This window comes from Vibrio mediterranei, assembly GCF_900088415.1.
GTDB lineage: Bacteria > Pseudomonadota > Gammaproteobacteria > Enterobacterales > Vibrionaceae > Vibrio > Vibrio mediterranei.
In genome coordinates this window covers 113,079-170,749 of the sequence record NZ_FLLQ01000003.1, presented here as the reverse complement: position 1 = coordinate 170,749, position 57,671 = coordinate 113,079, and the positions used below count along the sequence as shown (strand labels likewise).

Sequence of the window (57,671 nt, the reverse complement as noted above, 5' to 3'; positions counted from 1 at the left end):
ACCACACTCTAGAAGAAGTGGGTAAACAGTTCGACGTAACGCGTGAGCGTATCCGTCAGATCGAAGCGAAAGCACTACGTAAACTGCGTCACCCAAGCCGCTCAGAGACCCTGCGCAGCTTCCTTGACGAGTAATTCGTAAGCAATTTAGCAAAAAGGTGAGCACTAGCTCACCTTTTTTGTTTTATGCGGTTTAAGTGATTAAAAAGCAAGCGCAATTACCCCTTATTGCGTCTAGACACCCAGCGTCCCTTCCCCTATAATCATCCACCTATCGGCCCCTTAGCTCAGTGGTTAGAGCAGTCGACTCATAATCGATTGGTCCGCAGTTCAAGTCTGCGAGGGGCCACCAAATTTAGAGAAGGCGCATGGAGAAATCCATGCGCCTTTTTCGTTTTTCCGTCGTACTAAACAATTACTACTAGCACTCAATACGCTAAGCGAGTAACGTTATCAAATGAGCATCGAAACCCTGCTAGTTAATATATCGTTACATAACTTCACCAGTTAACGCTTTACACTTGCTTCTTGGCGTTGAACACTGCCTTGCAACGTGTAGTTAGCAGTCAATAAAGTAGAGTCTGAAAGATATTATGAATAACACGACGGCTAAAAAGTCGAATCCCCTATTTGAAATCCTATTTAACGTTTTCATCCCGTCCTTCATTTTGATGAAATTCAGCGGTGATGAACACCTAGGGACGACCATGGCGTTGGTTGTCGCTTTACTCTTCCCTGTCGTGTACGGTGGCATGGACCTAATCCGCAATAATAAGTTTAACTTTATCGCTGCGCTAGGCTTCGTGAGCGTCCTATTGACTGGTGGTATAGGCCTATTGGAACTAGACACGCGCTGGTTGGCCTTTAAAGAAGCCCTGATTCCTGGCCTAATCGGTTTAGCGGTACTAGGCTCAACATTTACTCGTTACCCATTCATGCAAAAGATGATTTTGAATGACAGCGTGTTTAATCTGTCATTAATCAAACAGCGCTTGAATGAGAATGGTAATACCGAAGGCTTCGAACGTTGCTTAGTCTCCTCAAACTACTTATTTGCTAGTACTTTTGCTTTTTCCTCAGCGATGAACTATTTCTTAGCAACATGGATTGTTACCAGCCCAGCAGGAACACCAGCGTTTAACGAGGAGCTTGGTAAGCTCACACTATATAGCTACCCTATAATCGCAATTCCAAGTATGTTGATGATGGTTGGCATCTTCTACTACCTGTGGCGCCAAATCAGACAAATGACGTCATTAGAAACCGAGCAGATCTTCCATAGCGAATAATTCTCCAACGCCTGAGAGCAGTTTTTCTCTCAGGCACATTTACACAGACTTTCCCTCACATACAGAAGCAGTCCTCTGCTGTTCGAAAATTCTCTTTATTGATGTTACTTAAGTCTCCAGTGACCACGTAGATCTAAAACATCTGTTGAGCAGAACACTTAATTTTCTCGTCGTAAATTAAGTGTCACGAAACATATTAATCGAATCTATTTGAGTGGATTCGTCGTGATAAGGTCGGCCGAAATAATGGATTATTCATCAATTTGCGATAGTAATCACAACAAATAGCCCACTCAATTTTCCATTAAAAATTAACGTCTAAATTCACCTAGTGATCACAGTCACAGCCAATCTAAAACCAAACCCAAGGCCATGTAAATAAAGACATATCTAGTTTGTAACCACTAACAAACCATATTACTACCACTTAAAAACGTGATATTTACCCACCACTAAACCTGTTCAAAAAACACTCACAACTATCGGTTTTTGACGTTTTTGACGTGTCAAAATACTATTTTGACGTTTTTAACGGGAACAGTAATTGATAAATTATCTTTTAAGGTGTTTTCTTAATAACGCCTAAGGCCTACAGGCCACTCTTTAGGACACATATTAAGAGGTAGGCTTTAGCACAATGTGAGGAAGGTAGGCTTACCTTCCAGTGAAACAAAAGCAAATAGTAAGGAATAGCTATGCTTGCGCATATTAAAAAAACAGCACTAGCGACAGCAATTATCGCAACCTCAGTAACAGGTTTTAGCTCTGTTACCGTCGCAGCGGAACGCAGCGAACTGACCATCCACCCGAAAGAGTTCAACACTTTTGTACGCAACTTTAACCCTTATCTGGGTGCGACCAACCTACACACTACGACAGATTTCCTATTCGAACCTTTAGTTGTTTTCAACGAAATGCACGGCAACAAACCAGTATTCCGTTTGGCTGAAGGCTTCAAAATGTCTGATGACCTAAAAACAGTGACCTTTGATATCCGTAAAGGTGTGAAATGGTCTGACGGCGAAACATTCGACGCCGATGATGTTCTATTCTCATTCAATCTAGTGCAGAAAAATCCAGCACTAGACCAAAGCGGCATCAACTCTTGGGTAGAGAAAGTTGAAAAGCTGAATGACTACCAAGTGAAGTTCTATCTAACAGAAGCAAACTCTAACGTCCCATACGAGATTGTTAAAGTGCCAGTGGTTCCTGAGCACGTGTGGAAAGACGTTAAAGATCCAACGACCTTCACTAACGAAAATCCTGTAGGTTCTGGTCCATTTACTGAGATCGATACATTCACTCCACAGCTATACGTTCAATGTCGTAATCCTAACTACTGGGACAACGACAACCTAGAGGTTGATTGTCTGCGTGTTCCACAAATTGCTAACAACGACCAGTTCCTAGGCAAAGTTGTTAACTCAGAAATGGATTGGACATCATCGTTCATTCCTGACATCGACCGCACTTATGCTGCCGCTTCTCCAAACCATCAATACTGGTATCCACCAGCGGGTACACAAGCATTTGTTGTTAACTTCAAAAACCATGACGCTGCGAAAAAAGAGGCCCTTACTAACGTCGACTTCCGTCGTGCATTCTCAATGGCTCTTGACCGTCAAACTATCATCGACATCGCCTTCTATGGCGGCGGTACTGTGAATGACTTCGCTTCTGGCCTTGGCTACGCATTCGCCACTTGGTCTGACGAAGCGATTCACAATAAATACAAAGGCTACAACAGCTACGATGTTGACGGTGCAAAAGCATTGCTAGAAAAAGCAGGCTTTAAAGATGTGAATGGCGATGGCTTTGTAGACACTCCATCAGGTAAATCATTTGAGCTCTTTATCCAATCACCTAACGGCTGGACAGATTTTAACAACACGGTTCAACTTGCTGTAGAGCAACTAGCTGAAGCGGGCATCAAAGCCAAAGCTCGTACGCCTGATTTCTCTGTTTATAATCAAGCAATGTTAGAAGGTAACTACGACGTCGCTTATACCAACTACTTCCACGGTGCAGATCCATACACGTATTGGAACTCAGGTTATAACTCTACGCTTCAAGCTGGTGACGGTATGCCTCGCTTTGCAATGCACTTCTACAAGAATGCTGAGCTAGATAACTTGCTAAATAGCTTCTACAAGACGGCAGATAAAGATGAGCAGCTAGAAATTGCTCATGGCATCCAGAAGATCATTGCTCAAGACCAAGTCACTATTCCAGTGATGTCAGGTGCTTATATGTACCAATACAACACCACTCGTTTTGCGGGTTGGTGGAATGAGCAAAATCCTAAAGGTCGTCCAAATATCTGGGCAGGTATTCCAGAGCGTCTACTACACGTACTGGACCTAAAACCAGTTAAGTAAACACAAACTAAAAGCGGTACATCCGTGCCGCTTTCTTCCCCTTTCTATGTCTATTTGATGTTTGGCGCTCGTCGTCAGGGGATTGCTCGTCTCTAATTTGGAGGCGGCGTAGCCAGCAAAGGAAAAGCTGGGTAATTAAGGTGTGAGTTATGGGTTATTTTTTAAGACGTTTGTCATTATATGCAGTAGCACTATTAGTTGCGGCTACTATCAACTTTATTATTCCAAGGGCGATGCCGGGCGATCCGGTCACTATGATGTTCGCTCATACAACGGTGCAAATTACACCAGAGCGTATTGCAGCAATGAGAGAGCTGCTGGGCTTTGTTGACGGTAATTTATTCGTTCAATATCTAACGTACATGAAGAACATTTTAAGTTGGGAGCTTGGTGTTTCGGTTCAGTTCTTCCCATTAACCGTCAGTGAGCTGTTAGGCGGCGCATTCGGTTGGTCACTGTTTCTGGCGGGCACCGCTGTCGTGATGTCTTTCTCTATCGGCTCGGTTCTTGGTATTTTCGCAGCTTGGAAGCGCGGTTCTCGTTTCGACACATTCGTTACTCCTGGAATGCTCATTATTCAGGCGATTCCACCTGTGGTTATTGCCATGTTAGCTATGTTCATCTTTGCGATAGGCCTGAAATGGTTTCCTACGGGCTATGCGTATACCCCAGGCACCATTCCTGAATGGACAAGCTGGGCATTTATCAAAGATATGCTTTATCACGCAGCGCTTCCCCTTTTCTGCGCCACAATCATTCAAATCGGCGGCTTTCTAGTGAACATGCGTAACAACATGATCAACTTGTTGGGAGAAGACTACATCACCATGGCTCGCGGTAAGGGCTTAAGTGAAAACCGCGTGGTATTCAACTACGCAGCGCGTAATGCGCTCCTACCAAGTGTCACTGCGCTTTCTATGGCGTTGGGTATGGCGATAGGTGGTCAGTTAATCGTCGAAATCATCTTCAACTATCCGGGACTTGGCAGTGTCATGCTGAATGCAATTCATGCTCGTGACTATCAAGTACTGCAAGGACAACTTCTTATTATGACGCTCTTTATGCTGTTCTTTAACTTAGCTGCAGACATGTTGTATGTCGTGCTAGACCCACGTCTACGCAAAGGAGGAAAATAGTCATGAACGGTTTTCTCTCTTTAGTTTGGCGCAACACCACTGCGCGTATCGGACTTATCATCATCGGCTTATTTATGTTTGTGGCCATTGCCGCACCTCTAGTCACCAAACATGCACCAGACAAGCGTACGGGTAACCCTCACGAATACCCATCAGCGGTGGTTAAGTTAGCGCAAGCTAACCCAGACGGCTGGGTAGCGCAAAATCTAGCGGATGATCGTAGAACGTTACTCATGTCGAAAAAGGCAGATCATGTATTGGGAACCACGCGTATGGGGCGTGATGTATGGTCTCAAGTAGCTTACGGCGCTCGCGTATCACTGATGGTGGGTTTTAGTGCTGGCCTAATCGTATGCGTGTTAGCCACGGTAATCGGAATTTCCGCGGGTTACTTTGGCGGCCGTGTTGATAGTGTACTGACCTCGGCAATGAACATCATGCTGGTGATTCCGCCCTGGCCTCTTCTCTTTGTTGTTGCCGCTTTCGTTGGTGAGGCGGGGCCAATGACCATCGCGGTCGTTATTGCCTCCATCTCTTGGGCATGGGGAGCAAGGGTTATTCGTGCACAAACCTTATCACTTCGAGAAAAAGAGTTCGTAAAAGCGGCTGAAGTACTTGGTGAATCACGACTACGCATCATTTTTGTTGAGCTGCTACCAAACCTAATCTCAATTGTTGGTGCAAGTTTCATCGGCTCAGTGTCTTACGCCATCTTGATGGAAGCCATTATCTCTTTCTTGGGAATGGGCGATCCAAACACCATCAGCTGGGGCATCATGCTTTATAACGTTCAAACTTCCTCAGCCATGCTGATTGGCGCATGGTGGGAAATTCTAGCTCCATGTATCGCGTTGACTCTTCTTGTTACCGGCTTAGCACTGCTTAACTTTGCCGTTGATGAAATTGCCAACCCGCAACTTCGTTCTCACAAAGGCCTTAAACGCTGGAAGAAAATCGCAGAACAAGACAAACAGGAACGCGAAGTACAAGTCGCGCCACAAAATGCACTTTGGAGCGGAGATCGTTAATCATGTCAGAACCACTAATTTCAGTCCGCAATTTGTGCGTAGATTACATCACTGAGGCAGGCGATGTTCGAGCGTGCAACAATGTTAGTTTCGATATCGGTAAAGGCGAAGTGTTTGGTCTTGCAGGGGAATCTGGTTGTGGCAAATCAACCGTTGCCTTCTCACTAATGCGCTTGCACAAGCCACCCGCGTTTATTTCAGGTGGAGAAGTGATCTTCAATGGCGAAGATATCCTTCAATACAGTGATGATCGTATGCAAACCTTCCGCTGGAGCCAAATGTCTATGGTATTCCAAAGCGCCATGAATGCTTTGAACCCTGTACTTACCATGGAAGAGCAGTTCTGTGACGTTATTATGCGCCATACCAATATGACTCGTGAACAGGCCGTAAGACGTGCTCAAGGCTTATTGGAGATTGTTGATATTCATCCGAGCCGTCTAAACGACTACCCGCACCAGTTTTCTGGTGGTATGCGCCAGCGCTTAGTGATTGCGATTGCTCTCGCCCTCAACCCGAAAATGATCATCATGGATGAGCCAACCACTGCGCTTGATGTGGTTGTACAGCGTGAGATTCTGCAAAAGATCTATGCCCTCAAAGAGGAGTTTGGATTTTCGATCTTGTTCATCACCCACGACATTTCACTTATGGTGGAGTTCTCAGATCGCATTGGGATCATGTATTCCGGTGAGCTTATTGAAGTTGCCCCTTCACAACAGATTTTAGATTCACCCTACCACCCGTACACAAAAGGGCTGGGAAGTTCATTCCCTCCTTTAACAGGTCCTAAAACCAAGTTAACGGGCATTCCAGGTAATCCACTAAACCTATTGGAGATTCCACAAGGCTGCCGCTTCCAAGCACGGTGCGATCGCGTTCATGAAACATGTACTCGCGTACCAACGAAGTTACGCCAAATTGAGCCGAACCGTTTTTCTAACTGCCACTTATATGGCGACACCATCGCTGTATCGCAAGAGTTGTCATAAGCAACCAGCAACAAACTGAGCAAGTTATACAAGGAATTTCTGGAGAAACATTATGAGCAACTATGGTGAACTGCTGATTGAAGGCAAAAATGTTGTCAAAGATTTCGCAATAAACAGTAATACGCTAAAACAACCAATGATGCGTGCTATCAATGACGTCTCATTCAAAATGTACAAAAGTCGCGGTCTTGCGGTGGTTGGTGAGTCAGGCTCTGGCAAATCAACAACGGCAAAAATGATCGCCAAAATGTATGCCCCAAGTGGTGGTGAAATTAAATATCGCGGCCGTGATATTCAAGAGATCAAAGCGCGCAGCGAGTTGATGAAATACCGCGAAGGCGTGCAGATGGTATGGCAAGATCCGTTCGGTTCATTAAACCCAACACACACGATCTTTCATCATATTGCGCGTCCACTGCTGATCCATAACAAGGTGTCGAAAAGCAACAAAAAAGAGCTAGAAGAGCGAGTGTACGATCTGCTCGATCAAGTGGGCTTAATTCCACCTAAAGAAACCGCAGCCAAATACCCTCACCAGCTTTCAGGTGGCCAAAGGCAGCGTGTCAACTTGGCAAGGAATATTGCGGTTGGAGCAGAAGTTGTCCTGGCTGATGAGCCAACTTCTATGCTCGATGTCTCGATTCGCGCTGGCGTTCTCAACCTGATGGAAGAGATGAAGTTTGAGAAACAAATGTCATTGCTTTACATCACTCACGATATCGCAACCGCTCGCTATATCGCGGAAGATATCTCGGTGATGTACGTCGGCCATATGGTGGAATGGGGCGATACCGATGAGGTCATCGCCAACCCTCAACATCCCTACACCCAACTTCTTGTTTCTGCGGTACCGGATCCGAAAAAATCTATTCATGAGAAGTTGGAAGGTAATAAAGGCGAGATTCCACTCTGGACACCAGCCTCCGTTGGTTGCCCATTTGCGGGTCGATGCAAACATGCAACCAGTAAATGTACGGAAGCCTTGCCGCCAGTGACCAAACTCGCCGACAACCATTTTGTACGTTGTTATCTCTACGAAAACTAATTAAACGCTCCTGTAATGGGAGCGCTTCTTCTCGACAGGTGAATGAAAAAACGATGCAATTGCTCACTAATCATATTGGCTATCAGGTAAACAATGCGAAACGCGCAGTGTTGATGTGTACTGATCCACATCATCCAGTGACGACTGCATATTTAGTTGATGCGTATTCTGAAAACACCGTTCTAGAGCTCACACTCGAAGGCGGACAATCTGTCGACAACTGGCATTGTGGGGTGTTTTTTACTATCGACTTCAGTCAGTATCAGCAGGCGGGACGTTACTACCTTCGCTACCAGTCCATTCGCTCTCATGATTTTGTTATTGAAGAACATAATCTATTAACGCGCAGTTTTTCTGATGTCATTCATTATTTCAAATCTCAACGCTGCGGTGGACAATTCGATGAACACGATAGGCAAGCGCGTATTATCGGCAGCGATGAAACCGCCGATGTGCACGGTGGTTGGTATGATGCTTCTGGAGATGTCAGTAAATATCTAAGCCACCTTTCCTACGCCAATTACCTCAATCCACAGCAAACTCCAATGGTGGTTTGGAATATGCTGAAAGCGGACGATATCCTGTTCGCACAACAAGACACCCCAAATTTTGTGCGTGCACGTTTACAAGAGGAAGCGCTTTACGGCGCCGAGTTTCTTGCTCGCATGCAACATAGCGACGGTTACTTTTACATGACCGTATTTGATAAGTGGAGCAAAGATGTCGAACAGCGCGATATCTGTGCCTACGAGACTCAATTGGGTCACAAGAAACAAGACTATCAAGCGGGTTTTCGACAAGGTGCTGGCATCGCTATTGCCGCTCTTGCCAAAGCGAGCCAATCTGAGTCGGCCACCTGTTCCCAAGCAACGCATTTTATTGAGCTAGCCCGAAAAGGCTATTGGCACTTACAACAACATAATACGCAATATCTCAACGACGGCATTGCTAATATCATTGATGAGTACTGTGCACTGCTGGCGACGGTCGAGCTTTATAAAGCGAGCGGCGAAGACCTTTATTTAGATCAAGCGAGAATCTGGGTGGACTCATTAGCCTTGCGGGCCAAAGCCGACGACAACTACGATTTCTTCTGGTCTAGTGATTGTGACGGTTCTCGCCCGTTTTACCACGCTGCTGAAGCTGGATTACCTGTCATTGCATTAGCAGAATATCTCGCTATTGAAACTAACTTTGAACGTCAACAACGTTTCGCGCAATTAGTCACAAAAGCCTGTCAATTTGAACTAACAGTAACCGCTGAACTATTTAACCCCTTTAGTTACCCAAGACAGTATGTAAAAGGTGTTGATGAGCCAAAACGCTCTGCCTTTTTCATTCCACATAACAACGAATCTGGATATTGGTGGCAAGGTGAAAATGCCCGTATTGCTTCTCTCGCATCCATGGCTTTGGTTGCCAAGGACGTAGTCTCGGACAGTTCATTAAAGCAACAGCTAGAGAGCTATGCTACTCACTGCCTCGACTGGATATTAGGGTTGAACCCCTATGACATGTGTATGTTAGACGGTTACGGTTTTAATAACCCCGATTATCTACCGCAGCTAGGATTTTTCAATGCCCATGGCGGTATCTGTAACGGCATTACTGGCGGCTTTGACGATGAACGAGATATTGCATTTAACCCCAGAAATCAAAAAGACGACATGCTGCAAAACTGGCGTTGGGGTGAGCAGTGGATTCCTCATGCTGCATGGTATCTGTTGGCCGTGGCACTAAAGCATAGCGATAGCAAAGGTGAACATCATGGCTAGATTCATCGCGGGGATCGACGGGGGCGGCACTTCGTGTCGCGCCAGAGTTCTAGATAAAGATGGCACGATTATCGGTGAAGGCAAAAGTGGTAGCGCCAATATCATGTTGGGGGCTGAGGTTGCTTTAAGCTCAATCATCGAAGCGATCTCCATTGCGCTGACACAAGGTGGTTTGGATGACTCCTACTTAAACCAAGTCGACATGGGTCTAGCACTAGCAGGCGCAGAGCATAAAGCCAGTTACCTCGCTTTCCTATCAGCCCCGCATCCATTTGCCAGTATTACTCTAAATACCGACGGCTACGGCGCATGTTTGGGCGCTCATGAAGGCAAAGATGGCGCCATCATGATAGCGGGCACAGGCTCTGTTGGTCTGTTTATTTCAGGTACAACGCAGCACGTCGTTGGTGGGCGTGAGTTTCCGATTTCTGACCAAGGAGGCGGCGCTATCATGGGGCTAAGGTTGATTCAAGATGTGTTACTTATTCAAGACGGTATTTTGGATTCCTCTCCTTTGGCCGACATCGTAATGACGCATTTTAACAATGACATTGACAATATTGTTGAATGGTCAAAGACCGCCTTGCCTAGAGATTACGGTCAATTTTCACCGCAGATTTTTGAGTATGCCTATCTCAATGATCCTCTTGCAAAAAAATTACTGATGCAAACCGCCAGTGATATTGAGATGTTTCTTACCGCCTTGCATCAACGCGGGGCAGAAAACATCTGTTTAATGGGCAGTATTGCCGAACGTATTTTTGATTGGTTATCGCCAGCAGCGCAACGTTGGATAGTATCTCCAAAAGGAGATGCAATGGACGGTGCGTTGATGATGGCAGGACAGCCAAGTCACAATCTTTACGATTGAGGTATATCTATGGACTTTCGTATCGACTTAGCAGTGATTGAAATCTTACCCAAAGGAAGCCGTTTTGGGCTTACACTGCATAATCTCTCTGAAAAAAGCGTGGCTAATTGGCAACTCAATTTTGCTTTCGACAGGCATATTGAGAAAACCAGTTTATCTCATGGAACGCTGAAGCAAGTAGGCAGCCTATGCTCTTTATCGATAAACAACACGCCACTTTATGCCAACAACCACTGCTACGTAGAGTTTGCTATTTCTACATCACCATTCAAACTGCTCTCTGATGGTATAAAAGAAGCGTACCTAACCACAGATTCCGGAACGCAATGCACCGTATCTGTGTCACCTATTGTGTTGAAAGAAGCGATCGACCAACCAACTGAAGTACCTAGCGTCAAAGCAGCAAGACATAAGCTTATTCCAGAACCGATGTCAGCTAACTTTAATAATGGTGTCTATGAGCTAACTCGTTATAGTCAGATAACCGTCGACAATACAGAGTTTCAATCTGCTGCCAATTGGTTAGCCGAAGAAGTAACTCGCTTGTTCAGTATCGAATCCAAGTCTATTGGTCAGCAAGATATTCATTTTAGGCACTCACCAGTACTGGATTCTGAAGAATATAAGCTGATCGTCAATGATAACGGTGTGGTCATTGAGTCAACCAGTCAGTCTGGCTTTATCTATGGTGCAGCGACCTTAATTCAATTGATGGATTTTGATGCGGCGCGCCATACTCTCTACATTCCTTTCTGCCAAATTCATGATAAACCTCGTTTTGCTTATCGTGGAATGATGATAGACAGTGCGCGTAGCTTCCAATCAGTTGAAGACATCAAACGCCTTATCAACCTGTTTGCTCATTATAAATTGAATACCTTCCATTGGCATTTAACGGATGATGAAGGGTGGCGTGTTGAAATAAAAGCGCTACCTGAGCTTACTGAGATTGGCGCTTGGCGAGGCCCAAGTGAAACCCTTGAGGCTCAGTTCCATCATATCAATCAGCGTTATGGCGGATTTTATAGCCAAGAAGAGATTAAGGACGTCGTCGCATTTGCCGCACAACGCGGCATCCAAGTGATTCCAGAAATCGATATTCCAGGTCACTGCCGTGCCGCCATCAAGTCATTGCCAAATATGCTGGTTGATCCTGATGACCGCTCTATCTACCGCAGTGTCCAACATTACAACGACAATACGCTGTCGCCAGGTATCGATGGCACATATCGCTTCCTTGATATCGTCTTAGAAGAGATTAGCGAGCTATTCCCTGCTCCTTACATTCATATTGGTGCAGATGAAGTGCCTGTGGGTGTTTGGGAGAAAAGCCCAAGTTGCCAAGCTTTAATGGAGACTCACGGCTACAGCAGCTCTAAAGAGCTGCAAGGTCATTTACTCCGTTACGCTGAAGACAAACTGAAGTCTCTGGGTAAACGCATGCTGGGCTGGGAAGAAGCACACTTTGGACACAAAGTTAGCAAAGACACGGTCATATACTCATGGCTAAGCGAAGAAGCTGCTATTAACTGCGCCAAACTCGGCTATGACGTCGTACTGCAGCCGGGTCAAACCACCTATCTGGATATGGCACAAGATCACTGCCCAACAGAACCTGGTGTTGATTGGGCAAACGTCATCACGCTGGAGCAAGCTTACCTATATGAACCTCTCTCTGAGCTGAGCTCTGATGACCCAATCAAAAAACGGATACTAGGCATGCAAGCTGCGCTGTGGACTGAAATAGTCAGCCACCAGCAACGCCTAGATTACATGATATTCCCCCGACTACTCGCTCTAGCAGAGACTGCTTGGTGTCCAGAGAATCGAAAAAACTACAGCGCATTTTTAGCAAGACTGAAAGCTCACCTTAGCTTGTTGCAACGCCAAGGTGTTCAATATCGCGATCCTTGGACTCAGATCGAGGAAACTGAAAACGCGCATCTCCAGACGAACAACAATAACAACGATAGAATTTAATTTCCCCATAAGGATATAGACATGCAATACGGCTACTTTGACAACGAGAATCGTGAATACGTCATCACTCGTCCCGATGCTCCTGCGCCATGGACCAATTACCTTGGTACTGAAAAATTCTGTACTGTGATTTCTCATAATGCCGGTGGCTACTCGTTCTACAACTCACCGGAATACAATCGAGTCACCAAATTCAGACCAAATGCAAGCTTTGACCGCCCAGGGCACTATGTGTACCTACGCGATGATGAAACCGGAGACTACTGGTCTATCTCTTGGCAGCCTGTAGCCAAGAGTCTCGACGAGGCTCAATATGAGGTTCGTCACGGTCTTTCTTACTCGAAATTTAAATGTGACTATGCGGGAATAGAGGCAACCAAAACCTTGTTTGTTCCTAAGGGTGAAGATGCTGAGATTTGGGATGTTGTCATTCGTAATACCAGTAATAAGCCTCGCACTATCAGTGCCTTTTCTTTTGTTGAGTTCTCATTCAGTCATATCGCCTCTGATAACCAAAACCACCAGATGTCACTTTACTCAGCAGGCACCGATTATAACGATGGTGTGATTGAGTATGACTTGTTCTACAACACCAACGATTTTGAAGGCTTCTACTATCTAGCATCAACCTTTGAACCCGATAGCTACGATGGTCAAAGAGATAATTTCCTTGGTGCTTACCGAGATGAATCGAACCCTATTGCCGTTGAACAAGGACGTTGTTCGAATCATACGCAAACCTGTTATAACCATTGCGGTTCCCTGCATAAACAATTCACTATTCAGCCAGGAGAAGAGGTTCGTTTCGCTTACATTCTAGGTATTGGCAAGGGCAACGGGGCCAGACTTCGCGCTAAATATCAAAACCTATCTGAAGTGGATAGTGCCTTTGAGGCCATCAAGGCTCACTGGGAGACACGCTGCGCGAAATTCCAAGTCAGCTCTCCGAATGAAGGCTTAGATACCATGTTGAATACTTGGACTCTGTACCAAGCTGAAACCTGTGTGGTTTGGTCTCGCTTTGCTTCATTTATCGAGGTGGGAGGTCGCACTGGCTTGGGGTACCGAGATACAGCCCAAGACGCTATGGCCGTCCCTCATTCTGCTCCTGAAATGACTAAAAAACGCATTGTCGATCTGCTTCGTGGCCAAGTTAAGGCTGGCTATGGCTTGCACCTCTTCGATCCTGATTGGTTCGATCCAGAAAAAGCGGACGTTAAACCTTCTAAATCACCAACGGTAGTACCAACACCTAGTGATGAAGATAAGATCCACGGTATCGCAGATACCTGTTCTGATGACCACCTATGGTTAGTGCCAACTATCTGCCGCTATGTGATGGAAACTGGCGAAATGGACTTCTTCAATGACGTCATACCTTACGCAGATGGTGGTGATGCCACTGTGTATGAGCATATGAAGGCAGCGCTTGATTTCACAGACAAACATGTTGGTGCTACTGGTATTGCAAAAGGTCTGCGTGCCGATTGGAACGACTGCCTCAACTTAGGCGGAGGAGAATCCTCCATGGTGGCATTCCTTCACTACTGGGCGCTACAAGAGTTTGTCGACTTAGCTCGTAAATTGGGGCAACTTGACGATGTGGCGCACTATGGGCAGATGGCGAAAAAAGTTCAAGATGCCTGCGAGACTCACCTTTGGGATGAGGATGGTGGTTGGTACATCCGTGGTATTACCAAAAATGGCGATAAAGTCGGAACCAACGAACAGACCGAAGGCAAGGTTCATTTAGAATCAAATACTTGGGCGGTAGTATCGGGTGCTGTCTCCGAAGAACGTGGTAAGAAAGCCATGAACGCGGTCGATGAATATCTCTACTCCGATTATGGCTTACATCTCAACGCACCATCTTTCGCCACTCCGAACGACGATATTGGCTTCGTTACTCGGGTTTACCAAGGAGTAAAAGAGAACGGGGCAATATTCTCTCACCCTAATCCATGGGCTTGGGTCGCCGAAGCTAAGTTAGGACGCGGTGATCAAGCGATGAAGTTCTATGAGGCTCTAAATCCGTATAACCAGAATGACATGATTGAAACTCGAGTTACCGAACCGTACTCCTATGTGCAGTTTATTATGGGACGTGACCATCAGGATCATGGCCGCGCCAATCATCCATGGTTAACCGGTACCTCAGGATGGGCTTACTTTGCCGCGACTAATTACATCCTTGGGGTTCGCTTAAGCTTTGACGGCCTTATCGTTGACCCATGCATTCCAACAAGCTGGCCTGAGTTTGACGTCACTCGAGAATGGCAAGGCGCAACTTACCATATCAAAGTGACCAACCCCAACCATGTCAGCAAAGGCGTCACAAGTATCACCTTAAACGGTGGCGATATTGAAGGGGCTATTCCTGCACAACCTGCGGGTAGCGTTAACCAAGTCAACGTTGTTCTCGGCTAATCAAAAGCCTGAGTTGACCATAATAATGAGCCCTGCGGGGCTCTTCTCAAGGAGCAATGTATGATCAAATTTGGAACAGGCGGGTGGCGCGCTTTTATTGGTGAAGAGTTCACTCGTGATAACGTCAAACTGGTAGCGCAAGCGCTGGCTAACATCATCAATGATGAAAACGTCGCAGAACGAGGATTTATCATCGGCTATGACCGACGTTTTTTATCGGACAAAGCGGGCCGCTGGTTTGCCGAAGTGCTAGCCGCGAACCAAATCCCAGTGCACTTTATCAATAAGTTTGTGCCAACGCCTATCGTTATGTTTAAAGCCAAGAGCATGAACTGCGCTTACTCGGCTTGCATCACCGCATCTCACAACCCTGCTGATTACAACGGCATTAAAGTATTTATTGAAGGTGGTCGCGATGCCGATGAAGTGATTACTGAAAAGATAGAGTCTCAAATCGCGACCTTAACTGCTACCGAGGTAAAATCTATCGACTTCGAGCACGCCGTGGACAACCAACAAATCATCGAAATAAACCCAATGAACGAGTTTGTCGATTCAATCATTGAGCTTATTGATATTGAATCCATTAAAAAAGCTAATCTACGCGTGTTGATCGACCCTATGTTTGGCGTAGCCAAAAATGCACTACAAACTGTACTGATTAACGGTCGCTGTGATGTCGATGTGATTAACGATGGGAAGAACCCTGATTTCGGTGGGCTTATGCCATCCCCTAGTGCTGCAACCCTATATCGCCTGAAACACTTGGTGGCAGCAGAAGGGTACGATATTGGTATTGGTACTGATGGCGACGCTGATCGCTTAGGGATTATTGATGAAAAAGGTAATTTTATTCACCCTAATGAAGTCTTAATGCTGCTTTATTACTACCTTCTTGAATACAAAGGTTGGAAAGGCTCAGTAGTGCGTAACATCGCCACAACCCACTTACTCGATAAAATCGCACAGAGTTATGGTGAAAAGAGCTTTGAGGTTCCCGTAGGCTTTAAGCACATCAGTGCCCAAATGGAGGCAGACGACTCATTAATCGGCGGTGAAAGCTCCGGCGGTTTAACCATTCGTGGCCATATCAAAGGTAAGGACGGCGTGTTTGCTTCTAGCTTGTTGGTGGAGATGCTTAGTGTCACCAACAAAAAGCTCTCTGAACTACTTGATGAGATCTATAGCAAATACGGTTATGCCTACACGGCAGAAGGTGATTGCACCTTCAAGCCGGCTCAAAAGGACAGCCTTTACCATAAGATTTATGTCGAAAAGTCTCTGCCTGAGTTCGATTATGAGGTAGAGAAAGTCAGCTACTCCGATGGAGCAAAAGTTTACTTCAAAAACGGTGGTTGGGTCATTGCTCGCTTTTCTGGTACCGAGCCACTATTGCGTATTTTTTGTGAGATGGAAGATAAAGCGCAAGCAGAATATGTTCTTCAGCAGATGAAAGACTTCTTGTCTTTATAGTCTCTGCGTCCGCGTCTTCTTACCGTATATTGGGTTGAGTCACCTTTCAATCCAAGTAAATAGTGAGAAGCTCCCTATAGGTGAAGAACATTTTGCCCGGTGACTGTCGCCGGGCTTTTTTGTACCTAGTCATTGGGGGTGCCACTTTATTGCAAGAGAGTGACCTTTCGTGCGTATTTGAGCAGAGCAAAGGAACTCCACTTGGGTAATTAGGCAAAAGCCACAATACCTTGTGACTCTACGCTCACAGCCACGTTCTGACCGACATCCAAAGCTTCCATCGAAGTACCCAATACCTTAGTACCCTCAATTTCTACCACATAGCGACAATGATCACCCATGAAGTGCTGCTCAAGAATAGCGATCGAGCTGCTATCTGAGGCCCTTAACTGAACGTGCTGCGGTCGAACAAGCAACTGGCATTTTGCTCCCTGATCAATCAAGGTGCATGACGATGCTTCTATCTGACCAATGGCCGTATTAAATGTAGAGCCTGACAAGTACGTTGCGGCTAGATAGCTTCCGCCACCTAAAAAGTCAGCAACGAACTTGCTCGAAGGACAGAAATACAGCTCTGATGCTGTACCGTACTGCTCAATCACACCTTGGTTCATCACCGCCATTTTATCGGCAAACGCAAACGCTTCTTCTCGACTGTGAGTCACAAAGATGGCTGTTACACCCTGCTTTTTGAAAATCTTGCGGATCTCTCGAATCAGCTCATGTCGTACTTGTGTATCGATATTAGAAAATGGTTCATCAAGCAGAAGTAGATCGGGTTTATAAGCTAAACTACGAGCAATGGCGACACGCTGCTGTTGTCCGCCCGATAGCTGATGAGGATAACGATCGCTAAACTGATCCAAATGAACCAAACTCAGCATCTCCTCGACAATCGCGTCTTGTTCTTGCTTAGCCATTCCCTTTAGACCAAACGCTACATTTTGAGCTACGGTTAAGTGAGGAAATAGCGCATAATCTTGAAAGATCATACCGATATTACGCTGCTCTGGCGCTAGCCATGTCTCACCATTGTCGATCACGCGCTCACCAAGCGTCATCACACCTTGAGAAAGAGGCAATAAGCCTGCCACCGCTTTGAGTAGCGTGGTCTTTCCGCAACCACTCGCGCCCAACAAGCAAACAATTTCACCTTGTTCAACCTGAAGCGATAAGGACTCTAAAATCGTCTGACCATCATATTGGCAAGATAGGTTTTTGATAGACAAAGCCGTAGTCATTAGTGGTTTTGCTCCAGTGAACGGTTAACAATAATAAGAGGTAGTAGGCCGACCAACACTAACAATACCGCTGGCATCGCGGCAAGTTCTAAGTGCTCGTCAGAAGCAAAGTTGTACACGTAAGTAGCCAGAGTCTCGAAATTGAAAGGACGCAATAACAGGGCTGCATTTAGTTCTTTCATGGATTCGATAAACACCAATAAACCAGCGATCAACACGCCCCGTTTAATAAGCGGTAAATGCACTCGAAGCAGCATTTGGTTCTTCTTACATCCCATAGTGCGTGAAGCCATATCAAGAGACGGCGATACCTTACTTAAACTGGTTTCAATACTACCGATAGCAACGGCAGAAAAGCGCACCACCATTGCAAAAACAAGTGCAAACATGGAACCAGAGAAAATCAATCCAGGGCGTTGCCAATCCATCCATTTAGCAAAATCGTTGACGCTGTGATCCATAAATAACACGGTGACCATAACCCCAATTGCCAAGACGGTTCCCGGTACGGCATAGCCAAGCGAAGAAGCGCGCATAAAGACCACACTTTTTCTATTTGGTGCAAGCCTACGATAGAAGTTCACGACGATAGCAACAAAGACACCAATAATCGCTGCCATCAAAGACACTTTGAGGCTATTCATGGCATAGGTCTGAAATTCTTCGGTCCAGCTTTGTGCAAAATACTTGTAGGCGTAAATCATCAACTGACCAAGCGGCAAGATAAATGCAATCGACACTAGGCCCCAACACCAGAACAGCGCTAACCATTTTTTCCAGCCCGATAGCTCATAGCGAAAGTCTTCGTGACTGTTGTATTGGCTTTGAAATAGCTTTTGCTTACGTCGACTATAGCGCTCGGCGCCGAGTAACAACACGATCACCACCATCATCATGGCCGAGATCTTCGCAGCAGCACTTAAATTAGAATACCCCAACCAAGTGTCGTAGACCGCCGTGGTTAAAGTACTCACGGCAAAATAGCTCACGGTACCAAAATCGCCTATGGTCTCCATCGCCACCAATGACAAACCAACGGCGATAGATGGTCTAGCGAGTGGTAATGAAATGCGCCAAAAGCTTGCCAACGGAGAACACTTTAACAAACGTGCCGATTGCAACAGTGAGACGTTCTGCTCCATAAATGCCGCACGGCACAGCAGATAGACATAAGGATACAGTACTAGCGACAAGACAACTGTAGCACCTCCAACGGTGCGAATATCAGGAAACCAGTAATCCCCTGCTTGCCAGCTAAAGACATCTCGTAGCCATATTTGGATGGGACCAGCAAAGTCAAACCAATCGGTAAAAATATAGCCAATGATATACCCTGGCATGGCAAGTGGTAGCACTAAAGCCCACTGCAACACTTTTTCACTTGGCAGTTTGCACATAGCCATCAGCCATGCACTAGGAACCCCCAAAAACAAAGAGAGTACCAAGACACCAGCAACCAATTTGACCGTATTTGAGATGTAGGTGGGCATCACCGTCGCAAGGAGGTGTGAGAAGAGATCACTTGATTCACCAAGTGCCGTGTAGAAGATCGCTAAAATAGGCAAAACCAGTAGCAGAGTTATCACTCCACTACTGGTTTTCCAAACATCATTTTTTTCTTTCATTGCCTAAACATACAGCAGGCGACACGAAGTCGGAAGTTCTTAACCAGAATAACAAAGGGGGTATTATACCCCCTTTCTGTCGATTATAGGTCGAACTTAACTTCGTCTAACAATTTGATTGCAGCACTGTGATATTCGGCAATCTCATCGAGCGAAATTTTATCTGCTTTGAAATCACCCCATGATGCCACAAGCTCAGAACGCTTAACGCCTTCTTTTACTGGGTACTCATAGTTAACTTCTGCATACATTTGCTGAGCTTTGTCGCCTGTTAAGAACTCCATTAGCTTCAATGCGTTGTCTTTGTTTGGCGAGTATTTCGCCATTGCCATACCACTGATATTTACGTGAGTACCCGTTGTGTTTTGGTTCGGGAAGTTAATGTATACCGCATCAGCCCAAGCCTTTTGCTCTTTATCATTAACCATCTTACCTAGGTAGTAGCTGTTACCTAGAGATACGTCACACAGGCCTTCGCTGATCGCTTTCACTTGAGCGCGGTCATTGCCTTGTGGTTTGCGGGCTAGGTTAGCTTTTACGCCTTCTAGCCACTCTTTTGTCTCCGCTTCACCGTGGTGAGCAATCATAGAAGACACAAGAGATACGTTGTAAGGGTGCTTACCGCTACGAGTACAGATTTTGCCTTTGTACTCAGCGTTTGCTAGGTCGATATAATCAAAATCATTACCTAGTTTGCCTACGCGGTCACGAGAAGAATATACGTTACGAGTACGCAGTGTTAATGCAAACCACTCATTCTCTTTATCGCGATATTGAGCAGGAACGTTAGCGTTGATTACGTCACTATCTACCGCTTGAACTACATCCTTGTCAGTCAATTCCGCTAGACGGCTAATATCTGTTGTTAACACTACGTCAGCCGGGCTGTATTCGCCCTCTTGCTGAAGTTTTTCTGCCAGACCTTTCTTAGCAAACTTTACGTTTACTTTAATGCCCGTTTCTTTAGTGAACTCGTTAAACATAGGCTCAACAAGGAAAGGTTGGCGGTAAGAGTAAACGTTGACTTCTTCAGCGGCCATCGCTGGTGCTGCAAAGCTAGCTGCAATTGCTGAAAGAGTTAGCAGTTTTTTCATCGTTTTAGTTCCTTTAATTCATAATGAGAACGTTTATCAGTTGCGTTATTATATTCATATTAATTCTGAAAACAATGATCTGATATAAAAAAACCTGCCATAAAAGGCAGGTTTTGATTAAGTTTGTAACAAAACATTACTTAACACTAACAAACTCCGGATAAGCACCTACACCACAATCGTGCATGTCCATACCCTCTAATTCTTCTTCTTCTGTTACACGAATACCGATTGTCGCTTTCAGCACTGCCCAGACAGCAAGACTTGCCGCGAACACCCAACCGAAGATAACTGCTGCGCCTAAAAGCTGAGCACCAAACGTTGCATCGCCGTTGCTTAGTGGCACTACCATTAGGCCGAAGAAACCACACACACCGTGAACAGAGATAGCACCAACTGGATCATCAATCTTAAGCTTGTCTAGGCCAATGATGCTGAATACGACTAGCGCACCGCCTACTGCACCAATAGCTACTGAGTACACAGGTGAAGGAGATAGAGGATCAGCAGTGATAGCAACAAGACCCGCTAACGCACCATTGAGAATCATAGTTAAGTCAGCTTTACCCCACGTTGTTTTGCACACTAGCATTGCTGCAATAGCACCCGCTGCTGCTGCTGCGTTAGTGTTAAGGAAGATTTGACCTACCGCTGTCGCGTTCTCAAAATCTGAAACCATTAATTGAGAGCCGCCGTTGAAGCCGAACCAGCCTAACCATAGGATAAACGTACCTAGAGTAGCTAAAGGCATGTTTGAACCTGGAATTGGGTAGATTTCACCATTCTTACCGTACTTGCCCTTACGAGCACCGAGCAACAGAACACCAGCTAATGCAGCCGCTGCACCCGCCATATGAACAATACCTGAACCAGCAAAGTCACTAAAGCCTGCTTCTGATAGGAAACCGCCACCCCAAGTCCAATAACCTTCCATAGGGTAAATAAATGCCGTCAGCACGACAGAGAAGATAAGGAAAGACCAAAGCTTCATACGCTCAGCAACCGCACCGGATACCACTGACATTGCTGTTGCTACGAAAACAACCTGGAAGAAGAAGTCCGACTCTAGAGAGTGGTCTGCACCTTCACCTTGAGTGCCGATTAGCGCACCAAATGATGGTAGCCAGCCGCCTTCGCCATTGTCCACATACATAATGTTGTAACCCACGATGAGATAACAAGTACATGCGATAGCGTACAAACAGAAGTTTTTGGTTAAGATTTCAGTGGTGTTTTTTGAGCGAACTAGGCCAGCCTCTAACATAGCAAAGCCTGCTGCCATCCACATTACGAGCGCGCCTGAAATAAGAAAGTAAAAAGTGTCTAGCGCATAACGCAGTTCGCTGACTGTTGTTGCTAATTCCATAATATGTTCTCCAATCCCTTAAAGTGCTTCAGCATCCATTTCGCCCGTACGAATACGTACTGCTTGGGCTAGGTCGTACACAAATATTTTTCCGTCGCCAATCTTGCCGGTTTGAGCCGCATTAGTGATAGCTTCTATAACTCGGTCTACGTTGTCTGCGTGCGTTGCAATTTCCAGCTTCACTTTCGGTAGAAAGTCCACCTGATACTCTGCACCGCGATATAATTCTGTGTGACCTTTCTGACGACCAAATCCTTTGACCTCAGAAACTGTCATCCCTTCAATGCCTACATCTGCAAGTGCTTCTCTTACATCATCCAGCTTGAATGGTTTAATGATTGCGTTAATAAGTTTCATGGCATCCCCTTCGCCTTTTTATCCCTGTTGCTTAATACAGCAATCAAGGTGCGTGCCAACTTTTTAAACTATTGAAATATAAGGACTCGAGTTTTATATGTTATAAAAATGAAAATACCTTGCACTTTATTGGTGCAAGGTATTCACAAAAATAATGCGTTAAATGTTATTAGCACTAAGAATGTGCAAAATAACCGTATTATCCACTTAGCGATTATGTATAAAGCGCTCCCACTGCTCGATAACAGACAAGAAATCCTCCAAACCACACTCACTGTAGCTTTCACTTTCATACAGTGAAAATTCTTCTTCGGACTCCGTTAACGTCTCAAAAGCTAACGTATTTTCATACACATGGACTTCAGACTCGAGAATACTCAAAGAAATCTCTTTGCCCTGCCACTTGTGTTCATTACCAGAAAATTGTGACGCTTTCGATAGCAGTGCTTTTATTTCCATGATGGTGCGGTCGTCGGTACTAACTTCTTCTTGAAGTAATCGAGCAATCACTTCTTGACCCATTTCGCACTTCACTAGATATTCACCAGTGAAACTGTTTTTAATAAACTCGAATTCCATCACTTTTTCTCTCTGTAAACTCGCGCCGATTATACCTCAGAATCACTAGCAATCAGGTATACTCAACAACAATTCCTTAGAAGAGCCAATACAATGCAACTTAACTCTCTCATTGCTAAGCAAATTGTTGATCGTGCAAAAAAGATCATTGCCTACTCCATTAACGTTATGGATGAAAATGGCGTGATCATTGGCTCAAGCGATCCTAGTAGACTGCATCAAACTCACGAAGGTGCACTGTTGGCCATTCGTGATAACCGCACGATTGAGATCAATGACTCTGTTGCCTCCACCCTCTCCGGTGTAAAAACTGGCATTAACCTCCCTATTATTTATAGCGATCAGGTTATTGGCGTAGTAGGTATTTCTGGCACTCCGGAAGAGGTAAGAAGCTACGGTGAACTGGTTAAAATGACGGCTGAGCTGATCGTCGAACAAGCGGCATTAATGTCTCAGGTCCAATGGAATAAACGTCATAGAGAAGAGCTGCTGCTGCAACTTATCGAAGGCTCGAGCTTGAATGATGGCCAGTTGCTCTCCATTGCCCAAAGGCTGGACCTCGATCTTTCCCAGCCAAGAGTCGCCACTGTTATTAAAGTAATTCCACGCGCAGGCGAACCAGTCACACTAGAACACTTACAAAAACTGGTTCATCTATTGGAACACCCGGAACGCGACAATATAGTCGGTATTGCTTCAGTTTCTATGAATGAGATCGTGGTTCTTAAGCCCGTGACTATTGTTAATCACACTTGGAATCGTAAAGAAGAACAGAAGCGGGTCGCTAAACTGGTAAAACGCATCGACAATGAGTGTGACTTTTCGATTCAAATGGCGATTGGTGATTATTTTCCGGGACTAATCGGCCTTGCGCGCTCATATGAAACGGCCAAAGCAACGATAGAAAGTAGTACCAGTAATGATGATGCTGTTATGTTCTATCAAGATCGCAAACTTTCGGTACTGGTCAGCAGTATCAAACAAGACCCATGGCGAGCTACTCAGCTTAAAGCGCCCATCGAGAAATTAATGGCAGCCGACAGCAAACAGGTCCTATTGAAAACCCTGAGCACCTTTTTTGCTCAAAATTGCGATCTGGCTCAAACTTGTGAATCCCTCCATATTCATCGTAACACTTTGCGATACCGCCTAGACAAAATACAACAAGAAACAAGCTTAGATATCAACAAGTTAGATGACAAAATCCAGCTCTATCTTGCGTTAAAATGTTTGTAAATATTACGTTAATTTGTGCATTTGCACAAATTAACTATTAACCACAATGATAAATTCGTCAGTTCGCATAAAGAAAATCCTCTCTTGAATAGCTAATCTTCCGCTCATAAAGGGTGCAAACACCCAATAAAAAATTATTAAATTAGCGGAAAACTAAACCATGATTGAAGTCTCTACCTTAGGCGCACTCGCAGCTCTTGTTGTTGCCATTGCCCTTATTCTTAAAAAAGTTCCACCAGCTTATGGCATGATCATCGGTGCCCTGATCGGCGGTGTTGTAGGTGGCGTGTCATTAACCGATACGGTTGCTCTAATGATTGGCGGTGCGCAAGGCATTGTTACTGCGGTATTGCGTATTCTTGCTGCTGGTGTTCTTGCTGGCGTTCTAATTGAATCAGGGGCGGCAACCTCTATCGCAGAGACCATCGTTAAGAAAGTCGGTGAGACTCGCGCCCTTCTTGCTCTGGCTATCGCCACCATGATTCTGACTGCCGTTGGCGTATTCGTCGATGTTGCAGTTATTACCGTTTCTCCAATTGCTCTTGCCATTGCTCGCCGCGCGGACATCTCTAAAACAGCAATTTTGCTTGCGATGGTTGGCGGCGGTAAAGCCGGTAACGTCATGTCACCTAACCCAAACTCAATTGCAGCAGCTGACGCTTTCAACGTTCCACTAACTTCGGTGATGGCTGCAGGTGTGATTCCAGGACTTTGCGGCATGATCTTCGCTTACTTCCTCGCGAAAAAGCTTGTCAACAAAGGCTCTAAAGTAGCAGAAAGCGAAGTGGTTGCTGTTGATCACTCTAGACTACCGTCATTTGGCGCATCGATTGTTGCTCCACTTGTGGCGATCGCTCTACTTTCTCTTCGCCCTATTGCTGGTATTAACGTAGACCCGCTTATCGCGCTTCCATTAGGTGGTTTACTTGGTGCCGTGGTCATGGGTCGTTTTGCTGACACTAACCATTTTGCCGTTTCCGGTCTATCACGTATGGCACCTGTCGCAGTTATGTTATTAGGTACCGGTACCTTAGCTGGCATTATTGCTAACTCTGGTCTGAAAGATGTGCTTATCGATTCCTTAACAGCATCGGGCCTTCCTTCTTATCTATTAGCACCAATTTCAGGTGCAATGATGGCGCTTGCTACCGCTTCTACTACGGCCGGTACAGCCGTTGCGTCTAGTGTATTTAGTTCCACAATTCTTGAACTTGGTGTTCCAGCATTAGCCGGTGCAGCCATGATTCACTCAGGTGCTACCGTACTGGATCACATGCCACACGGTAGTTTCTTCCACGCCACTGGTGGCGCTGTGCATATGGATATTCGCGAGCGTCTCAAACTCATTCCTTACGAGTCTGCGGTTGGTCTAGTGATCGCCTTTGTCTCTGTAATGATCTTTGGTGTGTTCGGTCTATTTGTATAAGGTCCTATTATGAAAATTATTATTGCTCCAGATTCATACAAAGAAAGCTTAACGGCCATGGAAGTTGCCGAAGCGATCGAAACCGGTTTTAAGAAAATCTTTGCCGATGCTGAATACGTCAAACTTCCAATGGCGGATGGTGGTGAAGGTACGGTTCAATCATTGGTTGATGCTACTGAAGGCTCGATTGTTACTTGCCAAGTTACTGGCCCCTTAGGTCAGCAAGTTGAAGGCTTCTACGGCCTTATGGGGGACGGTTCAACAGCTATTATTGAAATGGCTGCGGCGTCAGGCCTACATCTGGTTGAACCTGAGCTACGCAACCCGCTTGTTACCACAACTTATGGAACTGGCGAATTAATCAAAGCGGCGCTAGAGCGCGGTGTGAAGCACATTATTGTTGGTATTGGCGGCAGCGCTACCAATGACGGCGGCATAGGTATGGCGCAGGCTCTTGGTGCTAAATTGCTGGACCAACAAGGTAATGAACTTGGCTTTGGCGGTGGAGAACTCGATAAGCTAGCCAGCATTGACCTATCAGGCCTTGATGCTCGCCTGAAAGACATCCACTTGGAAGTCGCGTGCGACGTTGATAATCCTCTGTGTGGTCCTAAAGGCGCCTCGCACGTGTTTGGTCCACAAAAAGGCGCAACACCAGAGATCGTGGCAACCCTCGATAGCAACCTTGCGCATTATGCCAATGTCATCAAAGCTACTAACGGTCGTGATGTCATTGATACCGCAGGCGCCGGTGCTGCTGGTGGCCTCGGTGCAGCGCTACTTGGTTTGTTTGATGCATCACTGCGTCCAGGTATCCAAATTGTGATGGATGCGGTGAACCTAAGCGAAGTGGTAAAAGACGCCGATCTTGTGATTACAGGTGAAGGCCGAATTGACAGCCAAACTATTCATGGTAAGACGCCTATTGGTGTGGCACGTACTGCGAAGCAATACGACATTCCTGTGATAGCCATTGCAGGTAGCACAGCAAAAGACTGCGCAGTGGTTCACGAATACGGTATTGATGCGGCGTACAGTGTAGTACTAGGTGCGACTGACCTACCAACCGCCTTAAAAGAAGCGGCGTTCAACGTTGAAATGACCTCTCGTAATATTGCAGCGGCAATGGCGATGAACTTCAGCAAATAATCCGCTTTAGAAACACAAAATGCCCACTCAATTGAGTGGGCATTTTTTATTATCATTCCTACCGTCGCGTTAAGCGCAAAAAATGCTATTAGAACTCGATGTTACGACCGAAGTTCATTGGCCATTCTGTTGGGTTTTTCTTACCTTCGCGGATGTGGCGACATTCAGCTAGCCATACTAGAAGCTCCCAACCGAATGCAGCAGTAAGCAGCGCATCTTTCTCGTCAGAGTTTTTCTGAGGCGCAAACTCGGCAATATCAGCGCCAACTAAGTTAATGCGCTTAGTCGCGCGAAGTTTACGGAAGATGTCGTAATACATGCGAGCAGAAACACCAAATGGATCTGGGCTTGAGTTTGCACTGTGATCAAGAAGATCTAGCCCATCTAAGTCAAAGGTTAGGTACACCGGACGACCATCACCTTGTTTCTCAAGGATCTGTTCTACGATGTAATCCACGCCTAAATCGTAAATTTCATCAGCCAAGTAGAAGTTACCGCCAATCGCCTTCGCTTTGCCTTGTTGAGATGCACACCAGCGACCGCGCATACCCATGCTGACACTGGTCGTTGGGTCGATAGCACCTTCTGATGCTAGGCGGCAATACCAGTTACCTGAATATGACTCGTAATCAAAGTCAGCACGTGTGAGTAGGTCAAAGTGACCATCAATATGAATAAGTGAAACCGGACCGTGCACTTTCGCAAGTGCCGCAGGCCCTGGGTAAGCAACGGTATGGTCGCCACCAAAGAAGAATGGAGTACAGCCGTGGTTGATCACCATGTCATCAACCACTTTCTGCGCATTGCGCATTTCTTCATCTAAGTTGAACTGACCAAGGCCATCCCAGTTTCCGTAATCGATGATGTTACATAGTTCAAATGGCATCGTGCCATCTTGGTGAATAAGGCCCATACCAGTTTTAGAGGCATCACGAATCGCACCAGGACCAAATTTATGACCACCAGCATTTGGTGAACACTTATCCATGGTCAAGCCATACATAACAATGTCCGCGTTTTCAAAGCTGTTCACATAAGGTGCGCCAAATGCACCAACATGCTCTTTACCCAGTAAACTGAATGCTTCTACACCTTGTTCCGCCATACGCTGCTGCATTGGAGCGATGTCTTCATTGATATAAAAGTCTGCATCCGACTTATTCCAATAAATATCTTGGTAAAGTTCGAGTTTCTCTTTTGAAATTTCTACACGTTTTGGCTTGAACATATTGTTGTCCTCATTGTTTTTTCTGCTTTTCAGCGATGTCTATATTGTATCCACTCACCTCGCTTACTATAATTACATTTCCGGCCAATGAGATTACATTTCAGGACAACAACATGAGCTCACTACATCAGCAGCAGTTTTTGCAAGCCATTGTTGGCCACTGGGAATCATTACTCAGAGATTTGGCGAAACAGCCACTGGCTATCGATCCGTTTCTTCGCCGCGCTAAAATCAGACGTATTAGCTATGGTCATTATGAATTGATGACGACTCAACAAGTGCTGACGTTAATGAAATTGTCCATGGAACAGTTGAACATCGATGGTATCGGATTACGCATCGCAAGTAGGCTTACCATTGAGGACACCGGAGCTTTGGGCTTTGCCATGCTAGGCTGTAAGACACTTAAGCAGCTATTAGAAACGATCATTCATATACCCTGGATGACCAGTGACTACGTGGATATTCGTATTGCCTACGACCGAGAATATGCCTATATCACTGCCGAAGATCGTTCCGCATTTTGGACGCCGCAGCCCTACACTATCGAAGACAGCATTGGTCATTACTACCTTGGAATAAAAAAGCTCTTGGGAGAGCAATTTGATAAAGATAAAGTCTCAATTTCCCTTAGTTATGCCGCGCCAAGTTATAAACACCTCTATCACCAGTATTTAGGTATCATGCCGACCTTCAACGCAGCGAGTAATCAAATTAGGCTCCCCATTGAGTGGATCGATATGCCCATCTCTGCGAATGAATCCTTAGTCGCCAATATCGCAGCGAAGCACAGTGCGGAGATGAACCAGCAATCACGAGCCAGCACCAGTTGCGATCAAATAAGAATGCGCCTGTACGCTCTTCTCTCTTCCGGAGTACCCACCATGGAACAAATGGCTGAAGATTTAGGCTTCACCGCAAGAACCTTACGACGACGACTTCATGATGAAGGTAAAACTTACAAACAACTCGTGCTCGACGTTCGAATGCAAATGGCCAATGAGTATTTACTGAAGACTTCATTATCGTTATCCGATATTGCCAACCTCCTCGACTATCACTCGGCACCACCGTTTATTCGTGCGTTCAAAGCTTATCATCAGGTTTCGCCTTCACAATTCAAGCTAGAAACGAAAAAAGCCCAGTCCGAGGGAGACTGGGCATAAAATCAAGTGCGTCTGATTTTAAAATTATTTGCGGATAGTTTCAGCTGCGCGTTCAGCGCCAACTTTCGCTTCCCATTTCGCGTTCAACTCTTCGATAGAAGTGCCAGAGCGTTTTAGGAAGTCTTTGAAACCAACCCAGTGAGCGTCCATAACTTGGTGCTCATCGGTTGCCGTAGAGAGTGCTTTTAAGCCCCATTCATCTGGAATGTAAACTTCGTTGAAGCCAGCACGAGGACGGTTTTCTTTAATCGCTTTCACGAACATGTCGCTCTTACGTTTCACTTCTTCGATTGGGCCAAAGTGGCTTGGGTCGATGACTAGAATGTAAGAACCGCCTACTGGACATGGCGCATCTTCCATCGTGAAGAAGTCACTTGGCACTGCTGGAAGCTCAGGAGCAATCTTACCTTTCGGGTTGATGATTGCCGTCATCACTTCATTCCAGATGTTTAGAGAGTAAAGGCGTGGTGTTAGGAATGTCCACGGTGCTTTACAGTCAGCCACACGGCCGTAACCTTCGATTAGTGAGCCCCACTTACGAGCGTCAGCTGTTAGCTCACCAGTGTCTTGGTCAACAAGCGCTGCAACGTGTAGGTCGCGGTCGTTTACGATAGCGTCACAGATGTGAGAGTCGTAGCCTTCACCGATCATGATAGATGTGACTAGAGGTAGTTCTTCACCACCAACTAGAGCTGCATCGAACGGAGGGCAAGACATTGCTGGATCCATACCACCGAATGGTGCATTAAGAGGTACAGAGTTGTTTGAAGACATCGCAAACATGCCTTCTTTCATTGCCATCTGTGTGTAGTTAGAGAAGTTACCGCCGTCACAGTGGTCGTAACCAAATACGATTGAGATACCGTGCTTGCGTGCTTTCTCGATAGCCGTTTGAGCCATTAGCGCACAAACGTAGTGACCAGAAGATTTCTTACCGTTGTATACCGCCCAAGTATCGCCTTCAGACTCTAGCTCTGGCGTCGATGTAGGATCTAGGATGCCTGCTTCGTATGGAATCGTTACTGCTTCGATAACGCCAAGACCTTGGTGAAGTTTACCTTGTAGGCCACCAACCAATAGGTTGTGAGCAAGGATATCAGCGTGAGTTTGGTCAGCACCGATGTGTTTCCATGACTCAGAAACAATGAATGAAAAATACTCGTTATTAAACGTAGTAGTAGGGCTGGTCACTTTAGCCATGATCTTTTCCTCTAGTAAGTAGGGATACGTTTTATTGAACTGTAATCACTTTAGCGCATCTGAGTTATTTCATAAGTAACATACTGGATACTGTTACTCCTTCGTTACCCCGTTGGATGTCCTATTCAATAATATTCAGGCATAAAAAAAGCCGCTCTATAAAGAGCGGCTTTACAAAAGCTATTTAAAAATCAGCGATTAAGCTTGACCTTTAACTTCTTTAAGACCGTTGTAAGGTGCTTTTTCACCTAGAGCTTCTTCGATACGAATTAGCTGGTTGTACTTAGCAACACGGTCAGAACGGCTCATAGAACCAGTTTTGATTTGACCTGCAGCAGTACCTACCGCTAGATCAGCGATAGTTGCATCTTCAGTTTCGCCAGAACGGTGAGAGATTACAGCTGTGTAACCTGCGTCTTTAGCCATCTTGATAGCAGCTAGAGTCTCAGTTAGAGAACCGATTTGGTTGAACTTGATAAGGATAGAGTTAGCTACGCCTTTCTCGATACCTTCAGCAAGGATCTTAGTGTTAGTAACGAATAGATCGTCACCTACTAGTTGAAGCTTGTCACCTAGTAGTTCAGTTTGGTGCTTGAAGCCATCCCAGTCAGACTCGTCTAGACCGTCTTCGATAGAAACGATTGGGAATTGGTTAGCTAGCTCAGCTAGGTAGTGGTTGAACTCTTCAGAAGAGAAAGTCTTACCTTCGCCTTTCATGTTGTAGATGCCAGCTTCTTTGTCGAAGAACTCAGATGCTGCACAGTCCATAGCTAGAGTAACGTCTTTGCCTAGTTCGTAACCAGCAGCTGCAACAGCTTCTGCGATAACTTCTAGAGCTTCAGCGTTAGACTTAAGGTTAGGAGCGAAACCACCTTCGTCACCAACTGCAGTGCTGTAGCCTTTAGACTTAAGAACTTTAGCTAGGTTGTGGAATACTTCCGCACCGATACGTAGACCTTCTTTAAGAGTCTTAGCACCAACTGGTTGGATCATGAACTCTTGGATGTCAACGTTGTTGTCTGCGTGCTCACCACCGTTGATGATGTTCATCATTGGAAGAGGCATAGAGAATACGCCTGCAGTGCCGTTAAGCTCAGCGATGTGCTCAAATAGAGGCATGCCTTTAGCAGCAGCTGCTGCTTTAGCGTTTGCTAGAGAAACTGCTAGGATAGCGTTCGCGCCGAACTTAGACTTGTTTTCAGTACCGTCAAGGTCGATCATCACTTGGTCAACGTCAGCTTGAGCTTTCGCATCTTTACCAACTAGAGCTTCAGCGATTTCACCGTTAACAGCTTCAACAGCTTTAAGAACACCTTTACCTAGGAAACGTGCTTTGTCACCGTCACGTAGCTCAAGAGCTTCACGAGAACCAGTAGATGCGCCAGATGGAGCTGCCGCCATACCTACGAAACCGCCTTCTAGGTGTACTTCAGCTTCTACAGTTGGGTTACCACGTGAGTCGATGATTTCACGACCTAGAACTTTAACGATCTTAGACATTAATGTTTCCTCTCATTGAATATAAATGTCAAAATTAAGGGCAGCCGCACAACCTTCGCAACCGCCCGTATCCTTTTACTTTTCTTCAGTACCGCGCTGGAATTCGCCCGCCGCTTTCACAAAGCCTGTAAATAACGGGTGACCATCGCGAGGCGTTGAAGTGAACTCTGGGTGGAACTGCGCAGCTACAAACCATGGGTGAGCTGGGTTCTCAATCACTTCAACTAGTTTCTTGTCTGCTGACAGACCAGAAACTTTAAGACCTGCTTTTTCAATCTGTGGACGAAGTACGTTGTTCACTTCGTAACGGTGACGGTGACGTTCATGGATCTTAGCGTTGCCATATAGTTCGTATGCTTTTGTCCCTTTTTCTAGGTGACATAGCTGAGAACCAAGGCGCATTGTGCCGCCAAGATCAGACGTTTCGGTACGTTCTTCAACTTTACCTTCGCCATCTACCCACTCTGTGATCAAGCCTACCACAGGGTATTTAGTCTCTTTGTTAAATTCTGTTGAATGTGCACCTTCCATACCCGCAACGTTACGTGCGTATTCGATAAGTGCCACTTGCATACCTAGGCAGATGCCTAGATAAGGTACTTTGTTTTCACGAGCGTATTTTGCAGCAAGGATCTTACCTTCAACACCACGGTCACCAAAGCCACCAGGTACAAGGATTGCGTCTAGACCAGCTAGAGCTTCTTCGCCTTTTGTTTCCACGTCTTGTGAATCAACGTACTTAATCTTCACACTCAGGCGGTTTTTAAGGCCTGCGTGTTTCAGCGCTTCGTTTACTGACTTATAAGCATCTGGTAGTTCGATGTATTTACCTACCATACCGATAACTACTTCAGCCGTTGGGTTAGCTTCTTCGTAAATTACCTGTTCCCACTCAGAAAGATCAGCTTCTGGAGCAGAAATGCCAAAGCGTGAACAAACTAGGTCGTCTAGACCTTGCGCTTTAATTAGTTGAGGGATCTTGTAGATAGAGTCTACGTCCTTCATTGAGATTACCGCTTTTTCTTGAACGTTACAGAAAAGTGCAATCTTCTTACGCTCGTTTGCAGGGATCATACGATCACTACGGCAAACAAGAATATCTGGTTGGATACCGATAGACAGTAGCTCTTTTACAGAGTGCTGAGTCGGCTTGGTTTTCACTTCACCAGCTGCTGCTAGGTAAGGAACCAAAGTTAGGTGCATAAACATTGCACGCTCACGACCAAGCTCAACGGCTAACTGACGAATGGCTTCCATAAACGGTAGTGATTCGATATCACCTACTGTACCACCAACTTCAACGATAGCGACATCGTGGCCTTCAGAGCCAGCGATCACGCGATCTTTAATAGCATTAGTAATGTGAGGGATTACCTGAATAGTTGCACCTAGGTAGTCACCACGACGCTCTTTGCGAAGAACATCAGCGTAAACACGACCAGCAGTGAAGTTGTTGCGTTTTGTCATCTTGGTACGGATGAAACGCTCGTAGTGACCAAGGTCAAGGTCAGTTTCAGCGCCATCTTCCGTGACGAACACTTCACCGTGCTGAGTTGGGCTCATTGTGCCCGGGTCAACGTTGATGTAAGGGTCAAGCTTCATCATGGTCACTTTAAGACCACGTGCTTCTAAAATTGCTGCAAGAGATGCTGCTGCAATACCTTTACCTAGAGAGGATACTACCCCGCCAGTAACAAAAATATAATTTGTCGTCATGTTTAACCTGAAGTTGGTTGAATGAGGGAAAATGGATTTCTTCTGGACGGGATGCAAATATACCAGAAGCCCTTTACCGCCACAACGTGAAACTTATCACATTCAAAATTTTTATTTTTTGCTTCAAATCAATTGTAGAAACTTACACCAATGAGAAGCGGTTCACAAATCCGAGGACTTTTCTTGTTTTTTTACGTCATTCCAAAACTGGTCAAGCTCTTGAAGGCTAAAGTCTGTAAGGGATTTACCATCTTCGCCAGCCCTTGCCTCAACACCTTTAAAGCGACGAGAAAATTTATTGTTCGCTTTTCTCAGCGCAACCTCAGGATCTTTTTTCAAATGTCGAGAAAGATTCACCACGGCAAACAAAAGATCTCCGACCTCTTCTTCCAGCTTCTCTTCATCAACATCAACCTGAATCGCTTCCTGAACCACCTCTTCAACTTCTTCCTGAACCTTGTCAACGACAGGTCCTAACGCATCCCAATCAAAGCCATATTTAGCGCAACGTTTCTGGATTTTATTGGCCTTTGAAAGAGCAGGTAACGATTGTGGTATTGAGTCTAGAATACTTTCTTCGTTTTTGCCTACCTCAGCCTTTTCCTTCTTTTTCTCAGCTTCCCAATTGGCATTGATAGCGGCTTCATCTGCAAATTCCACATCAGAAAAAACGTGCGGATGACGTCTAGTGAGCTTGTCATTCAATCCCTCAACAACCTCGTTGAAGTCAAATAACCCTTGCTCTTTTGCCATCTGGCTATAGAAAATCACTTGAAACAACAGATCGCCCAGCTCTTCTTTTAGATTTTGCCAGTCTTGGTTATGAATAGCGTCGACCACTTCAAACGTTTCTTCGATGGTGTGCGGTACGATGGTTTCGAAGGTCTGTTTGCGATCCCATGGACAGCCATGCTGCTCATCTCGAAGCTGAGCCATAATAGTGAGAAGTTGTTCAATGGGTTGAGACATAGTTAGATTCCTAAACAAAAAGGTTGGAAAACCAACCTTTTATTATTGTTCAACATGATGTGATTACGTCAGTATAACGCTCACTTGAGTCTTGCTTAACCCAAGCGCTTCACACTCATGACGTCTTTAATTTGTTCAATACGCTTAGTCACGCGTGACAGCACCTCGATATTCGTCAGCTCTAGATCAAAATCCATAATCGATAACTGACGCTTGTAATCACTGCGACTCTTCATAGTGGTCACTTTGATCTTTTCGTTAGTAAGCAGTGTGGTGATGTCTTTTAGTAATCCGCCACGTTCCATAGCTTCAACGCGAATAGTCAAAATATAAGAGCCAACAAAGCCACTACCCCAAACGGTATCAATAATACGCTCTGGTGCATGATGGCTGAGTTCTTCTAGCTGCTCACAATCAGCTCGGTGAACCGAAATACCACGACCTTGAGTAATATAACCTTTGATTTGATCGCCCGGAATTGGCTGACAGCAGCGTGCCAAATGCGTCATCAAGTTATCGACACCTTCCACGACAACTGCGTCTTTATGCGGTCGGCTTTGAGCTGGTGCTTTGCCTTCTGACTCTTGAAGTTTCTCAAGTGCTTGTTGATCTTCTTCTTCGGCCGTAGGCTTATTCACCAATGCGTTGATGTGATTAATGATTTGGTTTATTCGTAAATCACCACTACCAATACCAACATACAGCTCATCTGGAGTGTTAACGTTAAAACGCTTCAAGGCATATTGTTCAGCGTCTTTGATCGTTGCACCGATTTTGGCTAACTCATCTTCAAGAATTTCACGGCCAGCTTCTAAGTTCTTCTCACGACTTTGCTTTCTAAACCAAGCGTTAATTTTGGCGCGCGCACGACCAGAGTGAACAAAGCCAAGCGATGGGTTTAACCAGTCACGAGACGGGTTTGGCTCTTTGGCTGTAATGATCTCAACCTGATCACCCATAGATAGCTTATGAGTAAATGGAACAATGCGACCTGCCACTTTGGCACCGATACAGCGGTGTCCCACTTCGGAGTGAATGTGGTAAGCAAAATCCAGTGGTGTTGCCCCCATAGGCAAATCAACCACATCGCCACGAGGCGTAAAGGCATACACACGGTCATCAAATACTTGGCTACGAAGTTCATCCAGCATTTCGCCAGAGTCTGACATCTCTTCCTGCCAATCCAGTAGCTTACGCAACCAGGTAATTTTCTCGTCGTATCCGCTACGGCCGCCACTACCACCTTCTTTGTATTTCCAGTGTGCAGCAACACCTAGCTCCGAATCCTCATGCATTTGCTTAGTTCGGATTTGGATCTCTATCGTTTTACCTTCAGGACCAAGAATAACGGTATGGATAGACTGATAACCATTGGGCTTAGGGTTCGCCACATAGTCATCAAATTCACTAGGAAGGTGCTTGTACTTGGTGTGAACAACACCGAGTGCCGCATAACAATCTTGCAGTCGCTCAGCGATGATGCGTACAGCGCGCACGTCAAAAAGCTCATCAAAATCGAGGCTTTTCTTCTGCATTTTTCGCCAAATGCTGTAGATATGCTTAGGGCGACCACTGACTTCAGCAAGGATGTTCGACACCTTCATTTCAGCCGTCAAATCATCCACAAAGTCTTTGATATATTGCTCTCGAACAATGCGGCGCTCAGACAGTTGTTTAGCAATCTGTTTATAAGTTTCTGGTTGCTGATAACGGAAAGCGTAATCTTCGATTTCCCATTTTAGCTGACCAATCCCTAAACGGTTGGCAAGAGGAGCATATATGTTGGCGCATTCTTTAGCGGCGGCTCGGCGAACTTCGTCAGACTCATCTTTGACTTCACGAAGGTTACAAATACGCTCTGCCAGCTTGATGACCACACAACGGAAATCATCCACCATCGCCAGCAACATTCTGCGGACATTATCAACTTGACCCGACGCCTCTGAGCCTTCTAGCGTCACGTTAAGTTGACCAATAGCCGCCATCTCTTCGACGCCATCAATCAGCTTAATGGTTTCTTTGCCATAGTTTTCTTCTAGCTGCTCTCTATCGTAGATGCCACTAGAAACAACAGGGTACAACTGAGCAGCCACCAGCGTGGCTTTATCCATCGAAAGGGTAATGAGGATCTCAATCATCTCTCTGCCGCGCCACAACAACAAGGACCCCTGTTCACTGCCAGCGACAATATCTTCGCACTGACGGTAAACTTCTTTAAGCCTTTTCGAGGTGTTCTTGTCTTGCTTTAGAGAAGCAATCCATTTGTCTAGCTCGAACTGTTCGTTAGGGTTCAAATGCGCGCTTCTTACCGCAACCATTTCTTTTTTCTTCCTAGTTTTATTGGTTAACTAACCTATCCCAGTTAGCTTGTTCTCATTTTAATTCAGCTACTTCTCAAACAGCGCCATGGATTCTAGATGACTGGTGTGAGGGAACATATCCATCATACCCAATCGAACCAACTTATAGCCCTGCTCAATCAAGCTTTGAGTATCTCTGGCAAGGGTAGCAGGATTGCAAGAAACATAAAGCACTCGCGTTGCTCCTAGCGCAGAAACTTGATCTATCACGCCGCTTGCGCCTGCTCTGGCAGGGTCAAGCAGGATTTTATCAAACTGTTGTTTTGCCCATGGCATCTCTGAGAGATCTTGCTCGAGATTTGCTTGATAAAATTCAACATTCGTTAGGTGGTTAAGAGTGGCATTTTGCTGCGCCCAATCCACCATATCTTGAATACCTTCAACACCTACGACACGCTGACATAGTTTCGCCAAAGGTAAAGTGAAGTTACCCAAGCCGCAAAAGAGATCAAGTACATTGTCACTGGATTCAGGCGCCAACCACTCCAGTGCTTGAGCGACCATTTTGCTATTTATCTCGCGGTTCACTTGAATAAAGTGTGTCGGCAGGAAGGGTAATTCAACCCCTACTTCCGAATAATAAGGCTGTTCACCCGTTATTAATTGTAACTGCCCTGACTCTGGCATCAGATAAAGCGTGAGTGCCTGACTGTCAGCAAACTCGACCAAGCGTTTTTTATCGTGATTAGTCAAAGGTTTGATGTGCCTAACAACAACCACAGGTCCGTTATCACCCATGACCAATTCAAGGTGGCCAAGTGACTGTTGCTGTTTAAAGCCTGTGAATATGTCTCGTAATGGCGGTATTAGTGCGTTTAACTGCGCATTCAATACCGGACAGTGGTCAATCTCAACAATGTGATTGCTCTGCTTACGGCGGAATCCCATGACTAAGTTGCGCTGCTTATCGAGGTGAATACTCAAGCGAGCACGACGGCGATAACCAAGGCCTTCTCCAGTGATAGAGGGAGCTAACGGCACAGATTGGCCTGCTAACTTATTCATCAATTGTGATAAAGCTACTTGTTTGTTTTCAAGCTGCTGCTGACGTTCTACATGCTGCTGATTGCAGCCGCCACACTCATGGTAATGAGGACAAAATGGCTTCACGCGTTGCTCAGAAGCTTCTAGCACTTTGATCAAGGTAGCCTTAGCAAACTTTGCTTTGCTTTCCGTTAACTGCACCAACACCTTCTCATCTGTGAGCGCGCCTTCAACAAATACCGGTTTGTTATTTAAGTAACCAATACCTGCACCATGATGGTCCATGCGTTCAATGTTCACCTCTTGGTGCTTTTTTGAGAATGAAGTTTTCTTTGTTGGTTTAAAAAAACGTGCCATTACTGTACCCAGTGAGCAGAGCGTAACGCGCTGCTTCGATAAAAATTTGTTAGAGTTTCACTATTCTTTATTTGAATGATTGTCGAACAGCGCTGCTTTGATTAAGCTTACGTCATCTTGAGGATGCAATACTGGCTATTGTCCCATATCCACCCAGCAGATGTAACTCTGTTGGCAAATAATGACTTCGAATTAAAATGACAAGATACGGCCTGCGCGCTCGCGTAATCACATTGACTTTGGCACCGACCTTAATTATCGGTCTCCTTTTGAGTGCCTTCTTCTCTTACAATCGCTACCACGACCTAGAATCACAAGTACTTAACGCCGGCTCTAGCATTATTGAACCGCTGGCGATTGCCAGTGAACAAGGTCTTATCAACCAAAGTCGTGAATCAGTTAGACGCCTGATTAGTTACGCCCACCGTAAGAATTCTAAATTCGTTCGCAGTATTGCGGTATTCGATGCTTCTCATGAGCTGTTTGTAACCTCAAACTTTCATCCCAACTTTGATACGTTAACCTACCCGAAAGATCAGCCGATTCCTTTTTTAAGCTCCTACGAAATTCACGACAATACGTTAATTTTGAGAGCCCCTATTCTAGCTGAAAGTCAGCTGGTATCAGATACGCGAGAATTAACCTCAACCAATAAGACGCTCGGTTATATCGCTGTAGAGCTCGACCTTTCTTCACTGCGTTTACAACAATATCAGGAAGTCTTCTCTGCGATTCTAGTCCTTGTTCTTGGTCTTATCCTATCGGGAATCTTTGCCTACCGTTTGATGTACGATGTGACGCGTCCAATTTCTCACATGAAAAACATGGTAGACCGTATTCGTCGTGGTCACTTGGATGTTCGTATCGAAGGCAAAATGCACGGCGAGCTGGACTCGTTGAAAAATGGTATCAATGCCATGGCAGTCTCGCTGTCCGAATATCATGTGGAAATGCAGCACAGTATCGACCAAGCAACGTCCGATCTACGTGAGACATTAGAACAGCTTGAAATTCAAAACGTTGAATTGGATATCGCCAAAAAGCGTGCGCAAGAAGCGGCACGAGTGAAGTCAGAGTTCCTTGCTAACATGTCTCATGAGCTAAGAACCCCACTTAATGGTGTAATTGGTTTTACTCGTCAGATGCTGAAAACTCAGCTGACCAACAGTCAAACAGACTATCTACAGACCATTGAGAAATCGGCAAATAACCTGCTTAACATCATCAATGACATTTTAGACTTCTCCAAACTCGAAGCCGGTAAACTGGCACTTGAGAATATTCCATTTGAATTCCAAGACAGTCTTGAGGAAGTTGTCGCCCTTCAAGCAACCAGTGCCCATGAAAAAGGCTTGGAACTAACCTTAAAAGTTGACTCGAAAATTCCAAGCGGCCTTGTTGGTGACCCACTTCGTATTCAACAGATTTTGACCAACCTTGTGGGTAACTCCATCAAGTTTACTGAGCGTGGCAACATTGATATCAGCGTTGAACTCAAATCTCAGAAAGAAGACCGTGTTGAACTGCAGTTTATGGTTCGCGATACAGGTATTGGTATCTCAGAGCGACAACAAGCGCAGTTATTCCAAGCCTTCAGTCAAGCGGACGCCAGTATCTCTCGACGTTATGGCGGTACTGGACTTGGTTTGGTTATTACCCAAAAGCTAGTTGGACAAATGGGCGGTGAAATTAGCTTAACCAGTCGCCTGCACCAAGGTTCAACATTCTGGTTTACGGTTAAACTGAACTCTACAGATATTCCAATGATCGACCTTATCGATCCTGCGGTCATCCATAACAAGCGACTACTACTGATTGAACCAAATATGCAAGCGGCATCGGTATTACAACAGACCCTTACTAATGAAGGGGTTATGGTGACCTATCGCTCAACGTTGCCAGATAAAGTGGAAGCGTTCGACTACATCATTTTGTGTTTGCCTACCAATGAAGAAGTGCCATTGACGGTGATTGAAAGTTGGATCACCCGTTGTCAGGAAGCTACATCAAACATCATCATCGGTACTGCCAGCACCCAGCTCGCCCTATCTGACTACTTGATGCAAACCCATCAAGTACAGTGCTTAACCAAACCATTATCACGTAAGAAGTTGCTGCAATCGTTAGTGGAAAAACAGCCAGCAATACTCGCACCTGTTATGGAAGTTGAGTCTACCGAGAAGCGCGCACTTACCGTAATGGCAGTGGATGATAACCCTGCCAACCTCAAGCTCATTACAGCATTATTGTCGGAGCGTGTTGAGAGCGTGATCTCTTGCACCAACGGCCAAGTATCGGTTGAGAAAGCCCAAGAGCAGCACTTTGATATGGTATTTATGGACATTCAAATGCCTCACATGGATGGAGTGACTGCCTGCAAATTAATTAAAGAGACCCAGCAGAACAGCCAGACGCCTGTCGTCGCCGTCACTGCCCACGCAATGACGGGTGAACGAGACCGACTTTTATCCGAAGGAATGGACGATTACCTCACCAAACCTATCGATGAAAAAATGTTGTTGCAAGTACTCAACAAATGGGTACCAGTTCGCAATCATGACACTGATGCCAGCTTAGATTTCGTTGCTCCAAATGAAGTGGACATAACATCTGATGAGCCAAGCATTCAGCCTAAAGCGGAAACGGAAACTAATTTGGTGATCGATTGGGGAGCGGCACTCAAACAAGCCGCTAACAAAGAAGACTTAGCCGTCGATATGCTGCAAATGTTAGTCGACTTTATCCCTGAAGTGTATGCACTTTCAGAGCAAGTGTTGGACACTGATTTCGATGATAAGGAACAGGTTATCCATCTAATCCACAAATTGCATGGCAGTTGCTCTTATTGCGGCGTACCGAGACTTAAATCTATCTGCGCGACCATAGAGAAAGCCTTGCGCGCTGGCGACAGCTTAGAAGATATCGAGCCAGAGCTCTTTGAACTGCAAGATGAAATGGAAAAAGTGCTAAAAACGTCTGAGCTTTACTTGAAGGGAAATAGAGAACCTAACGACTAGGTTAGGTTCTATCGTTTAGCTTTCGAAGATGACAGTAGCGACAGCGTAGTGACGCTCGTCAGAGATAGACAAATGATTGGACGTCACACCCATTGAAGCCGCAATTTCTGCGGCTTTTTTTGTCAGGGTGAGTATTGGCTTGCCGTTTTCGTCATTAGAGACTTCAAAATCTTGGAAAGTCACACCATGAGCAATCCCGGTCCCCAATGCCTTTGATGCCGCCTCTTTTACAGCAAAGCGCTTAGCAAGAAAGCGACCTTGCTGTTTCAATTGCTGAAACTGAACCAACTCATTATCGGTCAAAATACGCTGCGCAAACGCCTCGCCTGAACGCGCTAAGGCTTTCTCAACACGTTCTATTTCTGCGATATCGGTACCTAGACCTTGAATTGCCACGATTCATTAACCTCGACGAGCCGATTCCATGACCGCTTTCATATCTGCAACGGCTTTATGTAGGCCATCGAATACCGCGCGGCCAATGATAGAGTGACCAATGTTTAATTCATAAATCTCAGGTAATGCCGCAATAGGTGCGACGTTGTGGTAAGTCAAACCATGACCAGCATTCACTGTGATGCCGATATCTGCAGCGTAGCTTGCGCCTGCCGCGATTTTTTTCAGCTCGTCTTGCTGATCTTCTTCAGTTTCTGCATCCGCATAATGACCAGTATGCAGCTCAATGAATGGTGCACCAGCTGCTTTAGCGGCATCAATCTGCTCACGATCGGCATCAATAAATAGCGACACTTTAATGCCTGCTGCAGACAACTTCTCCGTTGCCGCTTTGATTTTTTCAAGCTGACCTTTTACATCTAACCCACCTTCGGTCGTCAATTCTTCACGTTTCTCAGGTACTAAGCAAACAAACTCAGGTTGAGTTTTTAGGGCAATATCGATCATCTCATCGGTGACCGCCATCTCTAAGTTCATACGAGTCTGTAGTGTTTCGCGCAAAATGCGTACATCACGATCTAAGATGTGGCGACGGTCTTCACGAAGGTGAATAGTAATACCGTCAGCGCCAGCACGCTCGGCAATCTCTGCAGCATGAACTGGATCTGGATACTTAGTACCGCGCGCATTACGTAGCGTAGCGATATGGTCAATATTGATACCTAAAAGGATAGAACTCATCGATGTTTACTCCATGGTCAGAGCTGTTTCAGTCTCGGAAGAAACAACTCCCTGCTTTTTAATGGTTTCCCGCCAAGATACGGCTTTAATGCTATGCGTGTAAAGCGTTTTGCCGCTTGTAACTGTGTTTTACTGTTAAAACGACGCTCACTGATGGCAATCAATTCCTCACCGAGAAAGGTGAGATTGTCTTTACGCACACTGGCAATGAACCCCTTCTGCTCTCGATAACGATAAGTCATCGTTGGCTCAATAGGTTCACCTGTTCCGGCACAGTGAAGGAAGTCTACACCGTATCCCATTGCAGAAAGGAGAGCGAGCTCAAATCGCCGTAAAGCGGGTTCAGGATTGGTATTGTGAGCCAGTTCTGTTAAAGCTTGAAGATAGTCATGAAATAAAGCGGGAAACGGGATTTCACTGGCGAGAACACGGGCAATGAGTTCGTTCACATACATAGCTGAGTAAAGGTTGATACCAGATAAAGGTAACCCAAGGCTGATGGCTTCAGCTTGACGAAGGGTCTTCATAGAGCCGCCGCCGGACCATTTCAACAGGAGAGGGGTAAAAGGTTGCAGCGCCCCTTTAAGGTTGGAGCGCTTGCTTCTAGCACCTTTAGACAAAAGCGTAACTCGACCATACTCTTCACTGAATACGTCAAGAATTAGACTCGACTCACTGTAGGGTCTTCGATGCAAAACAAAACAGCGTTGTAATCCATCCATAACTTTATCTTGTCTAAGGTCTCGGAGCAGGACGCTCAGCGTCCTCGCTACCTAATAGTATTATTTGTTTTCGATATCGTCGATATAGCCTAATGAACGCAGTGCACGCTCATCATCAGCCCAGCCCGATTTCACTTTTACCCAAGTCTCAAGGTAAACCTTACGATCGAACAGCTCTTCCATATCTAGACGAGCTTCACGGCCAATCGTCTTGATCTTTTCGCCGCCTTTACCAATAACCATTTTCTTCTGGCCGTTACGCTCAACAAGAATCAAAGCATTGATATGGAAGCCATCAGTGTCTGGGTTGTAATCAAAACGCTCAATCTCAACCGTCACTGAATAAGGTAGTTCATCACCCGTAAAACGCATGAGTTTCTCGCGCAAGATTTCTGACGCCATAAAACGCTGAGAACGGTCCGTGACATACTCTTCAGGGAAATGATGTACAGCTTCAGGTAGATGTTCACGTACATGCTTACGAAGCACATCTGTGTTCTTACCATGTTTGGCAGAAATAGGCACGACATCCACGAAGTCCATCTTCTTCGACAGCTCATGCATATGCAGCATTACGTCGTTACGATCTTTCACGTTATCGACTTTGTTCATACATAGGATGACTGGGAAGTCTGACTTACGCAGCTTATTCAGTACCATTTCGTCATCGTCAGTCCAGTGAGTGCCATCAACTAGGAATAACACTAGGTTCACATCACTCAAGGAGCTATTAGCTGCACGATTCATCAAACGGTTAATCGCTCGCTTCTCTTCAATATGTAGCCCTGGCGTATCCACATAAATCGCTTGGTAATCCCCATCGGTATCGACACCCATAATACGGTGACGAGTAGTTTGCGGTTTACGCGATGTGATGGAAATCTTTTGCCCTAAAATATGATTTAGCAGCGTTGATTTACCTACATTTGGACGACCAACAATCGCAACAAAACCACAGTGTTGGTTTTCTGCGCTGGTTGTCGCTTCGCCAGATGATGCAAAGTATGCATCAATATCGAATTCTTGTTCAGACTCAGGTTTATCAGACATTGGTCACTTTCTCTAAAGCCAGTTCCGCAGCCGCTTGTTCTGCCTTGCGGCGACTGGTGCCTCGACCGATAACAGGTTCATCCACACCTGCCACTTCACAGGAAACGGTAAACTCTTGGTTATGCGCTTCCCCTTTAATATTAGTCACTGTATAGACTGGTAGTGGTTTTCTTCGACCTTGTAAGAACTCTTGTAAGCGAGTTTTTGGATCTTTTTGAGAAACCCCTGGCTTAATTGCTTCTAAGCGAGTCATATACCAGCTCAATACAATTTTACGAACCATCTCTACATCGCTGTCGAGATAAATCGCGCCAATGATCGCTTCAACGGCATCCGCTAAAATTGAGTCACGACGGAAACCACCGCTCTTCAATTCGCCTGGACCTAATTTTAAGTAATCTCCCAAGACAAACTCGCGCCCTAGCTCAGCCAGAGTATTCCCTCTCACTAAGGTGGCACGCATTCGACTCATATCCCCTTCATTCACTTTAGGAAAGCGGTGATAAAGATCGTCAGCGATGACAAAACTTAAAATTGAATCGCCCAGAAATTCTAGTCGTTCATTATGGTTACCATTGGCGCTACGGTGAGTCAGCGCCAACATGAGCAGCTCGCTATCATTGAAATGATAGCCGAGCTTTTTTTCTAATCGTTCAATAGAAGAATTCATGCTCTCTCGTTCAGTCTATTCCACCGATGCGATTAAATCTTACACCGGTTGGGATCCATGTAGGCAGAATGCTATCTGCGCCACGTTCAAATTCAAAACTAATCCAGATACCAACAGCTTTGCCCACTAAGTTACCTTCTGGCACAAATCCCCAGTAGCGGCTGTCAGCACTGTTATCGCGGTTGTCACCCATTACAAAGTAATGACCTTCTGGAACCACCCATTCATTCACACCGTTACGTGGTTGATACTGGTCAACACGGTCACGACGCAAAGGATTAACCAATATTTGGTGTTCCACTTTACCCAGCTTTTCATCCATCTGAATCAGAGGGATACCATTTTGTACAAATGGGCTATCTTCCACATTGGATAGCTTCACCGGTTTACACGTTGATGTACCTTTGGTTTGGATGCAAATATCCTTACGCGCGCTATATCGAACAGTATCACCTGGTAAGCCAACGACACGCTTGATGTAGTCGATGCTTGGCTGAGGTGGGTATTTAAACACCACAATATCGCCACGCTCTGGTTTACCGGTTTCAACTAGCTGAGTACGCCATACTGGATCTTTTAGACCATAAGCATATTTCTCAACCAAGATGAAGTCGCCAACCAAAAGCGTCGGCATCATCGAACCCGATGGAATTTGGAATGGTTCATAAATGAATGAACGCAATACCAAAACAAAGGCGATAACAGGGAAAATAGAAACACTGTTCTCAACAAACCATGATGGGGCAACAGCTTTGTTTGCGGTTGCTTCATCGATTTGGGTAGCTTGAGCTTGGATATCCGCGAGCTTTTGCTCACGTTTTTTTCTCAATACGAGCTTATCCAGCACCCAAACGACACCTGTCACTAACGTCACGATGACGAGGATCAATGAGAAGGTATTTGCCATTTCATTCCCTTAATTTTCGTATCTATAAAAATAACGAAAGTGAAAGCACCACAACGGCACTTTCACTTCAAACTTAAATTATGTCGTCGTAAAACAAAGAATTAGTCTTTGCCAACGTGCAGAATTGCAAGGAACGCTTCTTGTGGCAGCTCGACGTTACCGATCTGCTTCATACGTTTCTTACCTTCTTTCTGTTTCTTCAACAGCTTCTTCTTACGACTCACGTCACCACCGTAACACTTTGCAATCACGTTTTTACGTAACTGCTTAACGGTAGAGCGCGCGATAATGTGGTTACCAATTGCCGCTTGAATCGCAATATCAAACATCTGGCGAGGGATAAACTCTTTCATCTTCTCAACAAGCTGACGACCACGACTTTGTGATTGGTCTTTGTGAGTGATGATCGCCAACGCATCAACTGTGTCACCGTTTAGCAACACATCAACACGAACCATGTTTGATGCTTCAAAACGCTGGAAGTTGTAGTCTAACGATGCGTATCCACGAGACGTTGATTTTAGACGATCGAAAAAGTCTAAAACTACCTCAGCCATAGGAATGTCATACGTCACCGCAACTTGATTACCGTGATAAACCATGTCCACTTGCATACCACGTTTCTCAACGCATAATGTAATGACGTTACCTAAGTAATCAGACGGCACTAGGATATTACAGCGCGCGATTGGCTCACGGATCTCTTCAATATCATTAATAGCCGGTAGCTTAGCTGGACTATCCACGTAGTGAAGTGAACCGTCGGTTTTCTCTACTTCGTAGACTACGGTAGGAGCTGTTGTAATCAGATCCAAATCGTATTCACGCTCTAGACGCTCTTGGATGATTTCCATGTGAAGCATACCCAAGAAGCCACAACGAAAACCAAAACCAAGTGCTGCTGAGCTCTCTGGCTCGTAGAATAGAGATGCGTCGTTTAGACTTAGCTTACCAAGTGCATCACGGAAGTTCTCATAATCGTCAGAGGAGACTGGGAACAGGCCTGCATAAACCTGTGGTTTCACTTTTTGGAAACCAGGCAACGCTTGTTCACAACCGTTTTTCGCGGTAGTCAGCGTATCACCTACTGGTGCACCTAAAATGTCTTTAATACCACAAACAACCCAACCTACTTCACCAGTGTTGAGCTCTGTCGTATCGATCTGTTTTGGTGTGAAGATACCTAAACGGTCTACCCCCCAAACTTGACCAGTACTCATCACTTTGATCTTGTCGTTTTTCTTCAGTTTACCGTTTTTAATACGAACCAAAGAAACTACGCCAAGGTAGTTATCAAACCAAGAGTCAATAATGAGTGCTTGAAGTGGCGCTTCTGGATCGCCTTCTGGCGCAGGAATCGCTTTGACGATTTCTTCTAGAACATCGTCAACACCAAGGCCTGTTTTTGCTGAACAACGCACTGCTTCCATTGCGTCGATACCAACAATTTCTTCGATCTCTTCAGCGACACGCTCTGGTTCGGCAGCAGGTAGGTCGATTTTGTTCAATACCGGAACAACTTCTAGCTCCATTTCAATGGCTGTGTAGCAGTTCGCCAGCGTTTGTGCTTCCACACCCTGGCCCGCATCAACAACAAGAAGCGCACCTTCACAAGCGGCTAGAGAACGAGATACTTCATACGAGAAGTCTACGTGCCCTGGAGTATCGATAAAGTTTAGCTGATAGGTTTCCCCATCTTTCGCCGTGTAATCCAGAGTAACACTCTGAGCTTTGATGGTAATACCGCGCTCACGCTCTAGGTCCATAGAATCAAGAACCTGGGCCGCCATTTCACGGTCGCTTAAGCCGCCGCAAACCTGGATCAAACGGTCCGACAAGGTTGATTTACCATGGTCGATGTGGGCGATAATCGAAAAGTTACGAATGTGCTTCATAGATTTGATGTAGCTAAACTCTTAAACAAAAAGGAATAGAAAATGCGGAAAAAACGCGCATTTCAATTAAGTTGGCAGATTCTACCCAATTTCGATGCGGTTCGCACCTTATTTAGACAATGGGCTAGAGAATCGACTCACCAAGCACTCTGACCAACTTCACTTGCTGGAAAGAAGCTCGCTCCATTGGGGTAACCCACTTTTTGGCTAACCTAAAGCCAATAAAAGCAAAACACGCTGAAGTCAGTATGACCACCAGCTCACCAGCACTCAATAATGGCGCTAACCACATTTGACCCACAATAGCTCCAATGAACAAAAACAGCAGTGGTAATAGGTAAATCAACGCTGCGGATTGAAGTAAGCTCTTTTCCGGAAACGCAATTTCAACCACATCGCCTGCCTTTACAGGTTTAGACGTAGCAAGCTGCCAATGAAGCTGTTTCTTACCCACTGCTTTACTAACAATACCAGTACCACAACTGCTCTTTGACTGGCAGGAGCTACAACTGGTTTGCTGATCACAGCTTAGTTCAACGTGGAGCTGGTGACCTTGGGGTTCAACCGAGGTCACCGTCGCGAGTGCGGTCATCATGGGGTAATGCCTTCATCTGCCTTATTTACTTTGTTAAGTGTAACAGATTGTGCAATACGCTGCGCTGTGGCAGGAGGGATATCACCAACGACTGAAATTTGTTTGTCATTAAGAACAATGCTATGAACCGTACGTCGACCTTGGCGGATCAACTGACCTTTTAGAGAATTACTATCACGATCAGAGATATAGACCGAAAAGCTGAACAAACCATCAGTGAACATTTGGCTCTCAACCACATCTTCAGTTGCTAGCATACGGTAGCGATTAAGATCTTTAGGTTGAAAACCATTGGGAACCCAACCCACATGCCAAAATGTTTGCTCAATATTACCTTTCGGTAGTGATAGAACCGCCGGAAGCTGCACGTCATCAAGCGAGCTCAACATTGTGGCAATATGATCATTCACCGCATATGAGATCACACGGTACTGCTCTAAGATTTCACCGTCACGATCCAATAGATCAGCACGTAACGGAAGCTTGCTCTTTTCATCCACCCACAATACATAAGAGTAACGCAGTCCATCTTTTGGAACGACTCTAAATACTTGTGTTGGCGCTCCCGCTTCACGAGCACGACCTACTCGAACGTAATCATAGTATTCACTCAGCTGCTTTACATCACTGTTGAGTAAAGGCATCAACGGAGCCACCATCTTGCCAGATTCAATCGTGAACGGATCGACACCCGGTTCGATGTAACTGACTTCATTACCACGTCGAATCACTTCTCTTACTGGACCACTTAGATAAACAAGATGGGCTAATTGTTGAGTATCGCTTTTCGCGTGTCGGTAAAGTAACGGCTCTATGCTGTTCTTTTTGATAAGGATGTAGGACAGTTCATAATTCAATTGCTGGCTGGCATCGTTCATTTGATGCAACAAAGCCTCCGCAGAAGACTCTTCTTCTGCAAAGGCTTGGGTACCAAATAAACTGAACAGCAATAATGAACTGGTCAGAAATTTTTTCATTCAATTACCGATTCTGTATCAGCAGAGTGCGAAGCATTATCTTCGCTGTTTAGTCTTAGCTGTAACTCGTAATCTTGCAGTAATGCGTTGATACGACGACGCTGTTCTTGCACGTTGACACTTTCATTCGAGCTTTTTGCAACCGAATCACGTGTCAAGCTGACTGGCTCAGCACTGCCCGCAAACGGAATAGTCTGCAAAACAGGTAATTGCTCAGCTTCAGGCTGTGCTGGATCTTGGCCAGAGTACTGCTGTACTCCTAAAATAACTGCCAAAGACACACACGCCGCTACCGCTACTTGACCAAACTGCGTTATCCAAGCTGGTAATAAGCGCTTCGCTTGTGAAGGCGTAGGTTGTGACTCGATAGGCATTACGATATCACTCGTATGCGCTGGCTCGTTTTCGAGCGCAGACGCCACACTTTCAGCAATATTCCAATCTAAACTTTGTGGCTCATCGCCACGCATGACATCACCAATAAGATGATAATTATGCCAAGTTTCTTTGCTCTCCTGATCTTTTTCCAACGCCTCAATAAGCGCGTCATCGATCAGGTCTCCGTCCATGAATGCTGAAAGCTTCTGTTTGTCAGCCATTATATTCACCATAGTTGTAACTAGTTTTAGCGTTGAAGAAGAGGCTTAATCTTCTTCTCTACCGCTTCACGAGCACGGAAGATACGCGAACGTACCGTTCCTACTGGGCAATCCATTACTTCTGCAATTTCTTCGTAGCTCAAACCATCAAGCTCTCGAAGCGTCATTGCAGTCTTCAAATCTTCAGGTAACGCTTCAATTGCAGCGAAAACAGTTCGCTTCAATTCATTCGACAACGTTAAGTTCTCTGGGTTCGAAATTTCTTTCAAAGCGTTACCGGCTTCAAAAAATTCGGCATCTTCTGCATCAACATCGCTGGCTGGCGGCCTACGGCTCTGAGCCACAATGTGATTCTTTGCGGTGTTCACTGCTATGCGATACAACCAAGTATAGAAGGCACTCTCACCTCTAAACGTCGGGATCGCACGATACGCCTTTATAAACGCTTCTTGGGCGATATCCGCTACATCACCCGAATTGCTCACGTATCTTGATATGAGATTGCAAACCTTGTTTTGATAGCGCAAAACCAATAGGTTAAATGCTTGTTTATCTCCACTTTGAACGCGCTCAATCAACACCTGATCGGTCGGCTGCTCGTTCATGCGAGCGTTCACTCCTATTCGTTATTACCCTTACCTTCACAGATATGAGTATTAATTATGCATATTGTAGTCTTGACACCACCGCTAACATGAGCACTATTGTGACTCTAGGCAGATAGGAAAGTTCAAAACTTTCTCAGTTTTTTTGTCATTAATCATTCACAATGTGATTTGGCGTCAACTACAATGTTGTCAATTTACAAGAATGGATTACTTAGCTCCTTAACACAATCGATTTTTCAACGTGTTATCTCAGGTAGGTAATCCTTGATGCAAGTGCCCTTCGCCAGCTGTCTATGCAGCTTCCTATCGCGCACTTTTATCTAGGTAGAGTGATTTTACTCTACGATAGGTCAGGATTTTAAAGTAATTATGAACACAAACCGAGAGCATCTTTGTGATGTTTTAGTCATAGGAAGTGGCGCCGCAGGTTTATCGTTGGCTTTACGAGTCGCCGAACGCGCTAAAGTTATCGTATTAAGTAAAGGCCCAAGAAGTGAAGGGGCGACCTACTACGCCCAGGGTGGCATTGCTGCGGTATTCGATGAGACAGACAGCATCGAGTCTCACGTTAACGATACCAATATCGCTGGAGCCGGGCTTTGTGAACAAGACACCGTTCAGTTTATCGCAGAAAATGCGAAAGAGTGCGTGCAATGGTTAATCGATGGTGGTGTTCCTTTTGACCAAGTAGAGACCGCCAAAGACGAAGAACCTCGTTATCACCTGACTCGTGAAGGTGGTCATAGCCATCGTAGGATTCTGCATGCCGCCGATGCCACAGGCATGGCAATGCAAACCACTCTGCAAGATAACGTTAATAGCCATCCTAATATCGAAATCTTCGAACGCTACAACGCACTAGACCTTATTACTGAAGACAAGGTTGGCGGTGATAAAGACAAAGTGGTTGGCGCCTATATTTGGAACCGCAATAAAGAGCACGTTGAAACGGTACGCGCTAAGTTTGTTGTCTTAGCCACAGGTGGTGCATCAAAAGTGTATCAGTACACATCTAACCCTGATGTCTCTTCTGGTGACGGTATCGCTATGGCTTGGCGCTCAGGCTGTCGTGTTGCTAACTTAGAATTCAACCAATTCCACCCAACTTGTCTATTCCACCCTGACGCGCGAAACTTCCTGTTGACGGAAGCTTTACGTGGCGAAGGCGCTTACTTAAAACGCCCTGATGGAACGCGTTTTATGCCCGATTTCGATGAGCGTGAAGAACTTGCTCCTCGTGATGTTGTTGCTCGCGCTATCGACTTCGAAATGAAGCGCTTAGGTGCAGATTGCATGTATTTGGATATCAGCCATAAACCTGAAGAGTTTATTATTAAACACTTCCCAACCATCCATATGCGCCTGCAAGACCTTGGCATCGATATGACGAAGGAGCCAATTCCAATCGTTCCTGCCGCTCACTATACCTGCGGTGGTGTCATGGTGGACAAGTCTGGTAAAACAGACCTAGAACAATTGTACGCCATCGGTGAAGTAAGTTATACCGGACTTCACGGTGCGAACCGTATGGCATCAAACTCTCTACTTGAATGTGTGGTCTATGCTTGGGCTGCAGCCAATGACATTCTAGAGAAATTCGACGATGCAGCTCTGGTTGATGGTCTTCCAGCTTGGGATGAAAGCCAAGTTAGCTGTTCTGATGAAGAAGTCATTATTCAACATAACTGGCACGAGTTACGTCTATTTATGTGGGATTACATGGGTATCGTACGCACAGACAAGCGACTAGAGCGAGCACTTCGTCGTATTCAAATGCTGCAACAAGAAACGCATGAGTACTACAGCAATTTCAAAGTGTCGAATAACTTACTTGAACTGCGTAACTTACTGCAAGTTGCCGAATTGATGGTGAGATGCGCAATGCAGCGTAAAGAAAGTCGCGGACTGCACTATACGCTCGACTACCCTGATATGTTAAAAAATAGCGGACCAACGATACTATCGCCTCAAGACCAAGCGCCAACGGTCTGATCTGGCTACTTATCTCGTCACCATGATATCGAAGCAGTCACTGATGTGACTGCTTTTTTATTACCAAAATCAAGCGACGATACGCCGACTCATCACAACTATCCCGCCAGATTAAGCGCCAGCCATTGTCTTGATCATAAATTCCTATGAGCCAGTAGCGGAAAGCAAGAAAGTAACGGGGGGAGCCAAGCTCGGTATTATTTAATGTGACCAAAGATGACTTCAGGATTAATTGGCCATTTAAGGCTGGATGCAACCAATAAGTCCGACCAAATATGGCGATGACGTAAAGTGTGAGTAAAAGCGGAGCGGATGACGCAATGCAAGTTGCCAATAATAGAATAGTAAGTGAACTATTAATAATCGCAGCGAGACAGGAAGGATGAATCTGCAGGTAGGCATTATCGAGCGCATCCTTACCTGCATGACTTGAAAATAGCTTAGCGGACCTTGCTGAGGTTATGAGCAACGATTTTATCAACCATAGAGGCGTGTCCTAAGTTTTCACTACGACCATGGCCCATTACCCAAGTAAATAAATCTGGATCGTCACACTCTAACAGAGAGACAAAGTCTTTCTGTTCTTGATCGTTGAGAGTGTCAAAGCACTCCTCAAAGAACGGCATAATCACTACGTCCAGTTCTAACATACCCCGACGACATGCCCACTTAATTCGAGCTTTTTCTTCACTAGAGTACATTCCATTCTCCATCTACAACTAATATCGGCCGAGTGTAACAAGCAAGTTTATCGCCCACCACTGTCTGCATCACACAAACTCTACTTTCATCACAAGATTTCGTGCAACAACATTCAGCTGACAAAATCCATCCTGAAGATTAACATGGGTGATATGTTTACCAACGAGACCAAGAACTATGGATTGGCAACCAAACACACAGGCAATTGAAATAACACCTACCACAGAACTACCCGATTTGTTGTTTAGCAAACTGAATCATTGGGGCGCTCTCGAAATGACCGGCGACGATCGTAAGTCTTACCTTCAAGGTCAGGTTACCTGTGATGTGGTTTCGCTGGAGCAGAATCAATCCACTTTTGGAGCGCATTGCGATGCTAAAGGTAAAGTCTGGAGTGCTTTTAGGCTGTGCCACATCGAGAACGGTTACGCCATGATTCAACCTCAATCGGCACTAGAGAAAGAACTGACAGAACTCAAGAAATATGCCGTTTTTTCTAAGGTAGAACTCATTATTAGCACCAAGCCACTTATCGGTGTGATGGGAACAGGCGCTCAGCAATGGATTGATCAACAATTCCCAACCTCTGGTGCTGTGCGCCAAAACAAAGGCAGCACCGCTATTCAAATTAATGATGAGCGTTGGATGCTGTTAGTTGATGGTGACCTGCAGTCATCACTTTCTTCTGGTTCTGAGTTACTCTGGGTCGAAGAATCACTATGGACCAAGTTTGATATTGAGCAAGGGCTACCTATCTTAGAAGCAGAGCAACAAAATCAACACATACCTCAAGCCTTGAATTTACAAGCACTAGATGGAATTAGCTTCAATAAAGGCTGCTACACAGGTCAAGAGACCGTCGCAAGAGCGAAATATCGTGGCATCAACAAACGCATGCTGGCAAATGTGAGAGGTCTGCTCAATTCTCCACTTAGCGATGACGACATTATTGACATCGAGCGTTCAGTGGGAGAAAACTGGCGCAAGGCCGGAGAGGTACTGGCACATTACCAATACAGCAATGGTGAATTCGTTGCCGCTATGGTTATTGCCAACAATCTCGATGAAGATTCTCAGTTCCGTTTAGCTTCTCAACCCGACAGTCGTTTGAGCCTGGAACTGCCACCTTACCCACTCGACCAAGAGTAAGGGATGATTGATACACGCATAACTGCCTATCTGGATGAACGTGATATTCCCTATAGAGTCTTGATGCAATCCCGTGAGGCAGTATCCATTGAGGATGCTGCCAAATTGCGTGGTATCGAAACTCATAAAATGGTCAAAACCTTGTTACTGCGAGATATGGATAACCAACTTGCCCTTGCCTGCTGTCAGGGCAACAAACAAGTGGATCCGAAAAAAGTACGCGCTTTATTGAATACTCGTCGAATGACCTGTGTTTCCAGTGAACAAGTTGAAGCTCTTACCGGCTTTACTATTGGCACTGTCACTCCCTTGCTGTTAAAAACCCCCATGCCTATCATTTTTGATAATGAATTAAAGCAAAACACCTTAGTCACCATCAGCAGCGGGCAACGCATTGCGGGTATTGAGATAGCGCTCAATGATCTCGTTGCTCACTGTTCTCCTCAATGGTCGGATATCACTCGGTAGCGGTTTCCGTAACCAATCGATGCAAATTAATGTCGTGTTAGATCATAGAAGCGTGAAATGGATCTAATTTAACACTTAGATGCAGTGAGATTTTATACATTTTTTAAGCATAAATAGTCATTGGTGTTTTTTTGGGGTATTGTACATATTGTCGCCAGCTAGCACTTCAAGGCTACTGGTGGCAACACTAGAGTGAATCTCTGCTCAGGCAGTAACTCCACTTTTGTGTAATGCATCTGTGACATTTGGCCCGCTATGCGGGCTTTTTTTTGAGTTCACTTGCTACCTTTCGCACAGTTTCTCCCCTCCATGTCCAGGTTTTGTAAAAGAGTGTGTCCTCGTGACAACTTTTTCTGATTTGCTCGGTCTACATATACGTACCTATTAGTAATAGTCAATGGAACATACAGGTTGCTGATTGCAGAGCGAATAAAAAGCTCGATTCATACCACTGTAATACTAAGCTATTCAAATAGAGCAAAAATCGAGAATGGAAGACCCCAATCGAAGCTTTTGTGCTAGATATCACGGAGATATAGTGACATCGCAATGGAATTGCAAAACGCTCCACAAAACGCTCACTTAGCTATAGCAGCACGCTCGTAAAGCCCGTGCTATCACACATTTAGATTGAGGTTTTAACTATAATTCGTTCGCTAGGTAACATTATAAGGAAGGCTAAATGAGACTGTTTAAGCGCTATACACCAGGTATGATTGCTAAACATGTGAGTCGACTATTCAGAGGCAGAATCTATATTTATGGTTTAGGCGGATTTGAGTTTGATAATGGAAAGTTGATTATCCCTGAACGCGCCGAAAAACGTCATTTTCAAGCGGTAAAAGAGATAAATCAAGAAGTTATGAAACTCCGCTGTGCATACGCATAAAGAGCATTACAATCAAATAACGATAACCACCCTACGCTAAACTTAAGCCCACCAAGATGGGCAACAACTACAACCATCTAAAAGGGGCAGCCAAGCTGCCCCTTTTTTAATCTTTATCTTTAACGCAATGGTTAGCTTTGACTGACTTCTGTCTTTGCTAGTTCTGGTAGGTGTCCCCTCATCCCCAAAGCACGGCTCATAATTTCTTGCTTCGCACCAGGTAACTGTCCTACCAAGCTCATACCGATACCGCGGATAAGTTTCTTCGCAGGGTTATCACCTTCAAACAGGTCTTTAAAGCCTTGCATAGCAGCGATCATTTTAGCCACCTCCGCTTTGCGCCAACGTTCATATTCACGTAAATTACGCTTGCGGCCAATATCTTTTCCTGCGCGCCATAACTTGAATATTTCTTGTGACAGACTAGCAGCATCAAGTAATCCAAGGTTAACGCCTTGCCCTGCGAGTGGGTGGATAGTGTGTGCAGCATCACCAACAAGCGCAACTCGCTCGGTAACAAAGTCACGCGCATAACGCATCTTCAAAGGGAAAACTCGTCGTTCAGACTTCACATGGCAGAGACCTAAGCGGCTATCAAATTCAGCGGTCAGCGCTTTGTTGAACTCCGCTTCCGACATTTTGGCAAGTTTTTCTGCTCGTTGTGGTTCGGTTGACCAAACGATAGAACATAGACTGCGGTCATCTAATGGTAGAAATGCAAGCGGCCCTTGCGGTGTAAACACTTGTCTCGCAACACAATCATGAAAGTCATCAACCGAGATATTCGCAACTAGGGCACTGTGTCCATAATCCCAATGAGTAAGTGGGATATCTTGCTGCTTTCTCACCCATGAGTTGGCACCGTCTGCACCCACTACCAATTTGCTAGTAAATGACTGCCCATTATCTAACGTCATCCACACTTCACTTTCACCTACGGCCATTGACTGGCAACGATGCGGCATAAAGAGCGTCACGTTATTTTGTCCTTCAACTTGCTCTAACAAGGCCAACTGAATGACACGATTTTCAACGATATGGCCAAGGTCTGGTTGAGACATCTGACTAGCAGAGAACTCAATACGAGCAAAACTGTCCTGCTCCCACACTTCCATCGCGTAATAAGGAGCACAGCGATGTTTTTGAATTGCATCCCATGCGCCGAGGTTTTTCAAGATGGTCTCACTGGCACGGCTTAGTGCTGAGACACGGATATCAGGGTCTCCTGAAATATCTTTGTCTGGAGTATTCCCTTCTACGACTGCGATTCGCAGATCGGTGTCTTTTAGTGCGCGGGCGAGAGCAAGGCCCACCATTCCGCCACCTATGATGGCTAAGTCAAAACTTTGCATATCTCTGTACTACCTATTCACAACCCCAAGTGCTCGATTAAAAATCGGCGACTTAAGCTGTGGAAAATTATCCATTAGCCCTAAACCTACATTTCGGCCTAATCGAAGGGCAAAAAAGTCATTTGAAAATATGTGTACTAACCCAGACGTCATGGTGATCGTCAGCTCTCGATCTTGCTGGCGATTGCTTTGGAATCTATTTAGATTAGCGTATTCACCTACATCTTGAAGGCTTTCAAGCAACGAATCGACCAAAGTCGCAATATCGCGAATCCCAAGGTTAAAGCCTTGCCCTGCAATAGGGTGTAGCGTCTGAGCTGCATTACCGACAGCAGCGACTCGATGTTTAACAATTTGTGGTCGATGACGTAGCAAAAGTGGGTAACTGGCAACCGCCCCTACCTTAGTAAAACGACCTAAGCGCCAGCCGAATTCTTGTTGAAGAAGGGACAAGAAGTCAGTGTCAGGAAGGTTCACGACTTGCTGTGCACGCTCCGGAGTCATACACCATACTAAAGAACTTCGCTCATCAGACATGGGCAACAAGGCTAACGGACCATGTTCAGTGAAACGCTCGAAGGCGCGACCATTAGGATCTTCACTGGTTTTGACGTTAGCAATGATCGCAACTTGTCCGAAATCATGACTCAGCTGCTCTAAACCTACAACTTGACAGCTCTTTGAGTCTGCTCCATCAGCAGCCACAAGAAGTTTTGCTTCAAGTAGGCTGACGCTGCCAGACTCATCTTTGACTGAGACGGCAACATGATGCTGGTGTTGAGCCACATCCTCTACCGAGCAAGGGCAAAGTAAATCAATGTTCGAGCTATTGGTGAGTCTTTGATTAAATCGGCGCCCTAGCTCCGCAAGTTCGACCACATACCCCATTGCCTTTAACCCTTCTTTCGCCGCGTAGAAGTCAGTCATGGCGGCGTGACCGCGATCTGAGACATGAATATGAGTAATAGGTGTGGCATGGTCTTGAATCAAAGACCA

48 protein-coding genes and 1 tRNA gene (2 of these 49 cut by a window edge) are annotated in these 57,671 nt (G+C 45.4%); 22 read left to right on the top strand and 27 right to left on the bottom strand.

The window, feature by feature from the left end:
• The 13 genes from rpoD to VME0621_RS10655 all read left to right on the top strand — a co-directional run.
• Window positions 1-134, top strand: partial view of an RNA polymerase sigma factor RpoD gene (gene rpoD, locus VME0621_RS10715; RefSeq protein WP_038229094.1) — the 3' end only. Its footprint begins 1,717 nt before the window's first position; the window shows 134 of its 1,851 coding nt (coding positions 1,718-1,851); its start codon lies off the left edge, out of view; its stop codon occupies window positions 132-134.
• A 141-nt stretch (window positions 135-275) separates the two neighbouring features.
• Window positions 276-351: transfer RNA gene (locus VME0621_RS10710), tRNA-Ile, on the top strand.
• A gap of 241 nt (window positions 352-592) precedes the next feature.
• Window positions 593-1,288 (top strand): VC0807 family protein, encoded by a 696-nt coding sequence (locus tag VME0621_RS10705; RefSeq protein WP_006075064.1) that lies wholly within the window; start codon window positions 593-595, stop codon window positions 1,286-1,288.
• A 695-nt stretch (window positions 1,289-1,983) separates the two neighbouring features.
• Window positions 1,984-3,666: an ABC transporter substrate-binding protein gene (locus VME0621_RS10700; protein ID WP_038229092.1), complete on the top strand. Its 1,683-nt coding sequence runs from the start codon at window positions 1,984-1,986 to the stop codon at window positions 3,664-3,666.
• A 149-nt stretch (window positions 3,667-3,815) separates the two neighbouring features.
• Window positions 3,816-4,802 (top strand): ABC transporter permease, encoded by a 987-nt coding sequence (locus VME0621_RS10695; protein WP_006075062.1) that lies wholly within the window; start codon window positions 3,816-3,818, stop codon window positions 4,800-4,802.
• A 2-nt stretch (window positions 4,803-4,804) separates the two neighbouring features.
• The gene (locus tag VME0621_RS10690; protein ID WP_062456664.1) at window positions 4,805-5,830 is read left to right on the top strand and encodes an ABC transporter permease; all 1,026 of its coding nucleotides are present in this window, start codon (window positions 4,805-4,807) and stop codon (window positions 5,828-5,830) included.
• Window positions 5,831-5,832: 2 nt separating this feature from the next.
• A complete protein-coding gene (locus VME0621_RS10685; RefSeq protein ID WP_006075060.1) occupies window positions 5,833-6,822 on the top strand; it encodes an ABC transporter ATP-binding protein in 990 nt (329 codons plus the stop codon).
• A 52-nt stretch (window positions 6,823-6,874) separates the two neighbouring features.
• Window positions 6,875-7,867: an ABC transporter ATP-binding protein gene (locus VME0621_RS10680; protein WP_031494295.1), complete on the top strand. Its 993-nt coding sequence runs from the start codon at window positions 6,875-6,877 to the stop codon at window positions 7,865-7,867.
• Between the two features lie 53 nt (window positions 7,868-7,920).
• A complete protein-coding gene (locus tag VME0621_RS10675) occupies window positions 7,921-9,642 on the top strand; it encodes a glycoside hydrolase family 9 protein (protein ID WP_062456662.1) in 1,722 nt (573 codons plus the stop codon).
• Entirely contained in the window at window positions 9,635-10,513 is an 879-nt protein-coding gene (locus VME0621_RS10670; protein ID WP_062456660.1) for a glucosamine kinase nucleotide-binding domain-containing protein, read from the top strand. Before VME0621_RS10675 ends, VME0621_RS10670 begins: the two co-directional genes overlap by 8 nt.
• A gap of 9 nt (window positions 10,514-10,522) precedes the next feature.
• Complete coding sequence (locus VME0621_RS10665; RefSeq protein ID WP_062456657.1) at window positions 10,523-12,493, top strand: beta-N-acetylhexosaminidase; 1,971 nt, start codon at window positions 10,523-10,525, stop codon at window positions 12,491-12,493.
• 21 nt (window positions 12,494-12,514) lie between these two features.
• Window positions 12,515-14,920, top strand: a complete 2,406-nt coding sequence (locus tag VME0621_RS10660; RefSeq protein ID WP_062456654.1) for a glycoside hydrolase family 94 protein — start codon at window positions 12,515-12,517, stop codon at window positions 14,918-14,920.
• A 60-nt stretch (window positions 14,921-14,980) separates the two neighbouring features.
• Complete coding sequence (locus tag VME0621_RS10655; protein ID WP_006075052.1) at window positions 14,981-16,393, top strand: phosphoglucomutase/phosphomannomutase family protein; 1,413 nt, start codon at window positions 14,981-14,983, stop codon at window positions 16,391-16,393.
• Window positions 16,394-16,602: 209 nt separating this feature from the next.
• Here VME0621_RS10655 and VME0621_RS10650 read toward each other — a convergent pair whose 3' ends face one another.
• The 6 genes from VME0621_RS10650 to VME0621_RS10625 form a co-directional block, all read right to left on the bottom strand.
• Window positions 16,603-17,634 (bottom strand): ABC transporter ATP-binding protein, encoded by a 1,032-nt coding sequence (locus VME0621_RS10650; RefSeq protein WP_006075051.1) that lies wholly within the window; start codon window positions 17,632-17,634, stop codon window positions 16,603-16,605.
• Window positions 17,634-19,259 (bottom strand): ABC transporter permease, encoded by a 1,626-nt coding sequence (locus tag VME0621_RS10645; protein ID WP_038229083.1) that lies wholly within the window; start codon window positions 19,257-19,259, stop codon window positions 17,634-17,636. The genes VME0621_RS10650 and VME0621_RS10645 overlap by 1 nt, the downstream gene beginning before the upstream one ends.
• An 83-nt stretch (window positions 19,260-19,342) precedes the next feature.
• Window positions 19,343-20,353 carry a Fe(3+) ABC transporter substrate-binding protein gene (locus tag VME0621_RS10640; RefSeq protein ID WP_038229082.1) on the bottom strand — a complete coding sequence of 337 codons (1,011 nt, stop codon included), beginning with the start codon at window positions 20,351-20,353 and terminating at the stop codon, window positions 19,343-19,345.
• Between the two features lie 136 nt (window positions 20,354-20,489).
• Complete coding sequence (locus VME0621_RS10635) at window positions 20,490-21,719, bottom strand: ammonium transporter AmtB (protein ID WP_038229081.1); 1,230 nt, start codon at window positions 21,717-21,719, stop codon at window positions 20,490-20,492.
• An 18-nt stretch (window positions 21,720-21,737) separates the two neighbouring features.
• Window positions 21,738-22,076: a P-II family nitrogen regulator gene (locus VME0621_RS10630; protein WP_038229080.1), complete on the bottom strand. Its 339-nt coding sequence runs from the start codon at window positions 22,074-22,076 to the stop codon at window positions 21,738-21,740.
• Between the two features lie 207 nt (window positions 22,077-22,283).
• Entirely contained in the window at window positions 22,284-22,655 is a 372-nt protein-coding gene (locus VME0621_RS10625) for a YacL family protein (RefSeq protein WP_031494037.1), read from the bottom strand.
• A gap of 93 nt (window positions 22,656-22,748) precedes the next feature.
• On the opposite strand from VME0621_RS10625, the gene VME0621_RS10620 reads away from it, so the two are divergent.
• From VME0621_RS10620 to VME0621_RS10610, 3 genes are all read left to right on the top strand, one after another.
• Window positions 22,749-23,891, top strand: coding sequence for a sugar diacid recognition domain-containing protein (locus tag VME0621_RS10620; RefSeq protein WP_006075718.1), 1,143 nt, complete (start codon window positions 22,749-22,751; stop codon window positions 23,889-23,891).
• 160 nt (window positions 23,892-24,051) lie between these two features.
• The gene (locus VME0621_RS10615) at window positions 24,052-25,317 is read left to right on the top strand and encodes a GntP family permease (protein WP_031495021.1); all 1,266 of its coding nucleotides are present in this window, start codon (window positions 24,052-24,054) and stop codon (window positions 25,315-25,317) included.
• A gap of 9 nt (window positions 25,318-25,326) precedes the next feature.
• The gene (locus tag VME0621_RS10610) at window positions 25,327-26,466 is read left to right on the top strand and encodes a glycerate kinase (RefSeq protein WP_062456650.1); all 1,140 of its coding nucleotides are present in this window, start codon (window positions 25,327-25,329) and stop codon (window positions 26,464-26,466) included.
• A gap of 88 nt (window positions 26,467-26,554) precedes the next feature.
• Here VME0621_RS10610 and VME0621_RS10605 read toward each other — a convergent pair whose 3' ends face one another.
• The gene (locus tag VME0621_RS10605; RefSeq protein ID WP_062456647.1) at window positions 26,555-27,694 is read right to left on the bottom strand and encodes an arginase family protein; all 1,140 of its coding nucleotides are present in this window, start codon (window positions 27,692-27,694) and stop codon (window positions 26,555-26,557) included.
• 113 nt (window positions 27,695-27,807) lie between these two features.
• Here VME0621_RS10605 and VME0621_RS10600 point away from each other — a divergent pair, with 113 nt between their 5' ends.
• Entirely contained in the window at window positions 27,808-28,860 is a 1,053-nt protein-coding gene (locus tag VME0621_RS10600; protein WP_006075618.1) for an AraC family transcriptional regulator, read from the top strand.
• A gap of 24 nt (window positions 28,861-28,884) precedes the next feature.
• Here VME0621_RS10600 and VME0621_RS10595 read toward each other — a convergent pair whose 3' ends face one another.
• The 6 genes from VME0621_RS10595 to rlmD all read right to left on the bottom strand — a co-directional run bounded on the left by VME0621_RS10595 (window position 28,885) and on the right by rlmD (window position 37,946).
• Complete coding sequence (locus tag VME0621_RS10595) at window positions 28,885-30,060, bottom strand: Ldh family oxidoreductase (protein WP_062456644.1); 1,176 nt, start codon at window positions 30,058-30,060, stop codon at window positions 28,885-28,887.
• Between the two features lie 198 nt (window positions 30,061-30,258).
• A complete protein-coding gene (gene eno, locus VME0621_RS10590) occupies window positions 30,259-31,560 on the bottom strand; it encodes a phosphopyruvate hydratase (protein WP_038228991.1) in 1,302 nt (433 codons plus the stop codon).
• 75 nt (window positions 31,561-31,635) lie between these two features.
• Window positions 31,636-33,276, bottom strand: a complete 1,641-nt coding sequence (gene pyrG / locus VME0621_RS10585; protein ID WP_038228988.1) for a CTP synthase — start codon at window positions 33,274-33,276, stop codon at window positions 31,636-31,638.
• Between the two features lie 162 nt (window positions 33,277-33,438).
• On the bottom strand, window positions 33,439-34,245 hold the full coding sequence (gene mazG / locus VME0621_RS10580; protein WP_031493536.1) for a nucleoside triphosphate pyrophosphohydrolase: 807 nt from the start codon (window positions 34,243-34,245) through the stop codon (window positions 33,439-33,441).
• 95 nt (window positions 34,246-34,340) lie between these two features.
• Entirely contained in the window at window positions 34,341-36,563 is a 2,223-nt protein-coding gene (gene relA, locus VME0621_RS10575; protein ID WP_038228982.1) for a GTP diphosphokinase, read from the bottom strand.
• A gap of 69 nt (window positions 36,564-36,632) precedes the next feature.
• Complete coding sequence (gene rlmD / locus VME0621_RS10570) at window positions 36,633-37,946, bottom strand: 23S rRNA (uracil(1939)-C(5))-methyltransferase RlmD (RefSeq protein ID WP_062456641.1); 1,314 nt, start codon at window positions 37,944-37,946, stop codon at window positions 36,633-36,635.
• A 197-nt stretch (window positions 37,947-38,143) separates the two neighbouring features.
• On the opposite strand from rlmD, the gene barA reads away from it, so the two are divergent.
• Window positions 38,144-40,963: a two-component sensor histidine kinase BarA gene (gene barA, locus VME0621_RS10565; RefSeq protein WP_062456638.1), complete on the top strand. Its 2,820-nt coding sequence runs from the start codon at window positions 38,144-38,146 to the stop codon at window positions 40,961-40,963.
• Between the two features lie 15 nt (window positions 40,964-40,978).
• Here the strand turns inward: barA and acpS are convergent, their stop codons facing one another.
• The 11 genes from acpS to rpoE all read right to left on the bottom strand — a co-directional run bounded on the left by acpS (window position 40,979) and on the right by rpoE (window position 50,120).
• Window positions 40,979-41,359 carry a holo-ACP synthase gene (acpS, locus tag VME0621_RS10560; protein WP_006075282.1) on the bottom strand — a complete coding sequence of 127 codons (381 nt, stop codon included), beginning with the start codon at window positions 41,357-41,359 and terminating at the stop codon, window positions 40,979-40,981.
• 6 nt (window positions 41,360-41,365) lie between these two features.
• A complete protein-coding gene (pdxJ, locus tag VME0621_RS10555) occupies window positions 41,366-42,100 on the bottom strand; it encodes a pyridoxine 5'-phosphate synthase (protein WP_006075281.1) in 735 nt (244 codons plus the stop codon).
• Window positions 42,101-42,117: 17 nt separating this feature from the next.
• Window positions 42,118-42,822, bottom strand: a complete 705-nt coding sequence (recO, locus tag VME0621_RS10550; protein ID WP_006075280.1) for a DNA repair protein RecO — start codon at window positions 42,820-42,822, stop codon at window positions 42,118-42,120.
• Between the two features lie 60 nt (window positions 42,823-42,882).
• Window positions 42,883-43,872 (bottom strand): GTPase Era, encoded by a 990-nt coding sequence (gene era, locus VME0621_RS10545; RefSeq protein WP_006075279.1) that lies wholly within the window; start codon window positions 43,870-43,872, stop codon window positions 42,883-42,885.
• On the bottom strand, window positions 43,865-44,542 hold the full coding sequence (gene rnc, locus VME0621_RS10540; RefSeq protein WP_006075278.1) for a ribonuclease III: 678 nt from the start codon (window positions 44,540-44,542) through the stop codon (window positions 43,865-43,867). The genes era and rnc overlap by 8 nt, the downstream gene beginning before the upstream one ends.
• 10 nt (window positions 44,543-44,552) lie before the next feature.
• Entirely contained in the window at window positions 44,553-45,449 is an 897-nt protein-coding gene (gene lepB / locus VME0621_RS10535) for a signal peptidase I (RefSeq protein WP_031493910.1), read from the bottom strand.
• A gap of 101 nt (window positions 45,450-45,550) precedes the next feature.
• Window positions 45,551-47,344, bottom strand: a complete 1,794-nt coding sequence (lepA, locus tag VME0621_RS10530; protein WP_062456634.1) for a translation elongation factor 4 — start codon at window positions 47,342-47,344, stop codon at window positions 45,551-45,553.
• 124 nt (window positions 47,345-47,468) lie between these two features.
• A complete protein-coding gene (locus VME0621_RS10525; protein WP_062456631.1) occupies window positions 47,469-47,939 on the bottom strand; it encodes a SoxR reducing system RseC family protein in 471 nt (156 codons plus the stop codon).
• On the bottom strand, window positions 47,936-48,916 hold the full coding sequence (rseB, locus tag VME0621_RS10520) for a sigma-E factor regulatory protein RseB (protein WP_006075274.1): 981 nt from the start codon (window positions 48,914-48,916) through the stop codon (window positions 47,936-47,938). The genes VME0621_RS10525 and rseB overlap by 4 nt, the downstream gene beginning before the upstream one ends.
• Window positions 48,913-49,515 (bottom strand): RseA family anti-sigma factor, encoded by a 603-nt coding sequence (locus tag VME0621_RS10515; RefSeq protein WP_038228972.1) that lies wholly within the window; start codon window positions 49,513-49,515, stop codon window positions 48,913-48,915. Before VME0621_RS10515 ends, rseB begins: the two co-directional genes overlap by 4 nt.
• A 26-nt stretch (window positions 49,516-49,541) precedes the next feature.
• Window positions 49,542-50,120, bottom strand: coding sequence for an RNA polymerase sigma factor RpoE (rpoE, locus tag VME0621_RS10510; RefSeq protein WP_038228970.1), 579 nt, complete (start codon window positions 50,118-50,120; stop codon window positions 49,542-49,544).
• A 372-nt stretch (window positions 50,121-50,492) separates the two neighbouring features.
• Here rpoE and nadB point away from each other — a divergent pair, with 372 nt between their 5' ends.
• Window positions 50,493-52,115, top strand: a complete 1,623-nt coding sequence (nadB, locus tag VME0621_RS10505) for an L-aspartate oxidase (RefSeq protein WP_062456628.1) — start codon at window positions 50,493-50,495, stop codon at window positions 52,113-52,115.
• A 440-nt stretch (window positions 52,116-52,555) separates the two neighbouring features.
• On the opposite strand, the gene VME0621_RS10500 is transcribed toward nadB, so the two are convergent.
• The gene (locus VME0621_RS10500) at window positions 52,556-52,816 is read right to left on the bottom strand and encodes an FAD assembly factor SdhE (protein WP_006075514.1); all 261 of its coding nucleotides are present in this window, start codon (window positions 52,814-52,816) and stop codon (window positions 52,556-52,558) included.
• Between the two features lie 178 nt (window positions 52,817-52,994).
• Here VME0621_RS10500 and ygfZ point away from each other — a divergent pair, with 178 nt between their 5' ends.
• The 3 genes from ygfZ to VME0621_RS10485 all read left to right on the top strand — a co-directional run bounded on the left by ygfZ (window position 52,995) and on the right by VME0621_RS10485 (window position 55,323).
• Window positions 52,995-53,966, top strand: a complete 972-nt coding sequence (gene ygfZ / locus VME0621_RS10495; RefSeq protein WP_062456625.1) for a tRNA-modifying protein YgfZ — start codon at window positions 52,995-52,997, stop codon at window positions 53,964-53,966.
• Between the two features lie 3 nt (window positions 53,967-53,969).
• Window positions 53,970-54,434 carry an aminoacyl-tRNA deacylase gene (locus VME0621_RS10490; RefSeq protein WP_062456622.1) on the top strand — a complete coding sequence of 155 codons (465 nt, stop codon included), beginning with the start codon at window positions 53,970-53,972 and terminating at the stop codon, window positions 54,432-54,434.
• Between the two features lie 682 nt (window positions 54,435-55,116).
• Window positions 55,117-55,323 carry a DUF1107 domain-containing protein gene (locus tag VME0621_RS10485; RefSeq protein WP_006075511.1) on the top strand — a complete coding sequence of 69 codons (207 nt, stop codon included), beginning with the start codon at window positions 55,117-55,119 and terminating at the stop codon, window positions 55,321-55,323.
• A 131-nt stretch (window positions 55,324-55,454) separates the two neighbouring features.
• Here VME0621_RS10485 and VME0621_RS10480 read toward each other — a convergent pair whose 3' ends face one another.
• Together VME0621_RS10480 and ubiH are read right to left on the bottom strand one after the other, a co-directional pair.
• Window positions 55,455-56,675, bottom strand: a complete 1,221-nt coding sequence (locus VME0621_RS10480) for an FAD-dependent 2-octaprenylphenol hydroxylase (RefSeq protein ID WP_062456619.1) — start codon at window positions 56,673-56,675, stop codon at window positions 55,455-55,457.
• A 9-nt stretch (window positions 56,676-56,684) separates the two neighbouring features.
• On the bottom strand, window positions 56,685-57,671 hold the 3' portion of the coding sequence (gene ubiH / locus VME0621_RS10475) for a 2-octaprenyl-6-methoxyphenyl hydroxylase (protein WP_082795475.1). The gene runs 207 nt beyond the window's last position; 987 of the gene's 1,194 nt are visible here — the last part of the coding sequence; the start codon falls outside the window, past its right edge; its stop codon occupies window positions 56,685-56,687.

Bases quoted from the DNA above. Each gene is read 5' to 3' on its own strand.
- VME0621_RS10695 (WP_006075062.1), top strand. From the start codon at position 3,816: ATGGGTTATTTTTTAAGACGTTTGTCATTATATGCAGTAGCACTATTA.
- recO (WP_006075280.1), bottom strand. From the start codon at position 42,822: ATGGATGGATTACAACGCTGTTTTGTTTTGCATCGAAGACCCTACAGT.
- VME0621_RS10525 (WP_062456631.1), bottom strand. From the start codon at position 47,939: ATGATGACCGCACTCGCGACGGTGACCTCGGTTGAACCCCAAGGTCAC.
- relA (WP_038228982.1), bottom strand. From the start codon at position 36,563: ATGGTTGCGGTAAGAAGCGCGCATTTGAACCCTAACGAACAGTTCGAG.
- VME0621_RS10640 (WP_038229082.1), bottom strand. From the start codon at position 20,353: ATGAAAAAACTGCTAACTCTTTCAGCAATTGCAGCTAGCTTTGCAGCA.
- VME0621_RS10660 (WP_062456654.1), top strand. From the start codon at position 12,515: ATGCAATACGGCTACTTTGACAACGAGAATCGTGAATACGTCATCACT.
- pdxJ (WP_006075281.1), bottom strand. From the start codon at position 42,100: ATGAGTTCTATCCTTTTAGGTATCAATATTGACCATATCGCTACGCTA.
- lepA (WP_062456634.1), bottom strand. From the start codon at position 47,344: ATGAAGCACATTCGTAACTTTTCGATTATCGCCCACATCGACCATGGT.
- rseB (WP_006075274.1), bottom strand. From the start codon at position 48,916: ATGAAAAAATTTCTGACCAGTTCATTATTGCTGTTCAGTTTATTTGGT.
- VME0621_RS10620 (WP_006075718.1), top strand. From the start codon at position 22,749: ATGCAACTTAACTCTCTCATTGCTAAGCAAATTGTTGATCGTGCAAAA.
- VME0621_RS10705 (WP_006075064.1), top strand. From the start codon at position 593: ATGAATAACACGACGGCTAAAAAGTCGAATCCCCTATTTGAAATCCTA.
- VME0621_RS10655 (WP_006075052.1), top strand. From the start codon at position 14,981: ATGATCAAATTTGGAACAGGCGGGTGGCGCGCTTTTATTGGTGAAGAG.
- VME0621_RS10650 (WP_006075051.1), bottom strand. From the start codon at position 17,634: ATGACTACGGCTTTGTCTATCAAAAACCTATCTTGCCAATATGATGGT.
- barA (WP_062456638.1), top strand. From the start codon at position 38,144: ATGACAAGATACGGCCTGCGCGCTCGCGTAATCACATTGACTTTGGCA.
- VME0621_RS10500 (WP_006075514.1), bottom strand. From the start codon at position 52,816: ATGTACTCTAGTGAAGAAAAAGCTCGAATTAAGTGGGCATGTCGTCGG.
- VME0621_RS10635 (WP_038229081.1), bottom strand. From the start codon at position 21,719: ATGGAATTAGCAACAACAGTCAGCGAACTGCGTTATGCGCTAGACACT.
- VME0621_RS10490 (WP_062456622.1), top strand. From the start codon at position 53,970: ATGATTGATACACGCATAACTGCCTATCTGGATGAACGTGATATTCCC.
- VME0621_RS10600 (WP_006075618.1), top strand. From the start codon at position 27,808: ATGAGCTCACTACATCAGCAGCAGTTTTTGCAAGCCATTGTTGGCCAC.
- rnc (WP_006075278.1), bottom strand. From the start codon at position 44,542: ATGAATTCTTCTATTGAACGATTAGAAAAAAAGCTCGGCTATCATTTC.
- VME0621_RS10690 (WP_062456664.1), top strand. From the start codon at position 4,805: ATGAACGGTTTTCTCTCTTTAGTTTGGCGCAACACCACTGCGCGTATC.
- VME0621_RS10675 (WP_062456662.1), top strand. From the start codon at position 7,921: ATGCAATTGCTCACTAATCATATTGGCTATCAGGTAAACAATGCGAAA.
- VME0621_RS10665 (WP_062456657.1), top strand. From the start codon at position 10,523: ATGGACTTTCGTATCGACTTAGCAGTGATTGAAATCTTACCCAAAGGA.
- rpoE (WP_038228970.1), bottom strand. From the start codon at position 50,120: ATGAACGAGCAGCCGACCGATCAGGTGTTGATTGAGCGCGTTCAAAGT.
- VME0621_RS10595 (WP_062456644.1), bottom strand. From the start codon at position 30,060: ATGGCTAAAGTGACCAGCCCTACTACTACGTTTAATAACGAGTATTTT.
- era (WP_006075279.1), bottom strand. From the start codon at position 43,872: ATGTCTGATAAACCTGAGTCTGAACAAGAATTCGATATTGATGCATAC.
- VME0621_RS10685 (WP_006075060.1), top strand. From the start codon at position 5,833: ATGTCAGAACCACTAATTTCAGTCCGCAATTTGTGCGTAGATTACATC.
- VME0621_RS10680 (WP_031494295.1), top strand. From the start codon at position 6,875: ATGAGCAACTATGGTGAACTGCTGATTGAAGGCAAAAATGTTGTCAAA.
- eno (WP_038228991.1), bottom strand. From the start codon at position 31,560: ATGTCTAAGATCGTTAAAGTTCTAGGTCGTGAAATCATCGACTCACGT.
- VME0621_RS10625 (WP_031494037.1), bottom strand. From the start codon at position 22,655: ATGGAATTCGAGTTTATTAAAAACAGTTTCACTGGTGAATATCTAGTG.
- VME0621_RS10615 (WP_031495021.1), top strand. From the start codon at position 24,052: ATGATTGAAGTCTCTACCTTAGGCGCACTCGCAGCTCTTGTTGTTGCC.
- lepB (WP_031493910.1), bottom strand. From the start codon at position 45,449: ATGGCAAATACCTTCTCATTGATCCTCGTCATCGTGACGTTAGTGACA.
- mazG (WP_031493536.1), bottom strand. From the start codon at position 34,245: ATGTCTCAACCCATTGAACAACTTCTCACTATTATGGCTCAGCTTCGA.
- VME0621_RS10485 (WP_006075511.1), top strand. From the start codon at position 55,117: ATGAGACTGTTTAAGCGCTATACACCAGGTATGATTGCTAAACATGTG.
- rlmD (WP_062456641.1), bottom strand. From the start codon at position 37,946: ATGGCACGTTTTTTTAAACCAACAAAGAAAACTTCATTCTCAAAAAAG.
- nadB (WP_062456628.1), top strand. From the start codon at position 50,493: ATGAACACAAACCGAGAGCATCTTTGTGATGTTTTAGTCATAGGAAGT.
- VME0621_RS10515 (WP_038228972.1), bottom strand. From the start codon at position 49,515: ATGGCTGACAAACAGAAGCTTTCAGCATTCATGGACGGAGACCTGATC.
- VME0621_RS10480 (WP_062456619.1), bottom strand. From the start codon at position 56,675: ATGCAAAGTTTTGACTTAGCCATCATAGGTGGCGGAATGGTGGGCCTT.
- VME0621_RS10630 (WP_038229080.1), bottom strand. From the start codon at position 22,076: ATGAAACTTATTAACGCAATCATTAAACCATTCAAGCTGGATGATGTA.
- VME0621_RS10700 (WP_038229092.1), top strand. From the start codon at position 1,984: ATGCTTGCGCATATTAAAAAAACAGCACTAGCGACAGCAATTATCGCA.
- VME0621_RS10605 (WP_062456647.1), bottom strand. From the start codon at position 27,694: ATGTTCAAGCCAAAACGTGTAGAAATTTCAAAAGAGAAACTCGAACTT.
- VME0621_RS10610 (WP_062456650.1), top strand. From the start codon at position 25,327: ATGAAAATTATTATTGCTCCAGATTCATACAAAGAAAGCTTAACGGCC.
- VME0621_RS10670 (WP_062456660.1), top strand. From the start codon at position 9,635: ATGGCTAGATTCATCGCGGGGATCGACGGGGGCGGCACTTCGTGTCGC.
- pyrG (WP_038228988.1), bottom strand. From the start codon at position 33,276: ATGACGACAAATTATATTTTTGTTACTGGCGGGGTAGTATCCTCTCTA.
- ygfZ (WP_062456625.1), top strand. From the start codon at position 52,995: ATGGATTGGCAACCAAACACACAGGCAATTGAAATAACACCTACCACA.
- VME0621_RS10645 (WP_038229083.1), bottom strand. From the start codon at position 19,259: ATGAAAGAAAAAAATGATGTTTGGAAAACCAGTAGTGGAGTGATAACT.